This window comes from Streptomyces sp. NPDC002536, from assembly GCF_053594995.1.
Genome location: NZ_JBSFWU010000012.1, coordinates 1 through 56,482, shown reverse-complemented (window position 1 = coordinate 56,482; position 56,482 = coordinate 1). Strand labels below are relative to the sequence as shown.

At 72.1% G+C, this 56,482-nt stretch carries 50 protein-coding genes and 1 pseudogene; 13 read left to right on the top strand and 38 right to left on the bottom strand.

All coding sequences use genetic code 11. The features are described 5' to 3' along the window. Positions 1–177 precede the first annotated feature (177 nt). The 4 genes from ACWD4B_RS07085 to ACWD4B_RS07070 are packed head-to-tail and all read right to left on the bottom strand — an operon-like array spanning position 178 to position 4,919. The gene (locus ACWD4B_RS07085) at positions 178–1,251 is read right to left on the bottom strand and encodes an alcohol dehydrogenase catalytic domain-containing protein (RefSeq protein WP_451419817.1); all 1,074 of its coding nucleotides are present in this window, start codon (positions 1,249–1,251) and stop codon (positions 178–180) included. Between the two features lie 42 nt (positions 1,252–1,293). Further along, positions 1,294–2,778 carry an aldehyde dehydrogenase family protein gene (locus ACWD4B_RS07080; RefSeq protein ID WP_451419816.1) on the bottom strand — a complete coding sequence of 495 codons (1,485 nt, stop codon included), beginning with the start codon at positions 2,776–2,778 and terminating at the stop codon, positions 1,294–1,296. Further along, positions 2,775–3,947 carry an acyl-CoA dehydrogenase family protein gene (locus ACWD4B_RS07075; RefSeq protein WP_451419815.1) on the bottom strand — a complete coding sequence of 391 codons (1,173 nt, stop codon included), beginning with the start codon at positions 3,945–3,947 and terminating at the stop codon, positions 2,775–2,777. The genes ACWD4B_RS07080 and ACWD4B_RS07075 overlap by 4 nt, the downstream gene beginning before the upstream one ends. A 60-nt stretch (positions 3,948–4,007) precedes the next feature. Continuing rightward, the gene (locus tag ACWD4B_RS07070) at positions 4,008–4,919 is read right to left on the bottom strand and encodes an SDR family oxidoreductase (protein WP_451419814.1); all 912 of its coding nucleotides are present in this window, start codon (positions 4,917–4,919) and stop codon (positions 4,008–4,010) included. An 83-nt stretch (positions 4,920–5,002) separates the two neighbouring features. Here ACWD4B_RS07070 and ACWD4B_RS07065 point away from each other — a divergent pair, with 83 nt between their 5' ends. Beyond that, a complete protein-coding gene (locus tag ACWD4B_RS07065) occupies positions 5,003–5,929 on the top strand; it encodes a cyclase family protein (RefSeq protein ID WP_451419813.1) in 927 nt (308 codons plus the stop codon). A 307-nt stretch (positions 5,930–6,236) separates the two neighbouring features. Here ACWD4B_RS07065 and ACWD4B_RS07060 read toward each other — a convergent pair whose 3' ends face one another. From ACWD4B_RS07060 to ACWD4B_RS07045, 4 genes are all read right to left on the bottom strand, one after another. Next, complete coding sequence (locus ACWD4B_RS07060) at positions 6,237–6,716, bottom strand: ATP-binding protein (protein WP_451419812.1); 480 nt, start codon at positions 6,714–6,716, stop codon at positions 6,237–6,239. Between the two features lie 414 nt (positions 6,717–7,130). Then, positions 7,131–8,201, bottom strand: coding sequence for an acyl-CoA dehydrogenase family protein (locus ACWD4B_RS07055; RefSeq protein ID WP_451419855.1), 1,071 nt, complete (start codon positions 8,199–8,201; stop codon positions 7,131–7,133). A gap of 8 nt (positions 8,202–8,209) precedes the next feature. Next, entirely contained in the window at positions 8,210–9,379 is a 1,170-nt protein-coding gene (locus tag ACWD4B_RS07050; RefSeq protein WP_451419811.1) for an acyl-CoA dehydrogenase family protein, read from the bottom strand. A 6-nt stretch (positions 9,380–9,385) separates the two neighbouring features. Then, positions 9,386–10,639: an amidohydrolase family protein gene (locus tag ACWD4B_RS07045; protein WP_451419810.1), complete on the bottom strand. Its 1,254-nt coding sequence runs from the start codon at positions 10,637–10,639 to the stop codon at positions 9,386–9,388. 181 nt (positions 10,640–10,820) lie between these two features. Here ACWD4B_RS07045 and ACWD4B_RS07040 point away from each other — a divergent pair, with 181 nt between their 5' ends. Then, on the top strand, positions 10,821–12,419 hold the full coding sequence (locus ACWD4B_RS07040; protein WP_451419809.1) for a class I adenylate-forming enzyme family protein: 1,599 nt from the start codon (positions 10,821–10,823) through the stop codon (positions 12,417–12,419). 50 nt (positions 12,420–12,469) lie between these two features. Here ACWD4B_RS07040 and ACWD4B_RS07035 read toward each other — a convergent pair whose 3' ends face one another. Next, entirely contained in the window at positions 12,470–14,749 is a 2,280-nt protein-coding gene (locus ACWD4B_RS07035) for a protein kinase (protein WP_451419808.1), read from the bottom strand. Positions 14,750–14,992: 243 nt separating this feature from the next. Continuing rightward, positions 14,993–16,435: pseudogene (locus ACWD4B_RS07030) on the bottom strand (serine/threonine-protein kinase); the annotation flags it as partial. 114 nt (positions 16,436–16,549) lie between these two features. Here ACWD4B_RS07030 and ACWD4B_RS07025 point away from each other — a divergent pair. Beyond that, positions 16,550–17,677 (top strand): serine hydrolase domain-containing protein, encoded by a 1,128-nt coding sequence (locus ACWD4B_RS07025; RefSeq protein WP_451419807.1) that lies wholly within the window; start codon positions 16,550–16,552, stop codon positions 17,675–17,677. A gap of 5 nt (positions 17,678–17,682) precedes the next feature. On the opposite strand, the gene ACWD4B_RS07020 is transcribed toward ACWD4B_RS07025, so the two are convergent. After that, the gene (locus ACWD4B_RS07020) at positions 17,683–19,389 is read right to left on the bottom strand and encodes a glycerol-3-phosphate dehydrogenase/oxidase (RefSeq protein WP_451419806.1); all 1,707 of its coding nucleotides are present in this window, start codon (positions 19,387–19,389) and stop codon (positions 17,683–17,685) included. Positions 19,390–19,649: 260 nt separating this feature from the next. On the opposite strand from ACWD4B_RS07020, the gene ACWD4B_RS07015 reads away from it, so the two are divergent. Continuing rightward, positions 19,650–20,921, top strand: coding sequence for a nucleotide sugar dehydrogenase (locus ACWD4B_RS07015; RefSeq protein WP_451419805.1), 1,272 nt, complete (start codon positions 19,650–19,652; stop codon positions 20,919–20,921). A gap of 35 nt (positions 20,922–20,956) precedes the next feature. On the opposite strand, the gene ACWD4B_RS07010 is transcribed toward ACWD4B_RS07015, so the two are convergent. From ACWD4B_RS07010 to ACWD4B_RS06990, 5 genes are all read right to left on the bottom strand, one after another. Then, positions 20,957–22,108 (bottom strand): rod shape-determining protein, encoded by a 1,152-nt coding sequence (locus ACWD4B_RS07010; RefSeq protein WP_451419804.1) that lies wholly within the window; start codon positions 22,106–22,108, stop codon positions 20,957–20,959. A 112-nt stretch (positions 22,109–22,220) separates the two neighbouring features. Next, positions 22,221–23,348: a GuaB3 family IMP dehydrogenase-related protein gene (locus tag ACWD4B_RS07005; RefSeq protein WP_336412996.1), complete on the bottom strand. Its 1,128-nt coding sequence runs from the start codon at positions 23,346–23,348 to the stop codon at positions 22,221–22,223. A gap of 197 nt (positions 23,349–23,545) precedes the next feature. Continuing rightward, complete coding sequence (gene guaB / locus ACWD4B_RS07000) at positions 23,546–25,048, bottom strand: IMP dehydrogenase (protein WP_451419803.1); 1,503 nt, start codon at positions 25,046–25,048, stop codon at positions 23,546–23,548. A 143-nt stretch (positions 25,049–25,191) separates the two neighbouring features. Then, positions 25,192–25,794, bottom strand: coding sequence for a sigma-70 family RNA polymerase sigma factor (locus ACWD4B_RS06995; protein ID WP_171086792.1), 603 nt, complete (start codon positions 25,792–25,794; stop codon positions 25,192–25,194). Between the two features lie 373 nt (positions 25,795–26,167). Further along, positions 26,168–26,779 (bottom strand): response regulator transcription factor, encoded by a 612-nt coding sequence (locus tag ACWD4B_RS06990; protein ID WP_003948568.1) that lies wholly within the window; start codon positions 26,777–26,779, stop codon positions 26,168–26,170. Between the two features lie 445 nt (positions 26,780–27,224). Between ACWD4B_RS06990 and ACWD4B_RS06985 the strand changes: the two genes are divergently transcribed. Next, entirely contained in the window at positions 27,225–27,539 is a 315-nt protein-coding gene (locus tag ACWD4B_RS06985) for a WhiB family transcriptional regulator (RefSeq protein WP_336412998.1), read from the top strand. A gap of 70 nt (positions 27,540–27,609) precedes the next feature. Here the strand turns inward: ACWD4B_RS06985 and ACWD4B_RS06980 are convergent, their stop codons facing one another. Beyond that, positions 27,610–28,527, bottom strand: a complete 918-nt coding sequence (locus ACWD4B_RS06980) for a LysR family transcriptional regulator (RefSeq protein WP_451419802.1) — start codon at positions 28,525–28,527, stop codon at positions 27,610–27,612. A gap of 81 nt (positions 28,528–28,608) precedes the next feature. Between ACWD4B_RS06980 and ACWD4B_RS06975 the strand changes: the two genes are divergently transcribed. Then, a complete protein-coding gene (locus tag ACWD4B_RS06975) occupies positions 28,609–29,361 on the top strand; it encodes an MOSC domain-containing protein (RefSeq protein ID WP_451419801.1) in 753 nt (250 codons plus the stop codon). Further along, positions 29,358–30,134 (top strand): SDR family NAD(P)-dependent oxidoreductase, encoded by a 777-nt coding sequence (locus ACWD4B_RS06970; protein ID WP_451419800.1) that lies wholly within the window; start codon positions 29,358–29,360, stop codon positions 30,132–30,134. Before ACWD4B_RS06975 ends, ACWD4B_RS06970 begins: the two co-directional genes overlap by 4 nt. 81 nt (positions 30,135–30,215) lie before the next feature. Here the strand turns inward: ACWD4B_RS06970 and groL are convergent, their stop codons facing one another. From groL to ACWD4B_RS06950, 4 genes are all read right to left on the bottom strand, one after another. Beyond that, positions 30,216–31,844 carry a chaperonin GroEL gene (groL, locus tag ACWD4B_RS06965; protein ID WP_451419799.1) on the bottom strand — a complete coding sequence of 543 codons (1,629 nt, stop codon included), beginning with the start codon at positions 31,842–31,844 and terminating at the stop codon, positions 30,216–30,218. Positions 31,845–31,965: 121 nt separating this feature from the next. Then, a complete protein-coding gene (gene groES, locus ACWD4B_RS06960; protein WP_004955293.1) occupies positions 31,966–32,274 on the bottom strand; it encodes a co-chaperone GroES in 309 nt (102 codons plus the stop codon). A gap of 304 nt (positions 32,275–32,578) precedes the next feature. Continuing rightward, positions 32,579–33,445, bottom strand: coding sequence for a polysaccharide deacetylase family protein (locus ACWD4B_RS06955; RefSeq protein ID WP_451419798.1), 867 nt, complete (start codon positions 33,443–33,445; stop codon positions 32,579–32,581). A gap of 115 nt (positions 33,446–33,560) precedes the next feature. After that, a complete protein-coding gene (locus tag ACWD4B_RS06950) occupies positions 33,561–34,226 on the bottom strand; it encodes a transglycosylase SLT domain-containing protein (protein ID WP_451419797.1) in 666 nt (221 codons plus the stop codon). Positions 34,227–34,552: 326 nt separating this feature from the next. Here ACWD4B_RS06950 and ACWD4B_RS06945 point away from each other — a divergent pair, with 326 nt between their 5' ends. Continuing rightward, on the top strand, positions 34,553–35,728 hold the full coding sequence (locus tag ACWD4B_RS06945) for a class I SAM-dependent methyltransferase (RefSeq protein ID WP_451419796.1): 1,176 nt from the start codon (positions 34,553–34,555) through the stop codon (positions 35,726–35,728). Between the two features lie 135 nt (positions 35,729–35,863). Here ACWD4B_RS06945 and ACWD4B_RS06940 read toward each other — a convergent pair whose 3' ends face one another. The 4 genes from ACWD4B_RS06940 to tsaB are packed head-to-tail and all read right to left on the bottom strand — an operon-like array spanning position 35,864 to position 38,630. Next, positions 35,864–36,247, bottom strand: coding sequence for a hypothetical protein (locus ACWD4B_RS06940; RefSeq protein WP_451419795.1), 384 nt, complete (start codon positions 36,245–36,247; stop codon positions 35,864–35,866). A gap of 55 nt (positions 36,248–36,302) precedes the next feature. Further along, positions 36,303–37,439 (bottom strand): tRNA (adenosine(37)-N6)-threonylcarbamoyltransferase complex transferase subunit TsaD, encoded by a 1,137-nt coding sequence (tsaD, locus tag ACWD4B_RS06935; RefSeq protein WP_451419794.1) that lies wholly within the window; start codon positions 37,437–37,439, stop codon positions 36,303–36,305. After that, positions 37,423–37,911, bottom strand: coding sequence for a ribosomal protein S18-alanine N-acetyltransferase (gene rimI / locus ACWD4B_RS06930; RefSeq protein WP_451419854.1), 489 nt, complete (start codon positions 37,909–37,911; stop codon positions 37,423–37,425). The genes tsaD and rimI overlap by 17 nt, the downstream gene beginning before the upstream one ends. Before the next feature lie 50 nt (positions 37,912–37,961). Continuing rightward, the gene (tsaB, locus tag ACWD4B_RS06925; RefSeq protein WP_336413008.1) at positions 37,962–38,630 is read right to left on the bottom strand and encodes a tRNA (adenosine(37)-N6)-threonylcarbamoyltransferase complex dimerization subunit type 1 TsaB; all 669 of its coding nucleotides are present in this window, start codon (positions 38,628–38,630) and stop codon (positions 37,962–37,964) included. A gap of 188 nt (positions 38,631–38,818) precedes the next feature. Here tsaB and ACWD4B_RS06920 point away from each other — a divergent pair, with 188 nt between their 5' ends. Further along, positions 38,819–39,400 (top strand): L,D-transpeptidase, encoded by a 582-nt coding sequence (locus ACWD4B_RS06920; protein ID WP_451419793.1) that lies wholly within the window; start codon positions 38,819–38,821, stop codon positions 39,398–39,400. A 67-nt stretch (positions 39,401–39,467) separates the two neighbouring features. Here the strand turns inward: ACWD4B_RS06920 and ACWD4B_RS06915 are convergent, their stop codons facing one another. The 4 genes from ACWD4B_RS06915 to alr form a co-directional block, all read right to left on the bottom strand. Continuing rightward, a complete protein-coding gene (locus ACWD4B_RS06915) occupies positions 39,468–39,647 on the bottom strand; it encodes a hypothetical protein (RefSeq protein WP_451419857.1) in 180 nt (59 codons plus the stop codon). A 120-nt stretch (positions 39,648–39,767) separates the two neighbouring features. Continuing rightward, positions 39,768–40,301: a tRNA (adenosine(37)-N6)-threonylcarbamoyltransferase complex ATPase subunit type 1 TsaE gene (gene tsaE, locus ACWD4B_RS06910; RefSeq protein ID WP_391155807.1), complete on the bottom strand. Its 534-nt coding sequence runs from the start codon at positions 40,299–40,301 to the stop codon at positions 39,768–39,770. An 11-nt stretch (positions 40,302–40,312) separates the two neighbouring features. Next, a complete protein-coding gene (locus ACWD4B_RS06905; RefSeq protein ID WP_451419792.1) occupies positions 40,313–41,497 on the bottom strand; it encodes an alpha/beta fold hydrolase in 1,185 nt (394 codons plus the stop codon). After that, the gene (gene alr, locus ACWD4B_RS06900) at positions 41,494–42,705 is read right to left on the bottom strand and encodes an alanine racemase (protein WP_451419791.1); all 1,212 of its coding nucleotides are present in this window, start codon (positions 42,703–42,705) and stop codon (positions 41,494–41,496) included. The genes ACWD4B_RS06905 and alr overlap by 4 nt, the downstream gene beginning before the upstream one ends. Before the next feature lie 79 nt (positions 42,706–42,784). On the opposite strand from alr, the gene ACWD4B_RS06895 reads away from it, so the two are divergent. Next, a complete protein-coding gene (locus tag ACWD4B_RS06895) occupies positions 42,785–44,224 on the top strand; it encodes an NAD(P)H-hydrate dehydratase (RefSeq protein WP_451419790.1) in 1,440 nt (479 codons plus the stop codon). A gap of 72 nt (positions 44,225–44,296) precedes the next feature. Here the strand turns inward: ACWD4B_RS06895 and ACWD4B_RS06890 are convergent, their stop codons facing one another. The 5 genes from ACWD4B_RS06890 to ACWD4B_RS06870 form a co-directional block, all read right to left on the bottom strand. Further along, positions 44,297–44,671: a toxin Doc gene (locus tag ACWD4B_RS06890; protein ID WP_451419853.1), complete on the bottom strand. Its 375-nt coding sequence runs from the start codon at positions 44,669–44,671 to the stop codon at positions 44,297–44,299. A gap of 5 nt (positions 44,672–44,676) precedes the next feature. Beyond that, positions 44,677–44,916 carry a hypothetical protein gene (locus ACWD4B_RS06885; protein WP_451419789.1) on the bottom strand — a complete coding sequence of 80 codons (240 nt, stop codon included), beginning with the start codon at positions 44,914–44,916 and terminating at the stop codon, positions 44,677–44,679. 110 nt (positions 44,917–45,026) lie between these two features. Then, entirely contained in the window at positions 45,027–45,395 is a 369-nt protein-coding gene (locus ACWD4B_RS06880) for a holo-ACP synthase (RefSeq protein ID WP_336413016.1), read from the bottom strand. Next, a complete protein-coding gene (glmS, locus tag ACWD4B_RS06875; RefSeq protein WP_451419788.1) occupies positions 45,392–47,251 on the bottom strand; it encodes a glutamine--fructose-6-phosphate transaminase (isomerizing) in 1,860 nt (619 codons plus the stop codon). Before glmS ends, ACWD4B_RS06880 begins: the two co-directional genes overlap by 4 nt. A gap of 24 nt (positions 47,252–47,275) precedes the next feature. Further along, positions 47,276–47,563, bottom strand: coding sequence for a hypothetical protein (locus ACWD4B_RS06870; protein WP_451419787.1), 288 nt, complete (start codon positions 47,561–47,563; stop codon positions 47,276–47,278). A 198-nt stretch (positions 47,564–47,761) separates the two neighbouring features. Here ACWD4B_RS06870 and coaA point away from each other — a divergent pair, with 198 nt between their 5' ends. Continuing rightward, on the top strand, positions 47,762–48,760 hold the full coding sequence (gene coaA, locus ACWD4B_RS06865) for a type I pantothenate kinase (RefSeq protein ID WP_451419852.1): 999 nt from the start codon (positions 47,762–47,764) through the stop codon (positions 48,758–48,760). Positions 48,761–48,800: 40 nt separating this feature from the next. On the opposite strand, the gene glmM is transcribed toward coaA, so the two are convergent. From glmM to ACWD4B_RS06845, 4 genes are all read right to left on the bottom strand, one after another. Continuing rightward, positions 48,801–50,159 (bottom strand): phosphoglucosamine mutase, encoded by a 1,359-nt coding sequence (gene glmM, locus ACWD4B_RS06860; protein WP_451419786.1) that lies wholly within the window; start codon positions 50,157–50,159, stop codon positions 48,801–48,803. A gap of 180 nt (positions 50,160–50,339) precedes the next feature. Further along, entirely contained in the window at positions 50,340–50,843 is a 504-nt protein-coding gene (gene rpsI, locus ACWD4B_RS06855) for a 30S ribosomal protein S9 (protein ID WP_336413021.1), read from the bottom strand. Positions 50,844–50,883: 40 nt separating this feature from the next. Beyond that, positions 50,884–51,330: a 50S ribosomal protein L13 gene (gene rplM, locus ACWD4B_RS06850; RefSeq protein WP_336413022.1), complete on the bottom strand. Its 447-nt coding sequence runs from the start codon at positions 51,328–51,330 to the stop codon at positions 50,884–50,886. 226 nt (positions 51,331–51,556) lie between these two features. Then, the gene (locus ACWD4B_RS06845; RefSeq protein ID WP_451419785.1) at positions 51,557–53,185 is read right to left on the bottom strand and encodes an ABC-F family ATP-binding cassette domain-containing protein; all 1,629 of its coding nucleotides are present in this window, start codon (positions 53,183–53,185) and stop codon (positions 51,557–51,559) included. Between the two features lie 133 nt (positions 53,186–53,318). Between ACWD4B_RS06845 and ACWD4B_RS06840 the strand changes: the two genes are divergently transcribed. Together ACWD4B_RS06840 and ACWD4B_RS06835 are read left to right on the top strand one after the other, a co-directional pair. Continuing rightward, positions 53,319–54,146 (top strand): hypothetical protein, encoded by an 828-nt coding sequence (locus ACWD4B_RS06840; protein ID WP_451419784.1) that lies wholly within the window; start codon positions 53,319–53,321, stop codon positions 54,144–54,146. 149 nt (positions 54,147–54,295) lie between these two features. Beyond that, a complete protein-coding gene (locus ACWD4B_RS06835; RefSeq protein ID WP_451419783.1) occupies positions 54,296–56,380 on the top strand; it encodes a glycosyltransferase family 4 protein in 2,085 nt (694 codons plus the stop codon). Positions 56,381–56,482 lie beyond the last annotated feature (102 nt).

Genomic DNA, 56,482 nt, shown 5'->3' with positions numbered 1-56,482 from the left:
GCAAACCCTGCCGTGCAAGGGCACGGCAGGGATCACATGCGGGTTCCCGGGGTAGGACGCAGCAGGTCGCCGGAACGTTGTCAGGACCGCCGGACGAGTCGGGGAGAGGGACGGCACAAGCAGGGAAGGGACGAGGACAGGGGACAAGGACGCGTCATTCCGTGAGGTACAGGCGCGTCATTCCCGGAAGGACAGCACCGCCCGTGTCACCGCTCCGCGGCGCACGTCCTCCGCCGCCTTCCCGAAGTCCTCCACCGGATAGACGGCGGACACCAGCTCGTCCAGCAGGAGCCGTCCTTCGCCGTACCACCGTGCGTACAGCGTTATGTCGTGCTGCGGCCGCGACGAGCCGTAGCGGCAGCCAAGGATCGACTTGTCGAGATACATCGACGAGACGGGGAACGACGCCTCCGCGCCGGAGGACGGCACCCCGAGCAGCACTGCCTGCCCGTGCCGGTCGAGGAGGCCGATCGCCTGCCGCACGAGCCGGGTGTCGCCTACGCACTCGAAGGCATGGTCGGCGCCGCAGGGGAGGATCTCCCGCACGGCGGCGGAGGTGTCGGGGACGGCGGAGGCGTCGACGAAGTGCGTCGCCCCGAACCGCCGCGCCGCCGGGCCCTTCGCCGCGTTGGCGTCAATGGCGATGACGGGCGAGGCTCCGGCGATACGGGCCCCTTGCAGGACGTTGAGCCCGATGCCGCCCGCCCCGATGACGACCACGGAGTCGCCCGGCCCGACCCGGGCGCGCCGGAGTGCCGCGCCCACTCCCGTGAGCACCGCGCAGCTCATGACGGCGGCCGAGGCCATCGGCATGCCGGCCGGGATCCTGACGGCCTGGACCCCCTTGACCACCGTGCGCTCCGCGAAGACCGAACTCGAGGCGAACTGGAACAGCCGCTCGCCGGGCCGGGAGAAGGGGCGGCCCGGTCTGCCGATGGAGGCACGGCACATGGTGGGCCGGCCCCGGTCGCAGTCGGGGCAGGTGCCGCAGTTGGCCAGTGTGGACAGTGCGACGTGATCGCCGGGAGCAACATGTGTGACGCCTGTTCCAACGGACTCGACGACGCCCGCACCTTCGTGCCCGAGCACGACGGGGACGGGATACGGAATGACCCCGTCGACGACCGACAGATCGCTGTGGCACAGGCCTGCGGCGGCCACGGAGACGAGGACCTCGCCGGGCCCGGGCGGGCGGACCTGCAGGTCGTCGACCGTCCGCGCCTGCTTCCCGTCGAAGATGACACCTCTCATGCCCGACTGTCCTCTCGTCCTCGCGAGTTGGCGGCGGCGGTCTCAGGAGGACCAGACGACCGACTGGAGTTCGCTGTACGCGTGCAGCCCGAAGGAGCCCCCGTCCCGGCCGACGCCGCTCCCCTTGAAGCCCCCGAACGGGGTCTCGGGGTGCCGCTGAGCCGTGTTGATGCCGATGTTTCCGCTGCGCAGCCGGGCGGCGAGGGCCCAGGCGCGGGCGGTGTCGGAACCGAAGACGTAGTCGTGGAGCCCGTACGGGGTTCCGTTGGCGATGTGCACCGCTTCGTCCTCGTCGTCGAAGGGGAGGACGACGACGACGGGCCCGAAGATCTCCTCGCGGGCCACGGTCATGTCCGGGGTGGCGTCGACGATCAGAGTGGGCCCCACGTAGAAGCCGGGCCGCAGGTCGGGGCGGGTGCCGCCGACGACGATCCGGGCTCCCTGGGCCCGGGCGCCGGCGATGTACGCCTCGACGCGGTCGCGCTGGGCGGCGGAGATCAGCGGGCCCACGGCGGTGGAGTTATCCACAGGGCTTCCCACGGCCAGTGACTCAGCGTAACGTTGGAGACCGGCGACGACCCGTTCGTACAACGCCCGTTGGACGAGCACGCGGGCCGGCGCCGTGCAGATCTGCCCGCTGTGGAAGGACCAGACCGAACCGACCGCCCCGATCGCCGACCTGAGCACCGCTCCGTCGGCATCCCCCAGGACGATGGCAGCACCCTTGCCGCCCAGCTCCATCAGGGTGCGCTTCATCGACCTCCCCGCGGCCTCGGCGATCTTCTTCCCCACGGCGGTGGAACCGGTGAAGCTGACCATGTCGACGCCGGGATGGGCCACCAGCGCCTCACCGGCGGCGGGCCCCGAACCGGTCACCACGTTGAACGCACCGTCCGGGAGGCCGGCCTCCCGGAGGAGCGGGCCCAGGAGCAGACAGCACAGGGGGTCCTGCGGCGCCGGCTTGGCCACGACCGTATTGCCCATGGCCAGGGCAGGGGCGACCTTGCCCGCGAGATTGACGACCGGGAAGTTGTAGGAGGTGATGCAGCCGACCACGCCCACGGGGCGGCGTACGGCCACGGCGCCCACGAGGCCGCCGGGAGCGAGCGGGCTCGCCGCGACGGGCCGGGGCGCGAGCGGGACGGTGTCCGGTTCCAGGGCGCCTCGCGCATAGCGCCGGAAGCGTTCGGCCGCCGTGGGCAGTTGCATGGCCGAGGTGACGCGCAGGGTCGCACCCGTCTCGGCCTGGAGGAGGGGGACGATCTCCTCCTTGTGTTCGAGTATCAGTTCCGCCATCCGGTCCAGTACGGCTGCGCGTTGCCGCGGAGTCGTACGGGACCAGCCGTCCTGAGCGGCCCGTGCGGCGGTCACGGCGTCGGCGACTTCGGCGGGAGTCGCCTCCGGGGCCTCCCCGACGACCTCTTCGGTCGCCGGATTGACAACTGGATAGTGCCCTTTTCCCGGCGCACGCCACGTGCCGCCGATCCAGTGCCCGTAGGCGGTTGCCGTCGGTGTCGCCGATGTCATGGCCGGGGCTCCTTCGTCAGGCCGAGCACGCGCTCGGCGATGACGGTGCGCTGGATCTCGTCCGAGCCGCCGTAGATGGTGTCGGCGCGGCTGAAGAGGAACTGGCGCTGCAGGTCGTCCAGTTCGTACGGCCGCGCGGCATCCCAGTCGCGCGGCCCGAGGGCGGCGGACGCGCCGCGCACCTGCATCGCCAGCTCGCCCAGCCTCCGGTGCCAGCCGCCCCACAGCAGTTTGGCGGCTGCGCCCGCCCCGGGGTCGTCCCCCGCACCGAGGTTCCGCAGGGCGTTCCAGCGCATGCTCTGCAACTCGGCCCACTGCCGTACGAGCCGGTCGCGCATGACCGGTTCCGCTGCGGCGCCCGTCTCCCGGGCGAGGCCGACGACCCGGGCCAGTTCGGCCGCGAAGCCGATCTGCTGGGCGAGGGTGGCCACTCCGCGCTCCCGGGCGAGCAGGCTCATCGCGACCCGCCAGCCGTTGCCCTCTCCGCCGACGAGGTGCTCGGCGCGGGCCTCGGCATCGTCGAAGAACACCTCGTTGAAGCCGGCGTCCCCGGACATCTGCCGGATCGGGCGGACGGTGATCCGGCCGGGCTGGTCCATGGGGACGAGCAGCAGGGAGAGTCCGTGATGGCGCCGCGATCCCTCCGCGCTGCGGGCGAGGACGAAGCACCAGTCGGCCTCGCGGGCGTGGGAGGTCCAGATCTTCTGGCCGGTGATCCGATAGGTGCGGCCGCCGTCGGCGCGGGTGGCGGTCGTACGGACGGCGGCGAGGTCGGACCCCGCGCCCGGTTCGCTGTAGCCCTGGCACCAGAGTTCCTCGCCGCGGGCGATGGCGGGGAGGAAGCGGGCGCGCTGGTCGGCGTCGCCGTGGGCGAGGAGGGTGGGGGCCAGCAGGTTCTCGCCCATGTGACCGAGGCGGGCGGGCGCCTGGGCGCGGGCGTACTCCTCGGCCCAGACGATCTGTCCGGCCGGTGTGGCGGACCGGTTGCCGAAGGTTCCGTGCGTGCGGTCCCAGCCGAGGCCGATCCACCCGCCGGTGCCGAGTTCACGTTCCCAGGCACGGCCGCCGATGCGGGGGCGCGCCCCGGACTCCTCGGTGAGGTGCTCGGCCAGCCAGGCCCGCGCCTCCTCCCGGAGTGCTTCGTCCTGCGGCCCGAAGGCGAAGTCCATGCCGTCTCCCTTCGATACGACCCGCGGGGAACGGGGGGGGCGGGAACCGCCGTATGCGACCTAGGTGTTGGGCCGCTCGTCCGCCGCAGCCGCCTTGGCCATGGCCCGCAGCCGGTCCAGGAGCGGCATCGGATCGGTGCCGACCGTCCCCGGAAGGAGATCGGCGATCTTCTCGGGGCTCCAGCCGCCTTCGGCATAGGCGGCGCGCAGTTCGCGGGGCTGCGCCCACACGGCGATCTTGGGACCGGCCACGGTGTAGACCTGCCCGGTGATTCCCTCGGCACGGGCGCGGTCGCTGAGCAGGTAGACGACGAGTGCGGCCACGTCCTCGGGTTCGCCGATCTCCGTCAGCTCCATCGGCACCTTGGCGGACATCCGCGTACGGGCCACGGGGGCAACGCAGTTCGCGGTCACCCCGTATTTGTGGAGGCCCAGTGCGGCGCTGCGCACGAGGGAGATCACGCCGCCCTTGGCGGAAGCGTAGTTGGCCTGGGCGACGCTGCCCTGGTGGCTGCCGCTCGTGAAGCCGATGAGGGTTCCGCTCCCCTGGCGCCGCATGGCGGCCGAGGCAGCCCGGAAGACGGTGAACGTGCCCTTGAGGTGAGTGGCGATGACAGGGTCCCACTCCCCTTCCGTCATGTTGAAGAGCATGCGTTCGCGCAGGATTCCGGCCACGCACACGGCGCCGTCGAAGTGTCCGTAGCGGGCGAGGGCGATATCGGCGATCCGCTGCCCTCCGGCCATGGTCGAGATGTCGTCCGTGACGGCCACGGCCTCGCCGCCCGCCGCTTCGATCTCCTTGGCCACGGCGGCAGCGACCTCGCCGGCGGGTTCTTCGCCGTCGACGGTCACCCCGTAGTCGTTGACGACGACGCGTGCCCCCTCGGCGGCACACGCCAGGGCCACGGCCCGGCCGATCCCCCGGCCGGCACCGGTGACGGCAACCACCTTGCCTGCCAAGAAGTTCCCCACGGTGCGCCCCTTCCCGCAGCTTCTGACGGACCGTTAGATTCTGGAGAGGGGGGCCGGGGAAGACAAGAGCCGGGAGGGAACCCATGGCGCTGCCACCCGAGTTCCACGAGATCGCCAAGCGGGTCAACAACTGGGGGCGCTGGGGAGCGGACGACGAGATCGGAACTCTCAACCTGATCACGGACGATGTCGTGCGCAGAGCCGCCGCGACCGTGACCAGCGGCCGCCGGATCCCGCTGGCGCTGCCCCTGCAGCAGGACGGGGTGCAGACGGGCCTCATTCCCGGCAGGGTCAATCCGCTGCACACCATGACGTCCGTCAATGCGGAGCTCTTCGGCCCGGGAACGGTCGCCACCAGCGACGACGTGGTGACCATGGGCCTGCAGGCGGCCACCCACTGGGACGGGCTGGCCCACGTCTCCCACGGCGGCCGGCTCTACAACGGCCGCCCGGCGGATTCCGTCACCGCCCACGGTCGTGCGTCCTTCAGCGGCATCGAGAAGGCCGGGCCGGTCGTCTCCCGCGGCGTCCTGCTCGACGTCGCCCGCGCCAAGGGGGTGGAGCGGCTCGACGGCGGCCATGCCGTCACTCCCGAAGACCTCGACGCTGCCGAGGAACTGGCGGGCACCACGGTCGGGGAGGGCGACATCGTCCTCGTACGGACCGGCCAGATGCAGCACTACCTGGAGGGCAACAAGGAGGCGTACGGCTTCCCTTCGTCCGGGCTGTCGGTCCGCACACCCGACTGGTTCCACGCCCGCGATGTCGCCGCGGTCGCCAACGACACGCTCACGTTCGAGATCGTCCCGCCTGAGATCGAGAACCTCTGGCTGCCCGTACATGCCCTGCACCTGGTGGAGATGGGGATGCCGCAGGGCCAGAACTGGAATCTGGAAGAGCTCTCCGTCGCGTGCGTCGAGGAGCGGCGCCACACCTTCCTGCTGTCGGCGGCACCGGAACCGTTCCTCGGGGGAACGGGAGCCCCTGTCGCCCCGGTCGCCGTGCTCTGAAGAAACAGGGCACCGGCCGCACCAGCCACATCAGCGGCAACCGAACGCGAGCGGAAAGCGCCAAACTGCGGGCGAGCCGCAAGTCATGGGCGGACGGCGGCGTACAGATGCACACCCCGAGCACGGCACCGCACGCCGCCACCCAGCCTCCGGCGCCTCAGCCCTGTCGTTGCGCCGGGCCGCGACCCGTACTCGCCAAGGCAACCCTGGATCCCCGGGCCTCTCGACGTCCCCTCGCAACGAATCGCTGCATCCAAGGGTGATCACGTGAACACTTCACGTCAACACCTGGTCTGGACTTTGTCGACTACGCCCGATTTGTCACGGCGTGTTGTGGCTCGAAAGCACCAGTCCACAGCGGTCCCGGGCGGTCGACCTCGCACCAGATGCGCTTGCCCGCGCCCTCGGGCTGCCAACCCCAGCGGTCGGCGAGCCCGTCGACGAGCTCCAGGCCCCTCCCGCCCGTGTCATCACCTCGGGCACAGCGCTGCCGCGGCGGCCTGGTGCTGTTGTCTGCCACCTCGACACGGACGGTTCCGGGACACCCCCCGGGCACCGCCCCCACGGAGGTGCCCGCGCTGGGGAAGAGCATCCGCAGCACGGCCGGACAACCCGTGTGCACCACGGCGTTGGTGACCAGCTCCGAGATCAGCAGGATCAGCGTCTCGGCGAGCGGCTCGTCGACCCCTATGCCGGACCCGGCGAGGCGCGACCGCGCCCACCTGCGAGCCCGCCCCACTTCCGCGGGGTCGGCCCGTACCTCCATCTGCATCTGAAGCATCTGCACCGCTCACACCACCCGAACCGGCGGACACAACACCTCGCGCCTCCAAAGGGTCACAGAACGTGATGCCCTTCCAAGACAGCATGGTTGACGTACAGTTACCTCAACAAGCGCTTCAGGCATATTCCGGCGCAAAGGAGTATGCGCCGCCCGCGCTGTGCGACCTGCGCCGCGAGGCTTCGAACACCGGGGAACCGGGCTCCCCGCACCGATGCGAGCTGGGCACATGCCGACGTTGGACATCGTCCGGCCGACAACGCCTTGATGGTTGCGCCTTTGAACCACTCGCATCCAAGGGAGAGTACCCGAGGGTGGAGCCGACTCCGCACCGTGACGAGTTACACGCGGAACACAACTCGATATCAACACAGCGTGATCTTTTTTCCATGGCAAGGCAGGCATTTCACCGCACCCCGACTACTCAGCGCCATATACGTCTCCGGCCAGTAGCTCGGCGGCCAACTCCTCCTCGGCGGCGGCCGGAGTCCGCCACTGCTCGCGCCTGAGCCAGGCCCGCTTGAGATGCAGGTGGACGTCCGCGTCCCACGTGAAACCCATACCGCCGTGCACTTGCAAGCAGTCCCGTGCATTACGGACAGCCGCTTCGTCGGCGAGCAGCTTTGCTCCCGCGATATCGCAAGCTGTCGTGGTCAGTGACGCCGCATACACGCTACTGCGTGCGATTTCCGCACGCACGAGCATGCGGGCGCAGAGGTGTTGCACGGCCTGGAAGGCCCCGACGGGGCGGCCGAACTGCCGGCGGGACCGGGCGTGGAGGACGGCCATTTCGAGCGTGCGCAGAGCGCTGCCGAGTTGCTGGGCGGCGGCCAGGAGGGCGGCCTCGTTGCGCAGGTGTTCGCCATCTCCCCCTGGCAGCACACAGGTTGCCGGGAGCGGGGGCAGCTGACGCATCTCGTGCAGAGATGTCAACGGGTCCACCGACTGCACGGCCTGGGCGGCCAGGGCCCGCGGTCCGGTGCCCTTGTCCGTCGCCATCACCCGGGCCTCCGCACCGTCGAGGAGCAGCACGGAGTCTGCGACGTCCAGGTGTTCAGCCATTCCGGGGCCGGTCAGAACCGTCACCACTCGGGCACCCTCGGCCGCTCCGGGCACCAGACCGGCCGCGAGGTGAGTGGCGACCAGCGGGCCGGGCACCAGGGCCCGTCCCGCCTCCTCGAAGAGGAGCACCGCCTCCGGGAGCCCCAGGCCCACGCCGCCGTCCTCCTCCGACAGCCGCAGCGCGAAGAAGCCCGCGTCGCCCAACTCCCGCCACAACACCCGGCCGACGCCCCACCAGCCGACCTTCCCCCGGGCGCCTTGAGCACCCTGAACGGCCTGAACGCCCTGATCCCCTTGGGCATCCTGAACACCCTGAGCCCCCTCCGCCTCCACCGCCTCCCTCAGCCGCTCACGGGGGAAGCTCCGCTTGAGGAGCTGTCGCACGCCCGCCTGCAGGGCCCGTTGGTCGTCGTCCAGCCGGAAGTCCATGGATGCCGTCACCGTCCTCCCGGGAGGCCGAGGATGCGCTCGGCGATGATGTTCTGCTGGATCTGGGAGGTGCCGGCGGCGATCGTGTACGAGAGCGAGGAGAGACGCTGGGCGGTCCACTCCTGCGCGGCATCCAGCGAGGCAGGGCCGAGGACCTCGGCGGCCGCGTCGTACAGCTCCTGGCGGGCCTTGGAGTAGCGCAGTTTGAACACCGAGCCTCCGGTGCCCGGCACCCCGCTCCCGCCGTTGCGCAGCGCGTGTCCAGCCGCGCTCACGTTCCACTGCACCAGCCGCCACAGTGCACCGAACTCCGCGCTCAGCCGCCCCAGTCGGCGGCGCAGCGCAGGGTCTTCCCAGCGGCCGTTCTCCCTCGCTTTCCCGGCCAGCCGGGTCAGGGTGCGGCGGCAGGCGACGACCTCGCCCGCGAAGGCGGTGCCGCGTTCGAAGGAGAGGGTGACCATGGTGATGCGCCAGCCGTCGTTCTCGGCTCCGACGCGATACGAGAGCGGCACCCGCACCTCGTCCAGGTGCACCTCGGCGAACTCGGCGGAGCCGGCCAGGGTGCGCAGCGGCCGGACCGTGACGCCCGGGGAATCCATCGGCAGGGCGAGCCAGGAGATCCCGCGGTGCCGGGGGGCCGACTCGTCGGTGCGCACGAGCAGTTCGCACCAGTCGGCGACCTCGGCGTGGGAGGTCCAGATCTTGCTGCCGGTGACGACGTACGCATCGCCGTCCCGGGTCGCGCGGGTGCGTAGGGAGGCGAGGTCGGAGCCGGCCTCGGGTTCGGAGAAGCCCTGGCACCACACCTCCTCGCCCCGCAGGATCGGCGGCAGCCAGCGGGTGCGCTGGGCGGCCGTCCCCTCGGCGGCGATGGTGGGGCCGGCGTGCAGCAGACCGACGAAGTTGGCGCCCACGTAGGGTGCCCCCGCCAGTTCGGTCTCCTCCAGGAAGATCAGGTGCTGGGCGGGGGTGGCCCCTTGGCCGCCGGCGTCGGCGGGCCAGTGCAGTCCGGCGTATCCGGCGTCGTACAGGGCCCGTTGCCAGGCGCAGTCGTAGGCGCGCCGCCCGGGCCAGTCGGCCGGTGACGGTGCGGGGGGCAGCCGGGGCAGGGCGTCCGCGAGCCAGGCGCGCAGCCGTTGCCGGAAGCCCTCTTCCTCCGCGGTGCAGGTGAGGTCCATGAGAGCTCACCTGCCGTGCGGGCCGGGCAGGGCAGACAGGCCGGACGGGCCGGACAGGCCGGAGGTGCCGGCGGGGTCGAGGTCCAAGCCCAGCATCCGGATGGCGTTGCCGCGCATGAGTTTGCGGACGGTCTCGTCGTCCAGGCCCCTCACATGGTCGAGGGCGACCTCCTTGGTGTGGGGGAAGGTCGAGTCCACGTGGGGGTAGTCGGTCTCGAAGGTGGCGTTGTCGCGGCCGACGACGTCGAGCGAGGCGATGCCGTGTTTGTCGCGGAAGAAGCAGCAGTGGATCTGCCGGTAGTAGTAGGTGGAGGGGGGCTCGGGGATCAGGTCGCGCACGCCGCCCCAGGCGCGGTGCTCGCGCCAGACGTCGTCGGCGCGCTCCAGGGCGTAGGGGATCCAGCCCATCTGCCCTTCGGCGTAGGCCAGTTTGAGCTGTGGGAAGCGGACGAGCACACCGCTGAAGAGGTAGTCCGTCATGGAGGCCATGGCGTTGTTGAAGGACAGCGAGGCCTGGACGGCCGGGGGCGCGTCAGGTGATGCGGCGGGCATCTGCGAGGAGGAGCCGATGTGCATGCAGACGACCGTGGCGGTCTCCTGGCACTCGGCGAAGAAAGGGTCCCAGTAGCCGGAATGGATCGACGGCAGGCCCAGGTACGGCGGAATCTCGCTGAAGGTCACGGCCCGTACGCCGCGGGCGGCGTTGCGCCGGATCTCGGCGACGGCCAGGTCCACGTCCCAGAGCGGGATCAGGCACAGCGGGATCAGCCGGCCGCCGCTGTCGCCACACCACTCCTCGGCCATCCAGTCGTTGTAGGCGCGCACGCAGGCGAGGGCGACCTCCTTGTCGTGCGCCTCGGCGAAGGTCTGGCCGCAGAAGCGGGGGAAGGTGGGGAAGCACAGGGACGCCTCGACATGGTTGAGGTCCATGTCCTTCAGCCGTTCCGCCGGGTCCCAGCAGCCGGGGCGCATCTCCCGGCGGGTGATGCCCTCCAGGGTCATGTCGTCGCGGTCGAAGCCGACGGCCGCGATGTTGCGCTTGTACGGGAACTGCAGGTCCTCGTAGATCCACCAGTCGGCGGGCGGGCCGGCGGGGTCCATGGTGATGCGGTACTTCCCGCCCACGTACTGCAGTTCGCCGATCCCGGCGGTCAGCGGGCGGGGGCCGCGTTCGCGGTACTTGGCGGGCAGCCAGGCGTCGAAAAGGTGGGCGGGCTCGATCACATGGTCGTCGACGCTGACGATGCGCGGAAGATCCATGGCGTCTTCTCCCTCGCCGGACAAGGGGACCGGGGCCGGCCGGGGCCCCGCGGCGACCTGACGGTGCGTCAGCTCACGCGGCCAGTCAGGCTAGCCCCCGCCCCCTGGACCCACAAGGCACGTCCTCCTACGCTCGCCATTTATCTGACGAAGCGTCAGGCAATAGAAACGGAGGGCCGCCATGCAGTCGCCCGGCACCGCCCCGGACCTCGCCGCGTCCCGCACCCTGTGGGAACTGCTCGACCGCCGCGCGGCCCTCACTCCGGACGCCCCGGCGCTCCTCCAGGACGAGTCCCCGGGCCCGTCGGATGCACCTGGGGCCGCCCGCCGCCTGACGTTCGGCGGCCTGCGCACCCGCAGCGAGCGTGTCGCCGCCTGGCTGCACAGGCTCGGCGTGCGGCCGGGCAGCTGCGTCGCCTGGCAGCTGCCCACCCGCATCGAAACGGTCGTCCTGTCCTTCGCCCTGGCCCGCCTGGGCGCCGTCCAGACGCCGCTCGTCCCCGCCTGCCGCGACCGCGAGACCGGGCATGCACTGCGCGCGTCCGGTGCGGAGTTCTTCGCCGTGCCCGGCACCTGGCGCGGCCACGACCACACCGCCATGGCCCGCCGCCTGGCCCTCACGCTGCCCGTCCCGCCCCTGGTGTTCACCGCGTACGAGCGCCTCCCCGAGGCCGATCCCGCGACCCTGCCGCCCCCGCCCGCCGACGGCACGTCCGTCCGCTGGATCCACTGGACCTCCGGCACGACCTCGGACCCCAAGGGCGTGCTGCACAGCGACCGTTCCCTCATCGCCGCCGGCGCCTGCCTCGCCGACGCACTCCGTCTCGCCCCGCACGACGTCGGCTCCATGGCCTTCCCCTACGCGCACGTCGCCGGGCCCGACTACACGGTGATGCTGCTCCTGCGCGGCTGCCCGGCCCTCCTCCTGGAGCACTTCTCCCTGCCCGGCGCGCTCCCCTCCTACCGGCGCCACGGCGTCACCGTCGCCGGGGGCTCCACCGCCTTCTACACGTTGTTCCTCGCCGAACAGCGCAAGGCCCCGGCCCGGCCCGTCATCCCCACGTTGCGTCTGATGGCGGGCGGCGGCGCCCCCAGACCACCCGCGCTCCACGCCGAGGTCGCCCGCGAGATGGGATGCCCGCTGGCCCACGGCTACGGCATGACCGAAGTACCCATGATCACCATGGGAGTTCCGGGCGAGGACACGGAGGAGCAGCTGGCCACCACCGAGGGGCGGCCGCCCGCGGGCATGGAGGTCCGGGTGACGGACCAGGGCGGCCGGCCGCTGCCGCCGGGGGCGGACGGGGAGATCCGGCTGCGCGGCGAGGCCGTCTGCACGGGGTATCTCGACCCGGCCCAGACCGCCGAGGCGTTCGACACGGACGGATTCCTGCGGACCGGAGACCTCGGGCATCTCACCGCCCACGGCCATCTCGTCCTCACCGGCCGCCTCAAGGACATCATCATCCGCAAGGGCGAGAACATCTCCGCACAGGAGGTCGAACAGCTCCTCCTCACGCACCCGGGCGTCGAGGACGCCGCCGTCATCGGCCTGCCGGACACCGCGCGCGGGGAGCGCGTCTGCGCCGTCGTCCAACAACCGCCGGGAGCGGCCCGGTTGAGCCTTGCGGACGTCGCAGGCCATCTCCGCGGGGCGGGGCTCGCGCTCCACAAGGTCCCCGAACAGCTGGAGCTCGTCCCGGAGCTGCCCCGCAACGACACGCTCCGCAAGGTGCTCAAACACCGGCTGCGCGAGCGCTACGCGAACCAGGAGCAGTGACCCGGAGCAGTGATCCGGAGCCAGTGACCCGGAGCAGTGGTCCGGACGCCTCAGCCGTCCGTCCGGTACGTGGCGCTGGCCTGGTCGAAGAAGGTGTCCACCGAGCGCTGCCGGTCCGCGGGGCCGATCACCTGGAGGAGGTGGTAGCGGCCCTTGAGGAGCATCGCCGCGTTGCGGACGTACAACGGGCGGCCGCTGCTGTCGTTCCAGGTGAAGGTGCCCTCCGCCGTCGTCGTCCCGCCGACGTCGGTGCGGCGCAGCCCCGAGGCGCCGGACCAGGAGGAGGAGCGGTAGGGGGCGAGTTCGGGTTCCTTGTCCGCCTGGTAGGCCATCGGGTCGGTGCCGGCGTCGGCCGCCTTGTCCCGCCCGGGCACCACGATCAGCTCGTAGGCGCCGCCGGCGTAGACGACCTGGCCGCGGTCGTTGTCGCCGAGGCGCTGCCAGTCCTTGGCGACGGCGACGGAGAATCCCTTGGGATCCTCGCGCAGGGAGAAGCCCTGGGCGAGGTCGCCGGGCCCGGTCGTCCCGTCCTCCCGGGCGCCCGAGGCCGAGGCCTGGCCCAACCGGCCTGAGGTTCCCGCGCCTTGGGGAACCGTGCCGACGGATCCGGCGGCGCCGGTGCGGTCCGTGGCGGTGCTGCCCGTGGTCCGGTCGGCGCGCGGCATGAACAGCAGCGCGTACAGCACCGCGCCGAGCAGGGCGAGCAGGACCGCGCCGACCAGCAGGCGCCCCAGGCGGTGCGGGGACCGGGTGGCGGCGGGCACCCGCTGTTCCTGCAGGTGCTTCTTGTGCCGTCCGTGTGCCGCCGCCTCCGCAGCCGCCGTGCGGGCGCCCCTGCGGCGGACGAGCTCGCCACGGCGGCGGACGACCGGCAGCCGGACGGCCCCCCTGCCCAGGGTGAGAGCGTGCTCGCCGGAGGTCAGCGCTCCGATGGACGGCACGGTGACCGTACGGCTGCCGATGTCCGGCTCCGGCGCCGAGCGGATCAGCGAGCGCAGCCAGCCGCGGAGTTCCTCGAACTCCGGTCGTTCGGCCGGGTCCTTGCGCATCAGCGACTCGACGACGGGCCGCAGCGCACCGCACTCCTCGGCGTAGGAGGGCGGCTCGGTGCAGACGGCCTGCAGCAGCTCCGCCGTGTTCTCCTCCGGGTAGGGCGCGTGTCCCTGGACGGCGCGGAAGAGGAGCGCGCCCAGCGCCCACAGGTCGGCGGCCGGTCCGACGGGCGGGGCCAGCTGCCAGTTCTCCTGCACGGGCCAGGCCTGCTCCGGGGCCCAGCGCTCGGTGACCGCGCCGACCACCATCATGCGTGCCTGCCGCGCCCGTTCGGCCGCGAGGGCGCTGCCCGGCCCGGCGCCCTGTGCCCAGCCCTCGGCCGGCCGCGCCGCAGTGGGTTCGGTGCGGGCCTGTGGCCCCTGCGGGGCACGGGCGGCCGGATCCGCGGCGGCCTCGGGTGCCGTACGGGCCGGAGGGACCGAGGAGGTTCCGTGCACCAGGGAGTCGGCGCTCCACGGCGGCTGCGATCCGGGCGCGGGTGCCGTCCCGCTGGCGGCGCTGCCGCCGCCCCAGGTGGAGGCGCCGGTCGCGGTGCCGGTGCGGCCCTCCCCGGCCGGGGTGCGGGCGGCGGCGGCACGGGTGCCCGCCGTGTACGCGGCGACGGCCCCGGACCGCGCGCCCTTCTTGGCGGCCGCCGCCGGGGTGCCGCTGCCCGGTGCACCCGTGGGTGCGCGCGGCGGCTCGACGGCCTGCGGCACCGGATCGTAGCCGCACAGCGCCTCCTCGGCCGCGCCCGCCGCCAGGCCGGTGAGGATGGCCCGCCCGTCGTCGCAGATGAGGACCGTGCGCACGGTGATGTTGCGGTGGGTCCAGCCGTGGGCGTGCAGGGCGCGCAAGGCCGTGAGCACATCGGCGGCCACCTCGGCCGCGCGGTGCGGGGAGAGGGCGCGCTCGGCCAGCACCGCCGCGAGCGGCCTGGCGGCGACGAGTTCGCTGACGATCCAGAGGCTGCCCGCCTCGGCGAAGACGTGGAAGACCTGGTCGAGCCGCGGGTGGTCGGGGAATTGCGCCGCCGCCGTCGCGGCCGCCAGCGCCCGGCGCACGGCAGGGTCGCCCGGCCCCTGCCCGGTCCGCCCGGCCGCGCCGCCTGCCCCGTACGGCGCCTCGCCGCCGACGACTTCGGCGTCGACGACCTCCGGCAGCGGGATCTGGCGGACCAGGACCTCCTGCCCGCTGTAGGTGTCGAAGGCTCTGGTCTCGACGAGTTCGAACGCTTCGGAAGGCGGCAGCGGCAGGCGGTAGCGGTCGGCGAGCACCCGGCCCGCGTACTCGTCCACGGCGCCTCCCCAGTCGTGCGTTCCACCCGTCGACCGCATGACCGCCTACCGTCAAAGCCGGTCGTTCAGCTGTCGCTTGCTGCTGATGGTGATGCCCAATGCGGCTGCGTACAGTCCACGAGGACTCACGATACGTGCCGAACCCGCCCCTTCGGGCGCGTACGGCTCAGTACGTCCTCAGGAGGTGCTCAGTACGTACGCGGTGCGTGCTCAGGATGTCTTGCCGGACGTTCCGTTCACGATCGTGGACGCGCTCTTGTGCTTGACCGGCGAACCGCCCTTGCCGTCCTGGTCCTTGCTCCCGCTGCTGAGCGCAAGGGCCAGCACCGTGCCGAGAACGGCCAGCGCCACGACAACCGCGGCGACGAGCAGCACCTTGCGCGGCACGACGTCCGTGACGGAGGCCCGGCCGAAGGAGCCGGACCGCGCGCTGCCGCGGACCCGGATGCCGGTGGAGACGCTGCCCAGACCCTGCAGCGCCGTCCTCTCCGGCTCGGAAGCCGATGCCGACGCCGACGGCACCGCATCCCGCAGCGGGCGGAACGAGCTCTGTATCCGGTCGGTCGTGGAATCCGAGGAACCCGAAGAACCCGAAGAGAGCTGACGGGACGGTCCCACGGACGCCGTCTTCGGCTTCGGCGGGCCCGAGGGCGACGACGGCCGCGAGGCCGCCGGGGACGGCTTCGCCGCGGCCGGGGTCCGGCCCTTCTGCGGCATCTCCGTCTGCTTCGTCTGCTTCGTCCGCTCCATCGACGCGGCCGGCAGCGCAGGGATGGCGGGCACCGCGATCGCCTGCGTGGCCTCCAGATCCGGCTGCGGCTCCGGCCGCTTGGGCAGGCGCTGGTCCGGGGCGCTGACCGCGTCGGTCAGCAGCGCCCGCGCACCGGCCTCGTCCAGCCGCTTCTGCGGGTCCTTGGCGAGCAGCCCGTACATGACCTCCGCCAGCGGGCCGGCGTTCTTCGGCGGGCCCAGGGGCTCCGTCATCACGGCCGTTAGGGTCGCTATGGCCGACCCCTTGTCGTACGGAGGGGCGCCTTCGGTGGCCGCGTACAGCAGGCCGCCCAGCGACCACAGGTCGGCCGGCGGCCCGGGCTTCTGGCCGCGCGCCCGCTCGGGGGAGATGTAGGAGGGGGCGCCGACGAGCATGCCGGTGGAGGTGACCGACGGGTCGCCCTCGACCTGTGCGATGCCGAAGTCGGTGAGGACGACACGCCCGTCGTCCGCGATGAGCACGTTGGACGGCTTCACGTCACGGTGCAGGATGCCCTCGCGGTGCGCGGCGCGCAGCACGTCGAGAACCGCCAGGCCGACCTCGGCGGCCCGTCTCCACTTCAGCGGCCCGTCCTCGCGGATGACCTCGGCGAGCGAGCGGCCCTCGATGAGCTCCATGACGATCCACGGGCGGTCGTCCTCGTGCACCACGTCGTAGACCGTGACCGCGCCCGCGCTGCGGATGCGGGCGATCGCCTTGGCCTCGCGCAGCGTGCGCGTGATGAGGCGGCGCTTCTCGTCCTCGTCGATATTGGCCGGGAAGCGCAGCTCCTTGACCGCGACCGTGCGCCCCAGCGTCTCGTCCGTCGCGCGGTGGACCGTACCCATGCCGCCGCGGCCGAGGACGTCCCCCAGCCGGTACCGACCGGCGAGGAGGCGCCCTGTCGTGCCCTGCGTCTGCTCCGCCTCCGACATGCGTCCCCTCTGGCAATCAGCTCTGCGACCAACCGACCCTGGCAGAGCGTCCATTGTCTCTCATCCCAGGACCTGCGGAAGGCCAGGGTCCAAGAGGCCGTGGATGATGGGGGCATGCCGACGCACACCGCCCTCGCACGCCTCACGGCGGCCATGGCCGCGCTGTGCTGCGCCGTTGCGGCGCAAGGGGCGGCCGGGTGCAGCTTCACCGCCCGCTCACCCCTACATGACCTGATTTCGGAACGTACGGTTCCCGGTGCCGCCGAGCTGTCACAAGATGCTCACGGGGCGGCCCGGTTCAGCACGGCCGGGGTCGCGGACGTCCGGACGGGACGCCCCATCCGTCCCACGGACCACTTCCGCGCCGGGAGCATCACCAAAACGGTCATCGCCACGGTCGCTCTCCAGCTCGTCGCAGAGCACCGGCTGGATCCGGACGATCCGGTCGTGGACCATCTGCCCCCGGACGACTCCGCTGCCATCAGACGCACCACGGGCACCGCACACATCACGGTCCGCCAACTGCTCACCCACACCAGCGGGCTGTTCTCCTACACCGACGACCACGCGTTCTTCAGCGAGTTCTTCGGCGCCGGGTTCGCCGCGCACCGCTACGACTCCCACACCCCCGAGGCCCTGCTGCGCACCGCGCTGGCCCACCGGCCCTACGCCCCGCCGGGCGCCGTCTATCGCTACTCCAACACGGACTATCTGCTCCTCGGCATGGTCATCCGTCAGGTCACCGGCGACTCCTACGCCGGCGAGGCCCGACGTCGCGTCATCCTCCCCCTGCACCTCACGGGCACCAGCTTCCCCGGCCCCCGCACCACACTCCCTGCGCCGCACGGGCGCGCGTACAGCGCAGGGCTCACCGACGTCACTGACCTCAACCCCACGTCGGCGGGCGCCGCCGGAGAGATGGTCACGACCCTTCCCGACCTCGACCGCTTCTTCGCCGCCCTGCTGGGCGGGAGGCTGCTGCCCGCGCCGGAGCTGCGCGCGATGGAGGACACCCGCGCCTCGCAGGGGCGGTACGGGATGGGGCTGTTCCCGGTGCGGCTGCCGTGCCGGGAGACGGTGTGGGGGCACAACGGGGAGATCAACGGGTCGTACGTACTGGCCGCCGGGACGGACGACGGCCGACATGTGGTCAGTTATCGGGTCAACAGTGATGTACGGCCCGGGGCCGCCGCCGAAGAGCGGCTGCTGGCAGCCGAGTTCTGCCCGCACAGCCAGGGATAGGCGCCTCACACCGGCTGGATGTCCGGCGCCCCCAGCCGCGCCGCGTCCGCCGTCAGGTCGTCCGGCTGGCGCTGCGACTCCCGTTCCGCCTGGACGCGCTTCTCGTAGTGCTCGACCTCCTTCTCGATCTGCGCCTCGTCCCACCCCAGGACGGACGCCATCAGGGCCGCGGCCTCCCGCGCGCTGCGCGTCCCGCGGTCGAACGTCTCGATCGAGATCCTGGTGCGCCGCGTGAGCACGTCGTCCAAGTGCCGCGCGCCTTCGTGCGAGGCCGCGTAGACGACCTCCGCCTTGAGATAGTCCTCCGCGGCCGGCAGCGGCTCGCCCAGGGCCGGATCGCCGATGACCAGGCCCAGCACCTCGTCCACCAGCGAGCCGTACCGGTTGAGCAGGTGCTCGACGCGCGCCACGTGCAGGCCCGTGCGCCGGGCGATCTGCGCGCGGCCGTTCCACATCGCCCGGTAGCCCTCGGCGCCCACCAGAGGCACGTCCTCGGTGACGCAGTCGGCCACCCGCTGGGCCAGCCCGTGCACCGCCTCGTCCACCGCGTCCTTGGCCATCACCCGGTACGTCGTGTACTTGCCGCCCGCCACGACGACCAGTCCGGGCACCGGGTGCGCCACGGTGTGCTCGCGGGAGAGCTTGCTGGTCGCGTCCGACTCGCCGGCCAGCAGCGGGCGCAGCCCGGCGTAGACGCCCTGGACGTCGTCGCGCGTGAGCGGCACGGCGAGCACCGAGTTGACGTGTTCCAGCAGATAGTCGATGTCCGCGCTGGAGGCCGCCGGGTGGGCCTTGTCCAGGTCCCAGTCGGTGTCGGTGGTGCCGATGATCCAGTGCCGGCCCCAGGGGATGACGAACAGCACGCTCTTCTCGGTGCGCAGGATCAGCCCGGTCGTGGAGTGGATGCGGTCCTTGGGCACCACCAGGTGGATGCCCTTGGAGGCCCGGACGTGGAACTGGCCGCGTTCGGCGATCATCTGCTGGGTGTCGTCCGTCCACACCCCGGTGGCATTGACGATCTGCCGGGCCCGGATCTCGAACTCGCCGCCCTGCTCCAGGTCGCGCACCCGCGCGCCGACCACCCGCTCCCCCTCGCGCAGGAAGCCCACCACGCGCGCCCGGTTGGCGACGTCGGCGCCGTAGGCCGAGGCGGTGCGCACGAGGGTCATCACGTAGCGCGCGTCGTCCATCTGGGCGTCGTAGTACTGCAGCGCGCCGATCAGCGCGTCCTTGCGCAGCGCGGGGGCGACCCGCAGCGCCCGCCTGCGGGTGAGGTGACGGTGCGTGGGCAGCCCGCGGCCGTGCCCGGAGGAGACGGACATGGCGTCGTACAGAGCCACGCCCGCGCCCGCGTAGAAGCGCTCCCAGCCCCGGTGCTGGAGCGGGTAGAGGAACGGCACGGGCTTCACCAGGTGCGGAGCGAGCCGCTGCAGCAGCAGGCCGCGCTCCTTGAGGGCCTCGCGCACGAGCGCGAAGTCGAGCATCTCCAGGTAGCGCAGCCCGCCGTGGATGAGCTTGCTGGAGCGGCTGGAGGTGCCCGCGGCCCAGTCCCGCGCCTCCACCAGGCCCGTCACCAGCCCCCGGGTCGCCGCGTCGAGCGCGGTGCCCGCGCCGACCACTCCGGCGCCGACCACGAGGATGTCCAGTTCGCGTTCCGCCATCCGGGCGAGCGCCTGTCCGCGCTCGGCCGGCCCGAGTACCGCTGTCCTCACCACTGCCTCCCGCTCGACCGCTCACGCTGTCCGCCGGTGACGGCGCCGCCGGCGCCGGTGCAGCCCGTCGGCGGGCCCGGCCCGTCCGCCGTCTCCCTTCGATGCTGCCCCAGATCCGCCGTTCCGGCCGTCCCGGGGGCGCAGCGGAGCCGTGGCACGGCGCGGCAAGCCCCCGCAATCCCGGATAACTGTCATATATCCGCTTAACCTGATTCAGCCCGTTCGAGCCTCGACCCGCCCCCGGGGAGGACCGCCCCGCCATGCCCGCAGATCTCGCCGTCATCGGACTCGGTCCCCTCGGCCTCCCTCTCGCCCAGGCGGCCACCGCCGCGCGCCTCCCCACCGTCGGCTACGACCCCGATCCGCACACCGTCGCCGAACTGCGCGCCGGCCGGCTGCCCGCCGAGGGCGGCGACGGCTCGCTGACCGCCGCCGGGATCCGCCGCATGCTCTCCGCGGGCTTCCGCCCCACCACCGAGGACGCCGAGCTCGGCAAGGTCCGTACCGCAGTGATCTGCGCCCCCACCCGGCTCGGCGAGGACCACGCGCTGGATCTCGGCGCCGTTCGCGACGCCGCCCGCACCCTGGCCGTGCGGCTGCGCCCGCACACCACCGTGCTGCTGGAGTCCGCCGTGCATCCCGGCACGACCGAGGACTTCGTGCGCCCCCTCCTCGAAGCGGGCTCCGGGCTGCGCGCCGGCCGGGACTTCCATCTCGCCTACTCCCCCAGCCGCTTCGACCCCGCCAACCGGCGCCACGGCTTCGCCAACACCCCCAAGGTCATCGGCGGCCTCACCGCCGCCTGCACGGAGGCCGCCGCCGCGTTCTACGGACGGTTCTGCGAGAAGGTCGTACGGGCCCGGGGGGTGCGCGAGGCCGAGACGGTCAAGGTGCTGGAGACCAACTACCGGCACGTCAACATCGCGCTGGTCAACGAGATGGCGGTGTTCTGCCACGACATCGGCGTCGACCTGTGGGACGTCGTGCGCTGCGCGGAGACCAAGCCGTTCGGCTTCCAGGCCTTCCGGCCCGGCCCCGGGGTGGGGGGCCACGGGGTGCCCATCGACCCCGCCTACCTCTCGTACCGGCGCAGCAGCCCCGGGCATCCGCTGCGCATGGTGGAGCTGGCGCAGGAGGTCAACGGGCGGATGCCGCGCTACGTCATCCAGCGCTGCGCCACCCTGCTCAACGAGCACGGCAAGTCGGCGCGCGGCGCGCGGGTGCTGCTGCTCGGCGTCGGCTACAAGGCGGACGTGGCCGACCTGGAGGGCTCGCCGGCGCGGGAGATCGCCTCCCGGCTGATGGAGATGGGGGCCCAGCTCAGCTACCACGACCCCTACGTGGGGCAGTGGCGCGTGCTGGGGCAGCCCGTGCCACGGGCCGACTGCCTCTACGAGGCCGCGGCGGACGCCGACTTGACGGTGCTGCTGCAGCCGCACCGGACGTACGACCTTCAAGGGCTCGCGGTCAAGGCCCAGTTGCTGCTGGACACGCGGGGCGCCAGCCCGGCGGGGGCGGCGCACCGCTTGTAGCGGGTTGCGGGGAGGAGCCCCGCAACCCCGCACAACTACAGCCTCCGCCCCGCCAGCAGTCGCGGCTGTGCGTCCAGCACCGTCCGCAGGGCCGCGAAGTCCTCCACGCAGCGGCCCGTGCCGACGGCCACGCAGTCCAGTGGGTCGTCCGCGACCAGGACCGGGATGTCCAGCTCCTTGCTGAGGCGGACGTCCAGTCCGCGCAGCAGCGCACCGCCGCCCGTCAGCACGATGCCGCGGTCCATGATGTCGCCCGACAGCTCCGGCGGGGTCTCGTCCAGGCTCTGGCGCACCGCCATCACGATGGCGTCGACCGGCTCGGAGAGCGCGTGCCGGATCTCGTCCGCCGTCAGCGTCAGCGTCTTCGGCAGGCCGCTGACCTGGTCGCGGCCGCGGATGGTGATGCGCTCCGGCGCCTTGAGGCCCTGGGTCTCCTCCGGGTCGCCATCCGTGCCCTCGACCTCGGCGTTCTTCTCCAACTGCTTGGCCAGCGCGCTCAGTCCGGCCGCCGACCAGTAGCCGGTCGGGGCGGCGGAGCCGATGGTCATCTTGATCTCCTCGGCGGTGCGCTCACCGATCGCGAGGGAGTACTCCTTCTTGACGTAGGACATGATCGCCGCGTCCATGGCGTCGCCCGCGGTGCGCACCGAGCGCGCCGTGACGATGCCGCCCAGCGAGATCACCGCGACCTCGGTGGTGCCGCCGCCGATGTCGACGACCATGCAGCCGGTCGGCTCGCTGACCGGCAGGCCCGCGCCGATCGCGGCGGCCATCGGCTCCTCCACCAGGTGCACCGCCCGCGCCCCGGCCTGCGACGCGGCCTCGATGACCGCGCGGCGCTCCACGCCCGTGATGCCCGACGGCACGCACACCACGACGCGGGGCCGGGTGAAGCGGCGGCCCGCCAGCACCTTCTTCATGAAGTGCCGCAGCATCCGCTCGGCGATCTCGAAGTCGGCGATGACGCCGTCGCGCAGCGGGCGCACGGCGACGATGTTCGAAGGGGTGCGGCCGATGGTCTCCTTGGCCTCGGAGCCGACCGACAGCACGCCGCCGTCATCGGCGTTGACGGCGACGACCGAGGGTTCGTTGAGCACCACCCCCTTGCCCCGCACATACACCAGCGTGTTCGCGGTGCCGAGGTCGATGCCCATGTCCCTGCCGCTGAACGACTTGCTTTGCGCCATAAGTCGCCAGTATTCCCTATGCTCGAACCTTTATACGGAGCTAACGGGCCTGGCGGGCAACGGAAAAGGCCCGGACCGCCACAGCGGCCCGGGCACTTCACCTGTCGGTGTGTCAGCGGTTGTCGTGCTGCGACGGCGCGACCGTCACCTCGACGCGCTGGAACTCCTTGAGCTCGCTGTAGCCCGTGGTGGCCATGGCCCGGCGCAGGGCGCCGAAGAAGTTCATGGAGCCGTCGGGGGTGTGCGAGGGGCCGAGGAGGATCTCCTCGGTCGAGCCGACCACGCCCAGGTTCATGCGCTTGCCGCGCGGCACGTCCTCGTGGACGGCCTCCATGCCCCAGTGGTGGCCGCGGCCCGGCGCGTCGGTGGCGCGGGCGAGCGGGGAGCCCATCATCACGGCGTCCGCACCGCAGGCGATGGCCTTGGGCAGGTCGCCGGACCAGCCCACGCCGCCGTCGGCGATCACGTGCACGTAGCGGCCGCCGGACTCGTCCATGTAGTCGCGGCGGGCGGCGGCCACGTCGGCGACGGCGGTCGCCATCGGGACCTGGATGCCCAGCACGTTGCGCGTGGTGTGCGCGGCGCCGCCGCCGAAGCCCACCAGGACGCCCGCGGCGCCGGTGCGCATCAGGTGCAGCGCGGCGGTGTACGTGGCGCAGCCGCCGACGATGACCGGCACGTCGAGCTCGTAGATGAACTGCTTCAGGTTCAGCGGCTCGGCGGCACCGGAGACGTGCTCGGCGGAGACGGTCGTGCCGCGGATGACGAAGATGTCCACGCCGGCGTCGACGACGGCCTTCGAGAACTGCGCGGTGCGCTGCGGGGAGAGCGCGGCGGCGGTCACGACACCGGAGTCGCGGACCTCCTTGATGCGCTGCCCGATCAGCTCCTCCTTGATCGGAGCGGCGTAGATCTCCTGCAGGCGCTTGGTCGCGGTGCGCTCGTCCAGCTCGGCGATCTCCGCGAGCAGCGGCTCCGGGTCCTCGTAGCGGGTCCACAGGCCCTCGAGGTTGAGCACGCCCAGGCCGCCCAGCTCACCGATGCGGATGGCGGTCTCGGGCGAGACGACCGAGTCCATCGGGGCGGCCAGGAACGGCAGCTCGAAGCGGTAGGCGTCGATCTGCCAGGCGATCGAGACCTCCTTCGGGTCGCGGGTACGGCGACTCGGGACGACGGCGATGTCGTCGAAGGCGTACGCCCGGCGGCCGCGCTTGCCGCGCCCGATCTCGATCTCAGTCACGTGTGTGGCCTTTCCTTCTGCACGTCTGCCGCATCCAGTATCCCTGACGCGGCGGGGCCCGCGGCCTGACGGCCGCGGGCCCCGTACGACCTCATACGAAGCTCCGACTACTACCGACGGGAGTAGTCCGGCGCCTCGACCGTCATCCGGCCGCTTCATCCGGGGGCAACCCCCGGACCCCCGGCCGGAGGCCGCGGTTACCGGCGCGAGTAGTTCGGCGCCTCGACCGTCATCTGGATGTCGTGCGGGTGGCTCTCCTTGAGACCCGCCGACGTGATGCGGACGAAGCGGCCCTTGTCCTTCAGCTCCTGGATGTCCGCGGAGCCGACGTAGCCCATGGAGGCGCGCAGGCCGCCGATGAGCTGGTGGGCGACCGAGGACAGCGGGCCGCGGTAGGGGACCTGGCCCTCGATGCCCTCGGGGACGAGCTTGTCCTCGGAGAGGACGTTGTCCTGGAAGTAACGGTCCTTGGAGAAGGACTTCGCCTGGCCGCGCGACTGCATCGCGCCGAGCGAGCCCATGCCCCGGTAGGACTTGAACTGCTTGCCGTTGATGAAGACCATCTCGCCCGGCGACTCCTCGCAGCCGGCGAGCAGCGAGCCCAGCATCACTGTGTCGGCGCCCGCGGCGATCGCCTTGGCGATGTCGCCGGAGTACTGCAGACCGCCGTCGCCGATCAGCGGCACGCCCGCCGCGTGGCAGGCCTGGGCGGCCTCGTAGATCGCGGTGACCTGCGGGACGCCGATGCCGGCGACGACGCGGGTGGTGCAGATCGAGCCCGGGCCGACGCCGACCTTCACGCCGTCCACGCCCGCGTCGATCAGCGCCTGGGCGCCCTCGCGGGTGGCGACGTTGCCGCCGACGACGTCGACGTTGATGTTGGACTTGACCTTGGCGATCATGTCGAGGATGCCGCGGCTGTGGCCGTGGGCGCTGTCCACGACCAGGAAGTCCGCACCGGCCTCGACCAGCGCCTGGGCGCGCTCGAAGGCCTCGGCGCCGACACCGACCGCGGCACCGACGATCAGCCGGCCGTCGGCGTCCTTCGCGGCGTTCGGGTACTGCTCGGCCTTGACGAAGTCCTTGACCGTGATGAGGCCCTTGAGCACGCCGGCGTCGTCCACCAGCGGCAGCTTCTCGATCTTGTGGCGGCGGAGCAGCTCGATCGCGGCCTCGCCGGAGATCCCGACCTTGCCCGTCACCAGCGGCATCGGGGTCATGACCTCGCGGACCTGGCGGCTGCGGTCCAGCTCGAAGGCCATGTCGCGGTTGGTGACGATGCCGAGCAGCTTGTTCGCCCCGTCGGTGACGGGCACGCCGCTGATCCGGAACTTCGCACAAAGCGCGTCCGCCTCGGCCAGGGTGGCGTCGGGGCGGACGGTGATCGGGTCGGAGACCATGCCGGACTCGGAGCGCTTGACGAGGTCGACCTGGTTGGCCTGGTCCTCGATGGAGAGGTTGCGGTGCAGCACGCCCGCGCCGCCCTGGCGGGCCATGGCGATGGCCATGCGCGCCTCGGTGACCTTGTCCATCGCGGCGGACAGCAGCGGGATGTTCACCCGCACGTTGCGCGAGACCCGGGAGGAGGTGTCGACGGTGTTGGGCAGCACCTCGGAGGCGCCCGGCATCAGCAGGACGTCGTCGTATGTCAGACCGAGCATCGCGAACTTCGCGGGCATACCGTCGACGTTGTCAGTCATGACACCTTCTCCAATGGTCTTGCATCAGCGAGGACTCCCATGCTAACGGGCGCCACGCGTGTCCCATTCCACTACGGCTGAGTCCCGCATCACTTGGAGATTCCTCCAACCTCCGTGCCGCAGGCGCCTTTTTGCCGTTCGACCTACTGTTCCGCGAGAGCCCGCAGCCGGCTGAGCGCCCGGTGCTGGGCAACCCGGACCGCGCCGGGCGACATGCCCAGCATCTGCCCGGTCTCCTCGGCCGTCAGCCCCACCGCGACCCTCAGCAGCACCAGCTCGCGCTGGTTCTCCGGAAGGTTGGCGAGCAGCTTCTTGGCCCACTCCGCATCGCTGCTGAGCAGTGCCCGCTCCTCCGGCCCGAGCGAGTCGTCGGGCTGCTCGGGCATCTCGTCGGAGGGCACGGCCGTACTGCCGGGGTGCCGCATGGCGGCCCGCTGGAGGTCGGCGACCTTGTGGGCGGCGATGGCGACGACGAAAGCCTCGAAGGGGCGCCCGGTGTCGCGGTAGCGCGGGAGCGCGCAGAGCACCGCCAGGCAGACCTCCTGCGCCAGGTCGTCCACGAAGTGCCGGGCGTCGCCCGGCAGGCGCGACAGCCGCGTACGGCAGTAGCGCAGCGCGAGCGGGTGCACCAGGGCGAGCAGATCGTGAGTGGCCCGCCGGTCTCCCTCGACGGCACGGGCGACGAGGGCGCCGATCTCCCCCGGACCTGTGGCCACAGGGGGCCCCGGGATCTCGTCGTCGCGCATCGGTCCATGGTGCCTTGACGCCGGGCGATCCGTGGCACCGCCCTCATTGTTGTGCATCGAACCGTTACGCGTCGGTGTCGTCGCACTCACGTCTCGCGTCGCCCCCTTCCGGGTATACCCGCCCCACGCCCACGACTCCCCCGATAGCTTGTGCCCATGCCGCGGTGCACGGGACCGGCCCTGTCCGTCATGAGGTCTCTCCCGGCCGGGAGATGAGCGCCGGCCTGTGCCGGGGACGGGGAGGAGTCACAACTCCAAGGATGCGGCATCCGTCGGAGTTTCGGCGTCCGGCGCCGACGCGGTGAGGTCGCGGTGCGCACCGCCTGCCCGGTGACGCGCAACGCGACCGCACGGCGCTGCGCGCCACACGCGCCTAGCGGACCAGGCCCCACCGGAAGCCGAGCGCCACCGCGTGCGCCCGGTCCGAGGCGCCCAGCTTCTTGAACAGACGGCGCGCATGCGTCTTCACGGTGTCCTCGGAGAGGAACAGCTCGCGGCCGATCTCGGCGTTGGAGCGGCCGTGGCTCATGCCCTCCAGCACCTGGATCTCGCGCGCGGTGAGCGTGGGCGCGGCGCCCATCTCCGCCGAGCGCAGCCTGCGCGGGGCGAGCCGCCAGGTGGGGTCGGCGAGCGCCTGCGTCACGGTGGCCCGCAACTCGGCGCGCGAGGCGTCCTTGTGCAGGTAGCCGCGCGCTCCGGCGGCGACCGCGAGGGCCACCCCGTCGAGGTCCTCCGCGACGGTGAGCATGATGATGCGGGCTCCGGGGTCGGCGGAGAGGAGCCGGCGCACGGTCTCCACGCCGCCGAGACCGGGCATGCGTACGTCCATCAGAATCAGATCCGAACGATCGGCGCCCCAGCGGCGGAGGACTTCCTCGCCGTTGGCCGCCGTCGTCACGCGCTCGACGCCGGGCACGGTCGCCACCGCGCGGCGGAGCGCCTCTCGGGCAAGCGGGGAGTCGTCGCAGACGAGGACGGATGTCATGGCCGCCCTCCGCAGCTGATGCGCGTCACCTTGAGCCTCCAGGCTGGTACTGATCGTCACCTGTGCGATCGACGAGACGCCGGAAGATACCGACAAGCTCCACCAAGCCCGGACACCCGCCCGACCGCTTGATTTCGTCAACCGCCTCCGCACTCTCAACGACGGTCACCCGAAAGAGTTACGGGCTCGGTCGGCCACGTTCGGCACTCTACGTGAAGGCGCGGACACGGAGCAGGGCGCACGGGGAACGCGCGGCAGGACAGCCCGCCCCCGCCCCGTCTTATGCCCCATTTGCTCGGTTGGAGGCGCTTTTCTTCCCATTCACCGCTATCTGTGGCTAGATTCGCAATGAGTCATATTTTCATCTGCTCGGATGGCAGTTGAAAAGTGCATGTCACGCACATCGCTTCGACACATCGGTTCCGATCGCTTCGAGGGGATAGTCATGGCAGATTTCTCCCGCCTTCCCGGCCCCAACGCTGACCTCTGGGACTGGCAGCTGCTGGCGGCGTGCCGCGGAGTCGACAGCTCCCTCTTCTTCCATCCCGAGGGCGAGCGGGGCGCGGCCCGCAGCGCCCGGGAGACTTCTGCGAAAGAGGTGTGCATGCGCTGCCCGGTGCGCGCCGAGTGCGCGGCGCACGCGCTGGCGGTGCGCGAGCCCTACGGCGTGTGGGGCGGCCTGACCGAGGACGAGCGGGAGGAGCTGATGGGGCGCGCCCGGCACCGGTCCATCACCGCGACCGGCTCGATGAGCGCGTGAAGCGGGCAGTACAGAAACGTTTCTTCTATCTGCCGACCGGACCGCTGCCTGCTCCGCCGGCCGCCGCGCCTCAGCGCCGCGTCGCCTCCGTCAGCCGGTCCAGCATGGCCCCGACGGCCGGGACCCGCTCCAGGTCCGGCAGCGTGAGGGCCACGATCTCGCGCTGCACCAGCGGCTCCACCGGCACCGTGCGCGCGCCCATGGGCACCACCGACTCCAGCGCCAGCTCGGGCATCACGGCGACCCCGAGCCCCGCGCCCACCAGCCCGAACACCGCCGGGTAGTCGTCCGTCGCGAAGTCGATCCGGGGCGTGAAGCCCGCGCTCTCGCAGACCTCGACCAGGTGCCGCCGGCAGCGCGGGCAGCCCGCGATCCACGGCTCCTCCGCCAGCTCGCCGATCCCGATCCGCTCCGCCTCCGCCAGCCGGTGACCCTCCGGCAGCACGCCGACGAGCCGGTCGGTCAGCAGCGGCCGGACGACGAGGTCGTCCCACTCCTCGCGGGCCGCCTGGCCGTCGCCGCGCACCTCGACCTCGGGGTAGCGGAAGGCCAGGGCGATCTCGCAGTCGCCCTCGCGCAGCATCTCCACGGAACGCCCCGGCTCGGCCTCGACCAGCGAGACCCGGGTACCGGGGTGCGCAGCCCGCATCGCCGCGAGCGCGGAGGGCACCAGCGCCGAGCTGCCGCTGGGGAAGGACACCAGCCGCACCCGCCCCGCGCGCAGGCCCGCGATCGCCGCGACCTCCTCTTCTGCGGCGGTCAGCCCGGCCAGGATGCCCGTCGCGTGCCGGACGAGCGCCTCGCCCGCCTGCGTCAGCCGCATCTCGCGGCCCGCGCGGATCAGCAGGGGGGTGCCCGTGGACTGCTCAAGGGCCTTCATCTGCTGGCTGACCGCGGGCTGGGTACAGCCCAGCTCGCGGGCCGCGGCGGAGAACGAACCGGTGGTGGCCACGGCGCGCAGCACCCTCAGATGACGTGCCTCGATCATGCCTCCGAGCATAAGCCCGGCTTGGGGGCTGCGGGGCATGAGTTCTCGACGCTTTGACCGGTGCCCCCTAACCTGAGGCCCATGCATCTGCTCTCCGTGAACGTCGGACGCGCCCGGACCACGGTGGACCGCCCGGACGCCCCGGGCTTCGCCGGCGGCATCGCCACGGGCATCGACAAGCGCCCCGTGACGGGCCCGGTCGCGGTGGCCGCCCCCGGCCCGAAGGGCACCGCGGGCAGCGGCCTGGCCGGTGACGAGGTGGTCAACCTCCAGCACCACGGCGGGAACGACCAGGCCGTCTACGCCTTCGCCCGCGAGGATCTCGGCGACTGGGAGCGGGAGTTGGGGCGCACCCTGCCGCCCGGTTCCTTCGGCGAGAACCTCACCACCGTCGGGGTCGACGTCAACGGCGCCCGCATCGGCGAGCGCTGGCGCATCGGGCGGGATCTGGTGCTGGAGGTCTCCGCGCCGCGCATCCCCTGCCGCACGTTCGCCGACTGGCTGGGCGAGGCGGGCTGGGTCAGGCGGTTCACACAGGTCGCCGCACCGGGGGCGTACCTGCGGGTCGTCGAGCCGGGCGAGATCCGTGCGGGCGACCAGGTGACCGTCGCGCACCGGCCGGAACACGAGGTGTCCGTCTCCTTCGCCTTCCGTGCGCTCACCACCGAACGTGCGCTGCTGCCCCGCGTCCTGGCGGCCGGCGAGGCGCTGCCCGACGGGATCCGGCGGAAGGCCGTCGAGTGGACGGGCCGTCAAACGGCGCGCCCGGAGGGAGGAAAGGACTCGCCGGTAGGCAGCCGTGAGGGGGCGGCGAGCACTAACGTTCCCGTATGACGACTGCACTGATCACGGGAGCAACCGCGGGCATCGGCGCCGCCTTTGCGCGGCGGCTCGCAGCCGACGGGCACAACCTCGTCCTGGTGGCCCGCGACGAGAAACGGCTGCACGAGCAGGCGACCGAGCTGCACGACCGGCACGGCGTGGAGGCCGAGGTGCTGCGCGCCGACCTGGCGGAGGACGCGGGCATCGCCGCGGTCGAGAAGCGGCTCGCGGACCGGAAGCATCCGGTGGATCTGCTGGTCAACAATGCGGGGTTCGGCAACAAGGGCACCTTCCTCGACGTGCCGATGGCCGACGAGCTGAAGATGCTCAAGGTGCACTGCGAGGCGGTGCTGCGGCTGACGTCGGCCGCGGTGGGCGTGATGCGGGAGCGCAAGCGCGGCGGCGTGGTCAACGTGGCGTCGGTGGCCGCGTTCGTGCCGCGGGGCACCTACGGCGCGAGCAAGGCGTGGGTCGTGCAGTTCACGCAGGGCGCCGCGCGGGACTTGGCGGGGAGCGGGGTGCGGCTGATGGCGCTGTGCCCCGGTTTCGTCCGGACGGAGTTCCACGAGCGGGCGGGGATGGGTACGGACAACATCCCCGGCTGGATGTGGCTCGACGCCGACCGGCTGGTGGACGCCGCGCTCAAGGACCTGGCGCGCGGCAAGTCGCTGTCCGTCCCGGATCCGCGCTACAAGGCGCTGACCGGTCTGACGAAGATCGTGCCCCGCGGTGCGCTCGGCCGGGTGTCGTCCGTCTCCGGCCGCAGGTACGGCCCGACCCGCTGAGGCCGGAACAGGCCGCAGTCGTGAAACGCCGGAGGCCCGGCGCCCCTTGCGGGGTGCCGGGCCTCGGACGTGCGGAGTGCGTCAGTGCGCGTGGCCGTGACCGTGGCCGTGACCGGCCTCGGCGGGCTCCTCTTCCTTCTTCTCGACGACCAGGGTCTCGGTCGTGAGCAGCAGGGAGGCGATGGAGGCGGCGTTCTCCAGGGCGGAGCGGGTGACCTTGACCGGGTCGATGACGCCAGCCTTCACCAGGTCGCCGTACTCGCCGGTCGCGGCGTTGAAGCCCTGGCCCTTGTCCAGCTCGGCGACCTTGGAGGTGATGACGTAGCCCTCGAGGCCCGCGTTCTCGGCGATCCAGCGCAGCGGCTCGACGACGGCGCGGCGGACGACGGCGACACCGGTGGCCTCGTCGCCCTCCTTGCCCAGGCCGCCGTCCAGCACCTTGGCGGCGTGGACCAGAGCGGAACCGCCACCGGAGACGATGCCCTCCTCGACCGCGGCGCGGGTCGCGGAGATGGCGTCCTCCAGACGGTGCTTCTTCTCCTTGAGCTCGACCTCGGTGGCCGCACCCACGCGGATCACGCAGACGCCGCCGGCGAGCTTGGCGAGGCGCTCCTGGAGCTTCTCACGGTCCCAGTCGGAGTCCGTGGCCTCGATCTCGGCCTTGATCTGGGCGACGCGGCCGGCGACGTCGGCGGAGTTGCCGCCGCCGTCGACGATGGTGGTGTCGTCCTTGGTGACGGTCACGCGGCGGGCGGTGCCCAGCACGTCCAGGCCGACCTGGTCGAGCTTGAGGCCGACCTCCTCGGCGACGACGGTGCCGCCGGTGAGGGTGGCCATGTCGCCGAGCATCGCCTTGCGGCGGTCGCCGAAGCCGGGCGCCTTGACGGCGACGGCGTTGAAGGTGCCACGGATCTTGTTGACGACGAGGGTCGACAGGGCCTCGCCCTCGACGTCCTCGGCGATGATCAGCAGCGGCTTGGAGGCACCGGCCTGGATGACCTTCTCCAGCAGCGGCAGCAGGTCCTGGATCGAGGCGATCTTGCCCTGGTGGATCAGGATGTACGGGTCGTCGAGGACGGCCTCCATACGCTCCTGGTCGCTGACCATGTACGGCGACAGGTAACCCTTGTCGAAGGCCATGCCCTCGGTGAAGTCCAGCTCCAGGCCGAAGGTGTTGGACTCCTCGACGGTGATGACACCGTCCTTGCCGACCTTGTCCATCGCCTCGGCGATGAGCTCGCCGACCTGCTTGTCCTGGGCGGACAGCGCGGCGACGGCGGCGATGTCGGTCTTGGAGTCGATCGGGCGGGAGGTCGCGAGCAGCTCGTCGGAGACGGCCTTGACCGCGGCGTCGATGCCCTTCTTCAGGGAGGCCGGGGAGGCGCCGGCGGCGACGTTGCGCAGACCCTCGCGGACCAGCGCCTGGGCCAGCACGGTGGCGGTGGTGGTGCCGTCACCCGCGATGTCGTTGGTCTTGGTCGCCACCTCCTTGACGAGCTGGGCGCCCAGGTTCTCGTACGCGTCGTCGAGCTCGACCTCGCGGGCGATGGTCACACCGTCGTTGGTGATGGTGGGAGCGCCGAACTTCTTGTCGATGACGACATTGCGGCCCTTGGGGCCGATGGTCACCTTCACGGTGTCGGCGAGCTTGTTGACGCCGCGCTCAAGGGCGCGACGGGCGTCCTCGTCGAACTTCAGGGTCTTGGCCATGGGTTACGTATCCTTCGCCGTATCTCTCAACGAACTGCGCCCCGGGCGCCCGGCTCTTCAGGCACGGGAACCAGGGGCGCAGCTGCACAAAAGCTTCGAAGTCTCGGAAGCTTCGGGTGAATTACTTCTCGATGATCGCGAGGACGTCGCGAGCCGAGAGGACGAGGTACTCGTCGCCGTTGTACTTCACCTCGGTGCCGCCGTACTTGCTGTAGAGCACGACGTCGCCGACCTTCACGTCGAGCGGCAGGCGCTCGCCGTTCTCGAAGCGGCCCGGGCCCACGGCGAGGACGGCGCCCTCCTGGGGCTTCTCCTTCGCGGTGTCCGGGATGACCAGGCCGGAGGCCGTGGTCTGCTCGGCGTCGAGCGGCTGGACCACGATGCGGTCCTCGAGCGGCTTGATGGCAACCTTGGAGCTGGCGGTCGTCACGATCCGACCTCCCCCTTCGGAGATCTCACGGGGTTAACTGTCTGAGGTGGCGACCAGGCGCATCCGTCGTCGCGGGTGCCGGATCCTGCCCGTCGCTGTGTTTGGCACTCCCGGGTGGAGAGTGCCAACGGAGCCGAGACTATGACGCGGTTAGCACTCGGTCAAGCGGAGTGCCAATTCGCCGTGCGGCGAGCCATGATCTACCCGGGGGGTGGGGCACCTATTCCCCTGGCGGGGGGCGGGTCGTCGACTGCGGGTCTGTCGTGGCTGGTCGCGCAGTTCCCCGCGCCCCTTCGGGGCGCTCCTAGACGTAGTCCTCCAGGCGCGCCACCGTGTAGCCCTGTTTCTGGATGCTGCGCAGCATGTTCGTCACCATCTGCGTCATCGTCGTGCCCTTGAGCTCGGACGGGCCGCGGAAGTGGGCGAGGACGATGTCGCCGGGGCGCAGCCCGCCCCCTTCCGCGTAGCGCATGTCGTTGATCTGCATCGTCGCCTCCCACAGCACGACCGCGCGCACCCCGCAGCCGCCCGCCGCGGCGAGGGTCTGGTCGTTGTAGTTGCCGTACGGGGGCCGGAAGAGGACGGGGCGGCTGCCGAACCGCTTCTCCAGGATGTCCTGCTGCCCGCAGATCTCCTTGCGCTGCGCCTCGGCGGAGAGGGTGCGCAGGTTGGGGTGGGTGAGGGTGTGGTTCTGCACGGTGTTGCCCGGGGCGGGGCCCGCAGCACGGAGCTGGTCGAAGTAGCCGTAGCCGGTGCCGGAGCGCGCGATGCTGTCCGTCAGGAACATCGTGAACGGCAGCTTCAGGTCCTCGGCCATCTTCACGAACTCCGGGTCCTTCTCGGCCCCGTCGTCGAAGGTGAGGAAGACGACCTTGTCGGTGGTCCGGACCCGCCGGACGATCGGCGGGCGGCCGCCCGGCTCGACCGTCGCGGTCAGCCGGGTGGACGGCGGCGCGGGCGGGGGCGCGAGGGGCCCGTCGAGGCCCCAGCGGCGGTAGGCGGCGGCGTCGGGCGCGGGGGCGGACGCGGTGCTGCTCGCCGGGGAGGGGGCGGCGGGGGCGGTCTTCGCGGGTCCGGAGGAGTGGTTCGAGCAACCGGACAGCGTGCCCGTGAGAAGCAGGGTGGCGACACAGGCGAGGGCGGCCCGGAGGCCGGAAACAGGCGAGCTCACTCGAACGATTCTTGTCCGCACGTTCGAGACATTCCCCCTCGGGGGGTGAGCGGACGCGGAAGGGCGGCAGCTCCCCCGATCGGGGTGCTGCCGCCCTGTGCGTGGCTGCCTGCTCTTAGTAGGCGGAGTTGACGCTGTCCATGGAGCCGTACTTGTCGGCGGCGTAGTTGCAGGAGGCGACGATGTTGGCGACCGGGTCGTAGATGTCCCAGGAGGTGCCCTCGACGTGGTACGCCTTGAAGGTCGGGTCGATGATCTGCAGCAGGCCCTTCGAGGGGATGCCGTTCTGGGCGTTGACGTCCCAGTTGTTGACCGCCTGCGGGTTGCCGGTCGACTCGCGCATGACATTGCGCTTGATGCCCTCGTAGGAGCCGGGGATGCCCTTGGCCTTCATGATGTCCAGCGCCTGGGTGATCCAGCCGTCCAGATTGTCACCGTAGGCCTTGGGAGCCGCAGCAGCGGCCTGGGTCTTGGCCGGGGCGCGCTCGGCGGAGCGGCTCACGGTGTCCTGGGCGGAGCGCTCGGCGCCGGCCTTGGCGGCGGCCGCAGCGGCCTTGGCCTGGGCGGCGGCGGTGTCGGTCTGCTTGCTCAGCTCGTCCTGCTGGGTCTCGCCGAAGGCCCGGGCGTTCTGCGCGACCGTCTTGACGGCCGGGGCGGCGCTGGCGGTGCCGGCACCGACGGCGGCCAGGGCGACGGCGGCGACGCCGGTCGCCGCGACAACGGCAGCGGAGAACTTGTGGGCCTTGGGCAGAGCGGTATAGCCGGAGATGGTGGAGCGCATGAGCGAGAAGATCCCTTTCAGTCGCGAAGTCGCAGTGGCCGTCATTGGCGCGAAAGAAGCGCCGCGTCTCGATCGACGGCGCCCTGCGACCCGACCAGTGTTAGCGGCGGGAAAACTCGCTGGCAAAGGTGTGACCTACTACCCCACCGGGCGGAAAGGGGCACCCCCAAAGCAGGCAGAATGCCCGAATTAACCCCATCGGAGCCCACTACCCGCCCTCGTATGTGACCTGCACCCTATGGGTGGCCTCACAAACCGGGACCCCCGCGGTCACGCTCAGGTGGACAACAGTGACCGCCTTTGCGGCCGTCGACGAGAATGGCACCGTGCCTGCACCGAACGCCTTCGCCTCCCTCCTCACCGACGAGGGTCAGCGCCTCCTCGACGAGCTGCGCCACTACGACCCCTCCCAGGAGCTCGCGACAGCGACCCGGCTGCGGCGGGAGCATCCCGCCGAGCTGGTGTCCGCCGCGCTCGGGCAGGCGCGGCTGCGGCAGCGGGCGGTCGCGAAGTTCGGTACCGAGGACGCGTACCGCATGTACTTCACCCCCCACGGCGTCGAGCAGGCGACCCGTACCTCGGTCGCCGCGTACCGGGCCCGCCGCTTCGCGGCGCTCGGGGTGCGCCGGGTGGCCGACCTCTGCTGTGGCATCGGGGGCGACGCGATCGCGCTCGCGCGGGCGGGCGTCTCGGTGCTCGCCGTCGACCGCGACCCGCTGACCTGCGAGGTCGCCCGGGCGAACGCGGCGGCGCTGGGGCTGTCCGAGCTGATCGAGGTGCGCTGCGCGGACGTGACCGAGGTCGACGCCTCCGCGTACGACGCGGTCTTCGTCGACCCGGCACGGCGCGGCGGCCGTGGCCGGATCTTCGACCCCGAGGCCTATTCGCCGCCGCTGTCCTGGGCGGTCGGTGCCGCCCGCAAGGCCCCGTTCGCAGCGCTCAAGATCGCGCCGGGGGTTCCGCACGAGGCGGTCCCCGAGGAGGCGGAGGCGGAGTGGATCTCGGACGGCGGTGACGTGAAGGAGGCCGTCCTGTGGTTCGGCACGGACCCGGGCGTCCGGCGGGCGACGCTCCTGCCGGAGGGCGCGTCGCTGACGGGCCGCGGTCTCCCGGACCCGGCGGTCCGCCCGGTGGGGCGGTATCTGTACGAGCCGGACGGCGCGGTGATCCGGGCGCACCTGGTCGCGGAGGTCGCGGAGGAGCTGGGCGGCGGGCTCGTCGACGAGACGATCGCGTACGTGACGGCCGACGAGCTGCGCGCGACGCCGTATGCGGCGGCGTACGAGATCACGGACGTGCTCCCCTTCAACCTCAAGAAGCTGAAGGCGATCGTGCGCGAGCGCGCGATCGGCGTGGCCGTGATCAAGAAGCGGGGGTCGGCGGTGGAGCCGGAGGAGCTTCGCAGGAAGCTCAAGCTCGACGGGCCGAACTCCTGTGTCGTCGTTCTGACGCGGGTCGCCGGGGCGCCGACGATGCTGCTGGGGCAGCCAGTTCGCGCGTAGGCGCTCTGGTGCGGGTCGTTCTTGGCCGGTCGCGCCCACGCGGCGGAGCCGCTGGGGGTACCTCCTGGGGGCACCCCCAGCGGTAGCTGGGGGAGGTAGCTGGGGGAGTAACAGCCCCGCGCCCCTTGCGGGGCGTCAGTCCAGGTCCGTCAGATCTTCCGCGTAGAGCGTCGTCAGCGGCTGCGGGCCCACGTACTGCTGGCAGTTGCACCGGCCCGGCTCGTAACCGACCGGCTTCTTGTCCGCGTCCCACGCGACGGCCACCTCGACCGACTCATGGCACTTGCCCTGCTTGTCGTGCTTGGCGAGGTGGTGTCCGCAACCGCACACCGGGGCGGGCGGTTTGGCCGCCGCCTCCAGTGCCGCGCGCTCCTCGCGCTGGGCCTCGCGCTGCGCCTCCAGCTCCGCGAGCTTGCGCTCGTGGCGCATCTTGAGGCCGCCGCGAACGGGTTCGGTGACCTTGGCGACGATGCCCGCGGCCGGGCCGGCGAAGATGAACGCCCACCAGAACCATTCCACTGCGGATCGCCGCCTTCCCCGTGTCCCCCGATTGCCCGGGCACCAGGATAAGCCGTCAGGAATACAGGTTGTCCTTGCTCAACTCATGGAAGTGGTCGTGGTCGTGGTCGTGGTCGCGACCGTGCCCATGGTCGTGGTCGTGTCCCGGCACGTGCGGCTCCGTCACCGGCAGCGAGGAGTCCGCCGAGAGGTCCCACGACGAAGCCGCCCGGCCCCGCGCCACCATCTCCGCGCCCAGCGCCGCGACCATGGCGCCGTTGTCCGTGCACAGCTTCGGGCGCGGGATGCGCAGGGTGATGCCCGCGTCCTCGCAGCGGCGCTGCGCCATCGCGCGCAGGCGGGAGTTGGAGGCGACGCCGCCGCCGATCATGAGGTGGTCGACGCCCTCGTCCTTGCAGGCGCGGACGGCCTTGCGGGTCAGGACGTCGACGACCGCCTCCTGGAAGGACGCCGCCACGTCCGCGACGGGGACGTCCTCGCCCGCGGCGCGCTTGGCCTCGATCCAGCGGGCCACCGCCGTCTTGAGGCCCGAGAAGGAGAAGTCGTAGGCGGGGTCGCGCGGGCCGGTCAGGCCGCGCGGGAAGCGGATCGCCTCCGGGTCGCCCTCGCGCGCGTAGCGGTCGATGACCGGGCCGCCCGGGAAGCCGAGGTGGAGGACGCGGGCGATCTTGTCGAAGGCCTCGCCCGCCGCGTCGTCGATGGTGGAGCCCAGCGGGCGGACGTCGGAGGTGATGTCGGGGGCCAGCAGCAGCGAGGAGTGGCCGCCGCTCACCAGCAGGGCCATCGTCGGCTCCGGCAGGGCGCCGTGCTCAAGCTGGTCCACGCAGATGTGGGAGGCCAGGTGGTTCACGCCGTACAGGGGCTTGCCGAGCGCGTAGGCGTACGCCTTCGCCGCCGAGACGCCCACGAGCAGCGCGCCCGCGAGGCCGGGGCCCGCCGTCACCGCGATGCCGTCGAGGTCCTTCGCGCTGACCCCGGCATCCTTCAGGGCGCGCTGGATCGTCGGGACCATCGCCTCCAGGTGCGCCCGGCTGGCGACCTCGGGGACGACACCGCCGAAGCGGGCGTGCTCGTCGACGCTGGAGGCGACCGCGTCCGCGAGGAGCGTGTGCCCGCGGACGATGCCGACGCCGGTCTCGTCGCACGAGGTCTCGATGCCGAGGACGAGGGGTTCGTCAGCCTTGCGAGCCATGGGTCATTCCTTGCACTGCGGTAGAAGGGTCGGAGAGGCGCATGACGAGGGCGTCGACGTTGCCCGGCTGGTAGTAGCCGCGGCGGACGCCGACCGGCTCGAAGCCGAAGCGCTCGTAGAGGCGCTGGGCCCGGGTGTTGTCGACGCGCACCTCGAGCAGCACCTCGCGGCACTCGAAGGAGGTCGCGGTGGTCAGCAGCTCGGTGAGCAGCCGCGCGCCGAGGCCGGTACCCCAGAAGTCGTAGGCGACCGCGATGGTCTGGACGTCGCCGGTGCCGTCGACGGCGGCGAGCCCGGCGTAGCCGACGACGCGGGGCTTCTCCTCGCGGGTCTCGGCGACCACGTAGCGGCGGTTGGCGTTCGGCCCGCGCGCGTGGGCCAGTTCGGACCAGAACAGGCCCTTGGACCAGGCGTCGTGCGGGAAGAGCTCGCGCTCCAGGTCGAGCACCGGGCCGATGTCCCACCAGCGCATCTCCCGGATGCGGACGGGCACTTCGGCCGGGTCGGGCACGGGTGTCGCCGTCACTTCGGGGTGACCACCTTGTAGTTGGCCGGTACCTGGGCGTCGGGACGGCGCAGGTACAGCGGCTGGTCCGGCAGGAACTCCCCGCCCGTGCGCAGCTTCTCGGCCGCGAGCGCCGCCAGGGCGGCCGCGGACTGGTGCTGCGGCAGGTCGGCCCGGACGTCCGTGAAGGCGTCGGCGTACAGGACGGCGCCCGCGCCGACGGCCGTCAGGCCGGCCAGCTTCTCGGTGAGGTCGGCGGGACGGTCCACGGCGGGCTCGGTCAGGCGGGTGCGCGGGTCCGCGTAGCGGGCCCAGTAGACCTCCTTGCGGCGGGCGTCCGTCGCGACGACGAACTCGCCGGTCAGGCCCGCCTGCCCGGCCGCGTACGCGATGCCGTCGAGCGAGCACAGGCCGTGGACGGGGACGGAGAGCGCGGCGCCGAAGGTGGCCGCCGTGACGATGCCGACGCGCAGGCCGGTGTACGGGCCGGGGCCGACGCCGACGACGATGTCCGTCACGTCCGCCAGCGTGCGGCCGGCCTCGGAGAGCACTCGGTCGACGGCGGGAAGCAGCAGCTCACCGTGCCTGCGGGCGTCCACCTGACCCGACTCGGCGACGACGGAGTCGCCGTCGTGGAGGGCTACGGTGACGGCGGGGGTGGCGGTATCAAGAGCGAGCAGCAGCACACCGACAAGCGTACGGCGCCGGGTGGGGCGGCCGGTGCCCGGCCGGGAACCGGGCGGGTGTGCGCACCGGGGCTGCCGGGGGCGCGGCGGGGGCACGTCCAGGTGCTACGGTCGGGCCGTACGCAGGGCGGCGCGTTTGCGCGCGTGCGTGTATCCGCAGCGTATTCGCAGACGAAGGGGTGCTCAGCGTGGCACGCAGCAGCTCGGGGGTCATCGTGGCCGCGCTCACCGCGGCGGCGCTGGCCGGGGTCGGCTTTCTCGCTTACCAGGCCGAGGCCGCGCCCGACAAGCCCGCCCGTCACCACGCCGCCGCGGGCAAGGACAAGCAGTCCCAGCAGCAGGGCGGCAAGCCGGCCGCGGGCCCGCAGGACGGCCGGCAGCAGGCGGCGAACGCGGTTCCGGCGGCCTCGGGCACCGGGCTGCGGGTGGTCTACGCGCTCGCGCAGAAGCGGGTGTGGCTGGTGGGGGCGGACGGCAAGGCCTCGCGGACCTTCGACGTCGCGCCGAGCGCGGTGAGCCCGCAGCCGGGGACGTACACGGTGACGTCGCGCTCCGCGAACATCACCGGGTCGGACGGGATCCCGGTGGAGCACGTGGTGCGGTTCAACGCGGTGAACGGGGTGGTCTTCGGCTTCAGCGCCGCCGTCGACGGGTCCTCACCGAACCCGAACTCCGGGAAGCGGACGGGCGCCATCCGCGAGAAGCCGGCCGATGGGCGGGCCATGTGGGAGTTCGCCGTCAGTGGGACCAAGGTCGTCGTCGTTCCGTAGCTCTGCGGCTGCGGGTCGGCTGTGGCTGGTCGCGCAGTTCCCCGCGCCCCTGACGGGGCGCCCCCTTCTACGCCGCCTCGCGATCCGGCTGGTCCTCGGCCGGCTCCGCGTCGTCCTCTTCCCTCGGCGGAGTCGACACCGCATCGGCCGCCGCGCACGCCGCGAGCAGATCGCGCATCGAAGGCGTCCGCTCCTCGGAGCGGCTCGCAGGCTCGTGGGCCGACATGTGCGCCTCCAGGGATGCCATGGGCGAAGTTAGGTAGACCTAACCGAGTCTCTGCAGTCCATGTGACCACGCCCGGAGGCACCCGCGCAACATTTTGCCGACGGCTTGTCGGAATGTTGTCGGAATACGCGCCTCAGCACGTCAGCCCAGCGGCGCCAGGTCCGCGTCCGCCCAGCGGGCGCCCACGCCCGTCACCGTCACGGTGCGGATGTCGTCCGCCTCGTCGATCGCGAGGCCGTCCGCCCCGACGGCCCGCTCGATGACGACCCGCAGCCGGTCGTCCGACAGGTCCTCGACCTTGCCGTCGCCCCACTCCACGACGATCACCGACTCCGGCAGGGACACGTCGAGGTCGAGGTCCTCCATCTCGTCCAGCCCGCCGGAGAGGCGGTAGGCGTCGACGTGGACGAGCGCCGGGCCGCCCCGCAGCGACGGGTGGACCCGGGCGATCACGAACGTCGGCGAGGTGACGGCACCGCGCACGCCGAGGCCTTCGCCCAGGCCGCGGGTCAGCGTCGTCTTGCCGGCGCCGAGCTCGCCGGAGAGCAGCACGAGGTCGCCGGGGCGCAGCAGGCCCGCGAGCCGGCGGCCCAACTCCCGCATGTCGTCGGCGGACTTGACGGTGAGCTGCGCTGCGGCGCCGGGGCGGCCGGTGGTGTCGTGCGGGGCGTTCATGCAGACCGATGTTACGGGGCCGGGGCGGTGCGCGGCGCCGGGGCGCCCACGGCCCCCGCCTCGGCCAGCAGCTCCGCGAGGTGGTCGTCGACGAGCCCGGGGTGCTCCATCATCACCATGTGCCCGGCCCCGGGAACCAGCACCAGCTCGGCGTCCGGCAGGGCCTCGGCGATGACCTCGCTGTGGGTGTGCGGGATGACCATGTCCTTGTCGCCGGCGAGGACCAGCACCGGCAGGTGGTCGAAGGCGGACAGCGCCGCGAGCTTGTCGTGCCCGGCGAAGACCGCGTAGAACTCGGCGACCACGTCCACCGGCGTCGCCTCGATCAGCCGTTCGGCGAACCGTGCCACCGCGGGGTCGACGTCCCGCGCGCCGAACGAGTAGCGCTTGATGACACCGCCGACGATCTCGCTGGTGGCCCGGCGGCCCTTCTCGACCAGCTCGGTCTGGGTCGTCATCAGCTTGAAGGCGCCCGGCAGGATCCGCCGCGCCACGCTCCACCCGGCGGCCGGGAGCCCGTACGTCACCTCGGACATCCGCCCCGAGGACGTGCCGACGAAGGCCGCGCCGACGACGCGCTCCGCGATGAGGCCGGGATGGTGCGCGGCGAGCGCCATGGTCGTCATGCCGCCCATCGAGTGCCCCACGAGCACCAGCGGCCCCTCGGGGGCGGCGGCGTCGATGACGGCCTTCAGGTCGTGGCCCAGGAGGTCGACGGAGAGGGGGGTGCCGCGCCCGCGCTCGGAGCGGCCGTGGCTGCGCTGGTCCCAGAAGACCATGCGGACCTTGCCGCGCAGGGCGGCGCGCTGGAAGTGCCAGGAGTCCTGGCTCAGGCAGTAGCCGTGGCTGAAGACGACCGTGACGGGCGGCGCGGCGGTGGCCGGCCGGCGGCCGAAGCGACGCCCGGGGCGCTCCGTCTCCGGCTCCGCGACCTCGTCGACCTCGTAGTACAGCTCGGTGCCGTCCGCGGCGACGGCCGTCCCGGGCGTGCCGCGCAGCGTCCCGTACGGGCCCGACGAGTCCAGGGCGAGGCGCGCCTTGCGGCGCATGCCGCGCCCGACCGTCAGCCGCTCCACGGCGACCCCGACCGCGGCTCCGGCCGCCACGACCCCGACCGCGGCCCCGGCGAGTCCCGCCCCGCGCCGCCAGGCGGCGCCCGCCGCCGTGCCCGTGCCCGTACTGTCGCCCTCGCTCATCCTGTGCCCCCCGTGTCGTGGTCACGTCCCGTGTCACCACGTGGTGTGCGCGCAGTGCTGCCGGTACTTGCAGTGTCACCGACATAGACGCGGGGCACACGCACCGAGATGCGGGTGACCACTTCGTAGGCGATGGTTCCGGTCGCTCTTGCCCAGTCCTCGGCGGTGGGCTCGCCGTGGTCGCCGGGGCCGAAGAGGACGGCCTCGTCGCCCGGCTCCGCGCCGTCGCCGCCGAGGTCCACGACGAACTGGTCCATCGCGACCCGGCCCGCGACCGTGCGCCACTTGCCGCCGATCAGTACGGGTCCGGTGCCGGAGGCGGCGCGCGGGATGCCGTCCGCGTAGCCGACGGGGACGAGCGCCAGGGTCGTCTCGCCCGGGGTCGTGTACTGGTGCCCGTACGAGACGCCGTGGCCGCCGGGCACCCGCTTGACCGAGGCCAGGGAGGCCGTCAGCGTCATCACGGGCCGCAGGCCGAGCGACTCCGGGGTGCCGAGCTCGGGGCTCGGCGATATGCCGTACATCGCGACGCCGGTGCGTACGAGGTCGAAGTGGGTCTCGGGGAGGGTGAGGGTGGCCGGGGAGTTGGCGATGTGCCGCACCTCGGGGCGCAGGCCCTGGCGCTCCGCGTAGCCGACGGCGTCCTGGAAGACGGCCAGCTGGGCACGGATGGAGGGGTGCCCGGGCTCGTCGGCGCAGGCGAAGTGGGACCAGATGCCGGTGACCCGGACCAGGCCCGCCTCCTCCGCCGCGCGGGCGGCGGCCACGAGCTGCTCCCAGTCGCCGGGCTGGCAGCCGTTGCGGCCCAGGCCGGTGTCGATCTTCAGCTGGACGCGGGCGGGGCGGCCGCAGGCCCGGACGGCCGCGGTGACCTCGTCCAGCGCCCACAGGCCGCTGACGGAGACGTCGATGTCCGCCTCGACGGCCTCCCGCCACGGGTCGCCCGGCGTCCACAGCCAGCACATCAGCCGGCCGGTGTCCCCGGCGGCACGCAGCGCGAGCGCCTCCTGCGGCAGGGCCGTGCCGACCCACTCGGCGCCGGCCTCCCGGGCGGCGCGGGCGCACGGCAGCGCGCCGTGCCCGTACGCATCCGCCTTGACCACGGCCATCAGCTGCGCGCCACGGGCGCGGGCCTTCAGGGTGCGTACGTTGGCCCGCAGGGCGGCCAGGTCGACCACGGCTCGGACGCGCATCGGTGTCTCACTCATCCCCGTCAGTGTCTCAGGCCACGCGGCAGGCGGGGGGCGACGGGTGTCGCGGCCGTGACCCCTGGGGGAGGCTGGCCCCATGAGGACTGGCTACAGCGTGGAGACCGTACGGGCCGCCGAGCGCGCGCTCATGGCCCGGCTGCCCGAGGGCGCCCTGATGCAGCGGGCGGCGGCCGGACTGGCCGCGGCCTGCGCGGACCTGCTGGGGAAGGTGTACGGGGCCCGGGTGGCGCTGCTGGCCGGCAGCGGGGACAACGGGGGCGATGCGCTCTACGCGGGCGCCCGGCTCGCGCGCCGGGGCGCGGGGGTCACGGCGGTGCTCCTCGCGCCGGAGCGGGCGCACGAGGGCGGCCTGGCGGCCCTGCGGGCGGCCGGGGGCCGGGCGGTGACCGCTGCGGCCGGCGCAGCCGTGCTCCGCCGGGCCGACCTCGTCATCGACGGAATCGTCGGCATCGGGGGCCGCGGCGGCCTGCGGCCGGAGGCGGAGGCCCTGGTCGGGGAGGCGGAGGGGGCGCTCGTGGTGGCCGTCGACCTGCCGAGCGGCGTGGACGCGGACACCGGCGAGGTGCGGGGGGCCGCGGTGCGGGCGGATGCGACGGTGACCTTCGGCGCCTACAAGCCGGGCCTGCTCATCGACCCGGCGCGGGAGTGCGCGGGGGCGCTGCGTCTGGTCGACATCGGCCTCGGGCCGTTCCTGGCAGGCCCCCCGGACGTGGAGGCCCTCCACCACGCGGATGTGGCCGGATTGCTCCCCTTCCCCGAGCCGGAGAGTGACAAATACCGCCGCGGTGTGGTCGGCATCGTCGCGGGCTCGGCCCGCTACCCCGGCGCCGCCGTCCTGGCCGTGGCCGGCGCCCTCCAGGGCGGTGCGGGCGCGGTGCGCTACGCCGGCCCCGCGGTGGACGCGGTGATCGCCCGCTTCCCCGAGACCCTGGTGACGGCCGGCCCGCCGTCGAAGGCGGGCCGGGTCCAGGCGTGGGTGGTGGGCCCGGGCCTGGGCGACGGCGCGGAGGCCCGCCGGGCCCTGGAGGACGTCCTCGCCCAGGACGTCCCGGTCCTCGTCGACGCGGACGGCCTGCGCCTGCTGGACGCCGGGGCGGTACGGGCCCGGACCGCCGCGACGGTCCTGACCCCGCACGCCGGGGAGGCCGCGGCCCTGCTGGGCCTGTCCCGCGAGGAGGTGGAGGCCGGGCGTCTGGCGGCGGTGCGCGGCCTGGCGGAACACTTCGGGGTGACGGCCCTCCTGAAGGGCTCGACGACCCTGATCGCCTCCGGCGCGGACACCCCGGTGCGGGTGAACCCCACGGGGACGCCGTGGCTGGCGACCGCGGGGAGCGGGGACGTCCTCTCGGGCCTCACGGGCTCCCTGCTGGCGGCGGGCCTGCCGGGGCGGGACGCGGCATCCGTGGGGGCGTACCTGCACGGGCTGGCGGCACGGGACCTGGGGGCGGCGCCGATCACGTCGATGGCCGTGGCGGAGGGGCTGCGGGGGGTGTGGCGGGACGTGGCGCGGGGCTGAAACGCGGGGCCTGGCACTCTTCCGGGTGAAGGCCCGGGCGAAAACCGGTTATGGGCTGGAGAGCCAAAGGGTTCAGACGCGCCAGCCGCGCAGGCGACCTGCCACCTCGAAGATGTCGGCCTTTCGTCCTTGGACTTCACGCACAAGTTCGACCAGTGCGCCGTACGGCGGGTCAACTCCCTCACCGGACTGGTGCATGTAGGCAACGGCGACCTGGCAGGCGTAGAGGGAGTTCCGGTGCGGCAGGGGTTCGAGGCGCACCAAGGTATGCAGAAGCGCCGCGGCGCGCCAAGCGGCATCGGGGTCGGCGGCATCGGGGTGGGGAATGCGCGTCTTGTGGCGGGCGACTGCGGCCACGAGCGCCGAATAGTCGGCGACCGAGACGTCTTCCGGGACCACTTGCTCCTGGACATCCAGGAGCCAGGACACGTCGATGTAGAGGACCATGGCCATCAGGCGGCTTCGGCTCCCTGTCGGCCCTGCCCCGGAGGGATTTCGTCGGGGAATGCCTCGTCGAACTCGGCGCGGTGTTCCAGCCCCCAGTCCACGGCGTGGCGGACGAACTGGCGCCTCTGGTACTCGCGCACGGACAGGTCATGGATGTACTGCTTCAGCGACTTGCCTTCCGCCGCAGCAGCAGCGCGTACGGCCTCGAGCTCGTCATCGGTGAAGGTCACGTTCAAGGACGGCATAGCCGCGATGGTACCTATCCGGTACCTGTATCGCAGGGCATTCATGAAACCGGGGCCACAGGCCTGGAGCGGGCGGCACCGCCAACGGCCGCCCGCCCGCGCCCGCCCCCTCACTTCTCCGCGATCACCACAGCGGAAGCGACCCCCGCGTCATGGCTCAGCGACACATGCCACGACGTCACACCCAGCGCCTCCGCCCGTGCCGCCACCGTCCCCGTGACCACCAGGCGTGGCTGGCCGCTGTTCTCCGTGACGACCTCCGCGTCCGTCCACAGCAGGCCCCCCGGGGCGCCCAGTGCCTTCGCCAGGGCCTCCTTGGCCGCGAAGCGGACCGCGAGCGAGGCGGTGCCGCGGCGCTGGCCGCTCGGCAGGTAGAGCTCGCGCTCCACGAACAGGCGCTCCGCCATGCCGGGGGTGCGCTCCAGCGCGGCGCCGAAACGTTCGATCTCGGCGACGTCGATACCGACTCCGACGATCATTCGACCGTCACCGACTTCGCCAGGTTGCGCGGCTGGTCCACCTCGTTGCCCCGCGCCGTCGCGAGCTCGCAGGCGAAGACCTGGAGCGGGACGGTCGCGACGAGCGGCTGCAGCAGCACCGGGGTCACCGGGATCTCGATCAGGTGGTCCGCGTACGGCCACACCGCCTCGTCGCCCCGCTCCGCGATCACGATGGTGCGGGCGCCGCGGGCCCGGATCTCCTGGATATTGGAGACGATCTTGTCGTGCAGGACGGACCGGCCGCGCGGCGACGGCACCACGACCACCACTGGCAGGTCCTCCTCGATCAGCGCGATCGGGCCGTGCTTCAGCTCGCCCGCCGCGAAGCCCTCGGCGTGCATGTACGCCAGCTCCTTCAGTTTCAGCGCGCCCTCCAGGGCGACCGGGTATCCGACGTGCCGGCCCAGGAACAGCACGGTCCCCTTGTCCGCCAGCGAGCGGGCCAGTTCGCGCACCGGCTCCATCGTCTCCAGGACCTCGTCCACGTGCGTGGCGATGTCCGACAACTCCCGTACGACGGACCGGACTTCGTCGCCCCACTTGGTGCCGCGCACCTGCCCCAGGTACAGCGCCACCAGGTAGCAGGCCACCAGCTGCGTCAGGAACGCCTTCGTCGAGGCGACCGCCACCTCCGGGCCGGCGTGCGTGTACAGCACGGCATCCGATTCGCGCGGAATCGTCGAGCCGTTCGTGTTGCAGATCGCCAGGACCTTCGCGCCCTGCTCGCGCGCGTGCCGCAGCGCCATCAGCGTGTCCATCGTCTCGCCGGACTGGGAGATGGCGATCACCAGCGTCCGCGGGCCGAGGATCGGGTCGCGGTAGCGGAACTCGCTCGCCAGCTCCGTCTCGCACGGGATGCGCGTCCAGTGCTCGATCGCGTACTTGGCGATCAGCCCGGCGTGGTACGCCGTGCCGCACGCCACGATCACGACCTTGTCGACCTCCCGCAGCACCGGGCCCGGGATCCGCACCTCGTCCAGCGACAGCGTCCCGGCAGCGTCGATGCGGCCCAGCAGCGTGTCCGCGACGGCCTTCGGCTGCTCGGCGATCTCCTTGAGCATGAAGTAGTCGTAGCCGCCCTTCTCGGCGGCCGAGGCGTCCCAGTCGACGTGGTACGGGCGGACTTCCGCTTCCTTGCCCTCGAAGGTGGTGACGGTGACCGTCACGTCCGCGAGCTCCCGGCGGAGCTCGACCACCTGGTCCTGGCCGAGCTCGACCGCCTCCCGGGTGTGGGCGATGAAGGCCGCGACGTCCGAGGCCAGGAAGGCCTCGCCGTCCCCCACGCCCACCACCAGCGGGGAGTTGCGGCGGGCGCCGACCACCACGTCCGGGTCGTCCGCGTGCACCGCGACCAGCGTGAACGCGCCCTCCAGGCGACGGCACACCTGCCGCATGGCCTCGGCGAGGTCGCCGCAGGAGGAGAAGACCTCCGAGAGCAGATGGGAGACGACCTCGGTGTCCGTCTCCGAGGTCAGTACGTGACCGCGCTCGGCCAGCTCGGCGCGCAGCGCGGCGAAGTTCTCGATGATGCCGTTGTGGACGACCGCGACGCGGCCCGGATTGTCCAGATGAGGGTGGGCATTGGCATCGTTGGGCGCGCCGTGCGTGGCCCACCGCGTGTGGCCGATGCCGGTGTGCCCGGACGGCAGGGGGCGGGCGGCGAGCTCCTTCTCCAGATTGGCGAGCTTGCCGGCCTTCTTCGCGGCCGCGAGCCCGCCGTCGGCAGGCACCGCCACACCGGCCGAGTCATAGCCGCGGTACTCCAGCCGCCGCAGCCCGGCGAGGACGACGTCGAGGGCGCACTGCCCTCCCACATACCCAACGATTCCGCACATGGAGTGCAGCGTACGGCTCCCGCCTCAACGTCCGCGCTCGATCCGGTAGATGGCCTCCTGCACCAGATCCAGGTACTCGACCTCCTCGCAGCGCGGCTTGCTGCCCAGGACGTACCGGTCCAGGCAGTCGCCCAGCTCCTGCCCCAGATCCTCCTCCGGCAGCTCGGCGCCGAGCTCCCCGCGCACCCGGTCGGCGAAGGCCTCCCGGGCCGCGTCGCCGCTGCGGCAGGCGGCGGAACCGGAGCCGGAGCGGCGGAACGCGCGCCGGACCGAGTAGCGCAGGTGGCGGTGTACGAGACGGAGAACGAACACGGGAGCCTCGCGCGGGGTGCGGACCGGACCGGACAACGGAAAGGCTGGACAGACGGCACAGCAAGGCTGGAACGTATTCCTGACCCGTGAGTAAGTACAGGCTCCCGGCCGAACTTCACCCACCGGCACCACACGCGCCCCTCGGTGTCGCCCGCGCCACACACCCCCGAGGTGATCACCGCCCGTGGCCCCCGCAGAATGGGGGCCGTGCCGACCACCACAGAGCAGCCGCAACCCCCGCACCAGCGACGGCGTGCCGACTCCTCGCCCTTCGTCGACCTCACCCGGGCCGAGTGGAGCGCCCTGCGCGAGAACACGCCGCTGCCGCTCACGGCCGCCGAGGTCGAGGCGCTGCAGGGGCTCGGCGACGTCATCGACCTCGACGAGGTCCGCGACATCTACCTGCCGCTCTCCCGGCTGCTCAACCTCTACGTGGGCGCCACCGGACAGCTGCGCGGCGCGCTCAACACCTTCCTCGGCGAGAAGGGGGCCCAGCGCGGCACGCCCTTCGTGATCGGCGTCGCCGGCAGCGTGGCCGTCGGCAAGTCGACCACGGCCCGGCTGCTGCGCGCCCTCCTCGCGCGCTGGCCCGAGCACCCGCGCGTGGAGCGCGTCACCACGGACGGCTTCCTGCTGCCCAACGCGGAGCTGCAGGCACGCGGCCTGATGTCGCGGAAGGGCTTCCCCGAGTCCTACGACCGGCGGGCGCTGACGCGGTTCGTCGCGGACGTGAAGGCCGGCAAGGAGGAGGTCTCGGCGCCGGTCTACTCGCACCTGACCTACGACATCGTGCCGGGCGAGCGGCTGACCGTGCACCGCCCCGACATCCTGATCGTCGAGGGCCTCAACGTCCTCCAGCCGGCCCAGCCCGGCAAGGACGGCCGCACCCGGGTCGGGCTCGCCGACTTCTTCGACTTCAGCGTGTACGTGGACGCGCGGGCCGAGGACATCGAGCAGTGGTACTACCACCGCTTCCGGAAGCTGCGGGCCACGGCGTTCCAGGACCCGGACTCGTACTTCCGGCGCTACACGGAGGTGTCGGAGGAGGAGGCGCTCGACTACGCGCGCCGGAACTGGCGGACCATCAACAAGCCCAACCTCCTGGAGAACGTCGCCCCGACACGGGGCCGTTCGAACCTGATCCTGCGCAAGGGTCCGGACCACAAGGTGCAGCGGCTGTCGCTGCGCAAGCTGTAGAAACGGCAGGGGCCCCGGTGAAACCGGGGCCCCAACTCTGCTAGCCCAGCGCGGACTTCACCACGTCGGCCAACCGCTGCGCAATCGTGCGCGCCTGCTCGATGTCGGCAGCCTCGACCATCACCCGCACCAGCGGCTCGGTCCCCGAGGACCGCAGCAACACCCGCCCGGTGGAACCGAGTTCACGCTCCGCCGTCTTCACGGCCTCCGCCAGCTCCTCCGAGGTGGCGACCCGCGACTTGTCGACGTCGCGCACGTTGACGAGCACCTGCGGCAGCCGCTCCATCACGCCCGCCAGCTCCGCGAGCGAGCGGCCCGTCGCGGCGACGCGGGCCGCCAGCATCAGGCCGGTCAGCGTGCCGTCGCCGGTCGTCGCGTGGTCCAGGACGATGACGTGGCCGGACTGCTCGCCGCCGAGGGCGAAGCCGTTCGCCTTCATCTCCTCCAGGACGTAGCGGTCGCCGACCGCGGTCTGGACGAGGTCGACGCCCTCGCGCTCCATGGCCAGCTTGAAGCCCAGGTTCGACATCACGGTCGCCACGATCGTGTTCTTGCGCAGCGACCCGGCGTCGCGCATGGCGAGACCCAGCACGGCCAGGATCTGGTCGCCGTCGACCTCGTCGCCCTTGGCGTCCACGGCCAGGCAGCGGTCGGCGTCGCCGTCGTGCGCCACGCCCAGGTCGGCGCCGTGCTCGACGACGGCGGCGCGCAGCTTGCCCAGGTGCGTGGAGCCGCACTCGTGGTTGATGTTGAGGCCGTCCGGCTCGGTGCCGATGGTGACGACCTCGGCACCGGCCCGCGCGAAGGCCTCGGGCGAGACCCGGGCCGCCGCGCCGTGGGCGCCGTCGATGACGACCTTGAGGCCGTCGAGGCGGTTGGGGAGGACGCCGATCAGGTGGGCGACGTAGTTGTCGAAGCCCTGGTCGTACTCGCGGACCCGGCCGACACCGGCGCCGGTGGGCCGGTCCCAGGGCTCGCCGGAGGCGTGGGCCCGGTAGGTCTGCTCGATACGGTCCTCGAGCTCGTCGGCGAGCTTGTGGCCGCCGCGGGCGAAGAACTTGATGCCGTTGTCGGGCATCGCGTTGTGGCTGGCGGAGAGCATCACGCCGAGGTCGGCGCCGAGCGCCCCGGTGAGGTAGGCGACCGCGGGCGTGGGCAGCACGCCCACCCGCAGGACGTCCACGCCCGCACTGGCCAGTCCTGCCACCACGGCGGCCTCCAGGAACTCCCCGGACGCGCGCGGATCACGGCCGACCACCGCCACCGGGCGATGGCCCTCGAAGGAACCCGCCTCGGCGAGCACATGCGCCGCTGCGACCGACAGGCCGAGCGCGAGCTCTGCCGTCAGATCGGCGTTGGCGACACCGCGCACACCATCCGTACCGAAGAGTCGTCCCACTGGTGTCCTCCGAAAAACACTGGAGTGCGGGGTCCGCGCACGGACCCCCGAACGTGAAGGTGTCGAGCCCGGGGCCAGGGCGTTTCCTCCAGGTATACGCCCCGGGCCGCCAATGGCCGAACGCCCCGGCGGCACATTTCGTGCCGCCGGGGCGTTCGGGCAGTGCAGTGAAGCCGCGATTTAGCGCTTGCTGTACTGCGGAGCCTTGCGGGCCTTCTTCAGACCGGCCTTCTTGCGCTCGACCGCACGGTCGTCGCGCTTCAGGAAGCCGGCCTTCTTCAGCGCGCCGCGGTTGTTGTCCACGTCGGCCTCGTTGAGGGCGCGGGCCACACCGAGGCGCAGGGCGCCGGCCTGGCCGGACACGCCGCCACCCGCGATGCGGGCGATGACGTCGTAGCGGTCGTCGAGCTCGAGCACCTTGAAGGGCTCGTTGACTTCCTGCTGGTGCACCTTGTTGGGGAAGTAGTCCTCAAGGGTGCGGCCGTTGATCTTCCACTTGCCGGTGCCCGGAACGATCCGGACGCGGGCGATGGCGTTCTTGCGACGGCCCAGGCCGGCGGCCGGCTGCGGCTCGCCGAAGCGGGAGGCGAGGGACTCGGAGGTGTACTCCGACTCGACGACCTCGGTCTCCGTGGTGTACTCCTCGACGCCCTCGAGCGGCATCTCGGCGGTGGTCTCAGCCACTGATTCTCCTCAGACTTTCTGGTTCGGCGGTGGCCGGGACTCAGCCCTGCTTGACCTGGGTGATCTCGAACGGAACGGGCTGCTGGGCGGCGTGCGGGTGCTGGTCGCCCGAGTAGACCTTCAGCTTCGAGAGCATCTGACGGCCGAGGGAGTTCTTCGGCAGCATGCCCTTGACGGCCTTCTCGACAGCCTTCTCGGGGTTCTTGGCGAGCAGCTCGTCGTAACGGACGGAGCGCAGACCACCCGGGAAGCCAGAGTGGCGGTAGGCCATCTTCTGGGTCTTCTTGTTGCCGGACAGGTGCACCTTGTCGGCGTTGATGATGACAACGAAGTCACCCATGTCCATGTGCGGGGCATACACAGGCTTGTGCTTGCCACGCAGCAGGGAGGCAGCCGTGGAGGCGAGACGGCCCAGGACGACGTCCTGCGCGTCAATGATGTGCCACTGGCGCGTCACATCGCCGGGCTTGGGGCTGAACGTACGCACGGTCGTAGCCTTTTCTCAGTTGAGTTTGGGTCCTGACACGGTCCGTACAGAAAGATCACACGGCTACGGCCGCACCACGGGGACGCAACCCGCGTGCAGGCCACCGGCAACCAGCCCGACGGACAAGCGTAAGGGCCCCTCGCGTGAGAACGACCAAGCCAATACGCATAACGAACCCACAGAGTACCCGGCGCCGCCCGGCAGGGTCAAAACGCGGCGGGGCACCTTATCGCTTGCGCGCCACCCGGGCCTCGTCCCACACCGGCTCCGAGACCTCCCGCAGGCGCCCGTCCGCTCCGAAAAGCAGGAACCGGTCGAAGGAACGGGCGAACCAGCGGTCGTGCGTGACCGCGAGGACCGTGCCCTCGTAGGCATCCAGGCCCTCCTGGAGGGCCTCGGCGCTCTCCAGGTCCAGGTTGTCCGTCGGCTCGTCCAGCAGCAGGGCCGTGGTGCCGGACAGCTCCAGCAGGAGGATCTGGAAGCGTGCCTGCTGGCCGCCCGACAGCCGCTCGAAGCGCTGGTCTCCCTGGCCCTCCAGCTCGTATCGGCGCAGCGCCGACATCGCGCCCCCGCGGTCCTTGGCGTGCTCCGTCCACAGGATGTCGACGAGCGTGCGGCCCTGCAGCTCGGGGCGGGCGTGGGTCTGGGCGAAGTGGCCGGGGACGACCCGGGCGCCCAGCTTCCACGCGCCGGTGTGGGCCACGGGGTTCTCGGAATCCCCGGCGAGCAGGCGGAGGAAGTGCGACTTGCCCGAGCCGTTCGAGCCCAGTACCGCCACCCGCTCGCCGTAGAAGACCTCCAGGTCGAACGGCTGCATCAGCCCCGTGAGCTCCAGCTTCTCGCAGGTCAGCGCGCGTACGCCGGTACGGCCGCCGCGCAGCCGCATCCGGATGTCCTGCTCGCGCGGCGGCTCCGGCGGCGGACCCGCCTCCTCGAACTTCCGCAGCCGGGTCTGGGCCGCCGCGTAGCGCGAGGCCATCTCGTGGCTGACGGATGCCGCCTCGCGCAGGCTGATCACCAGCTTCTTCAGCTGGGCGTGCTTCTCGTCCCAGCGGCGGCGCAGCTCCTCGAAGCGGGCGAAGCGCTCCTTGCGCGCCTGGTGGTAGGTGCCGAAGCCGCCGCCGTGCACCCAGACGTCGCTGCCGGCCGGACCCGGCTCGACGCTGATGATCTTCTCGGCGGCGCGGGAGAGCAGCTCGCGGTCGTGGGACACGAAGAGCACCGTCTTCCGCGTCTCCCGCACCCGCTCCTCCAGCCAGCGCTTGCCGGGGACGTCCAGATAGTTGTCCGGCTCGTCCAGCAGCAGCACCTCTTCCGGACCGCGCAGCAGCGCCTCCAGCACCAGCCGCTTCTGCTCGCCGCCGGAGAGGGTGCGCACCTGGCGCCACTGGGCCTTCTCGTACGGGACGCCGAGGGCGGCCGTGGTGCACATGTCCCACAGGGTCTCGGCCTCGTAGCCGCGGGCCTCCGCCCAGTCGGCCAGGGCCTGCGCATAGGCGAGCTGCGCCGCCTCGTCGTCGACTGTCATCATCGCGTGCTCGGCCTCGTCCACGGCCTGCGCCGCCTCGCGGATGCGCGGCGGCGCCACGGAGACCAGCAGGTCCCGCACGGTGCGCTCGTCCCGCACGGACCCGACGAACTGCGGCATCACGCCCAGCCCGCCGCTCACCGTGACCGTGCCGCCGTGCGGCTGCAGTTCCCCGGAGATCAGCCTCAGCAGGGTCGTCTTGCCGGCGCCGTTGGCCCCGACCAGGGCGACCGCGGCGCCCTCCCCGACCCGGAAGGAGACGTCGCCGAGCAGCGCTCTGCCGTCCGGAAGGTAGTACTCGAGGTGCGCCGTCTCCACATGTCCCATGCGCCGTATTCTCCCGGCCGACCGGGGCACGACCAACCGGATTACGATGCGGGACATGAGTTTTGGGCAGGGGGGGCCGTACGGGCCCACGGGCGACTCCGGACCGACGCCTCCGCAGTGGGGACCCCCGCCCATGCCCCCGCACCAGCCGCCGCCCCCGGCCACCACGCCCGACTGGGCGCAGCTCGCCGACGACACCGCCGCACGCGGCCGGCGCCGCAAGCTGCTGCTCGTCGGCGGCGGCGTGCTCGGCGCGGGTGCCGTGGCCGCCATCGTGGCCACCGCCGTGGTCATGACGGGCAAGAGCGACCCGAGCGACAAGGCCGACACCGCGGGCGGCAGGCTGCCCAGTGCGCCCGCCTCCGCCGAGCCGACCTTCGCCCCGGTCGCGCCGCCGTCGCCGCCGGACCCGCGGGAGTTCATATCCGGCGCGGACAAGGACAAGGCGCCGATCACCACCCAGAGCTTCTTCCCGCAGGCCGAGCCGGTGATGAGCCCCGGAGCCGCCTACAGGCGCATCGCCACCGACACCGCCGCCGACTGCACCAACGCCGCCGAGGGCGGCCTGGGCCAGGTCCTCAAGGACAACGGCTGCCGCCAGGTGCTGCGGGCCACCTACCTGCGCGACGGCGTCGCCGTGACGGTCGGGGTGGCCGTCTTCGACACGAAGGCCGCCGCCGACAAGGCCAAGGACCAGTCCACGGGCAACGTCACCCCGCTGCCCGGGGACGACGGCACGGCCTTCTGCCGCGGCACCACGTGCCGCAGCTCTGCGAACGCGGAAGGGCGGTACGCGTACTTCACCGTCGCGGGCCGCACGGACGGCACCGCGGTCACCGCCGACGACACCAAGGCCCTGGCCGCGGGCCGCGACGCAGGCGGCTACGTCTTCCGCCGCATCCTCGCGCGGGGCAGCGAACAGGCCGCGGCGTCGGTGCGGTCGAAGACGCCCGGGCACTGATCCTTGCAACGTGACCCAAGCCACAATGTAGGCTGCCCGGGCAACCCAAATCCCTCTCAACGGTCTTAACCGACGGTGGGGAGACCTCGACACCCGGGCCAGGGGGAAGGACGGACGCAGCGCCGACAGCGCGCCGCGGACACACCGCCATGAAGATCTCTTTCCTTTTGCAGAACGCCTACGGCATCGGCGGCACCATCCGCTCGACGTTCAACGTCGCGAGCGCTCTCGCTGAGCGCCACGACGTGGAGATCGTGTCGGTCATCAGAAGCGGAAAGACGCCGAGGCTGCCCCTCCACCCCAGGGTCAGACTGGTCAACCTCATCGACCAGCGCCCCGACGAGGGCGCCGACCGCGACCACGAACTGCTCGCGCAGGAGAGCACGTACATCCCCGCGGTCGAGGCCAAGGGCGCGCACTTCAGCGCCCTCACCGACCAGCGCGTCGCCGAACACCTGGCCCGCACCGACGCCGACGTCGTCATCGCCACCCGCCCCGGCCTGGTGATGTACCTCGCCGAGTTCGGCACCGACCGCTACCTGCGCATCGGCCAGGAGCACCGGATCTACGGCACCCACGAGCCGGCCATCCGCGCCTACCAGGACGCCTCCATCCCACACCTGGACGCGCACACCACCGTCTCCGAGGCCGACGCGGCCACCCACCGGGAGCAGTTCCCCGACGCCAGGACGAAGATCGTCTGCCTGCCCAACGGCGTACCGGCCTCCGAGGTCGAACAGGCCGACCCCGACGCCAGGCTCGTCGTCGCCGCCGGCCGGCTCATCCCCGTCAAGCGCTACGACCTGCTCGTCAAGGCCTGGGTCACCGTCGCCGCCGCGCACCCCGACTGGAAGCTGCGCCTCTACGGCCGCGGCCCCGAACAGGCCAGGCTGCGCGCGCAGATCGACCGCCTCGGGCTCAACGAGTCGGTCACGCTCATGGGCGCCCACTCCCCCATCGAGACCGAGTGGGCCAAGGGCTCCATCGCCGCCGTGACCTCCCGCGAGGAGTCCTTCGGCATGACGATCGTGGAGGCCATGCACTGCGGCGTCCCCGTCGTCGCCACCGACTGCCCGCACGGGCCCGGCGAGATCATCACCCACGGCGAGGACGGCCTCCTCGTCCCCGTCGGCGACAGCGACGCCATCGCCAAGGGCCTGCTCGAACTGATCGAGGACGACGGCCTCCGCCGCCGCATGGGCGAGGCCGCCCGCGCCTCCGCCCAGCGCTACTCCCCCGAACGCATTGCCGACGCCTACCTCGACCTCATCGAGAGCCTCCGCGGCGAGCGCGCCGCGACGTCCGGGGCCGGCAGCACGTCCGTGCCGCTGGGCAGGCTGCTGCGCCGCGCCCTCGGCAAGCTCGTCCGGCGACCCGTTGGCAAGGGGGCCAAGCAGGCGAAGCAGCCGGTGAAGAAGGTCCTCAAGGACATCGTCGTCCGCAAGGCGCTGCGCCCCGTGGCCTCCTGCCGCGTCGACGCCGACGGCAACATCCTGGTGTCCGTCGACGGCAGCGGCGTCTCCGGCGACAAGCTCACCCTCACCGTCACCCGCCGCCGCGAGGGCAAGCCCATCGGCGTGCCGCTCACCCCGCCGGCCGGCGACAAGGGCGACCCCTGGACGGCCGTCCTGGACCGGCGCAAGCTCCGCCTGGGCGAAGGACGTTGGGATCTGCACGTCGTGCGCGAGGACGACCGAGCCCGCCGCCGCGTGGTCTCCCACCTCGCCGAGGGCAAGGGCCTGCTCACCGTGGAGCCGCTGCCGGACGCCCCGTTCACCTGGTGGGTGCCCTACCCGACCGTCGACGGCTACCTCGCGCTGCGCGCCTGGCACCGCCCGGCCCACGCCGAGGCGCGCAGCATCCGCACCGGCGAGGACGCGTTCACGGTCGAAGGCACCCTGCACGGCGCCGAGTTCACCGACGACGGCAAGCCCGTCCTCGTCGGCACCCCGCGCACCGAAACCGCGGCCGAGGTCTCGGTGGACGTCGAGATCACCGGCACGACGGCGTTCCGGGTCACCGTCCCGTACGAGCGGCTGAAGGCGGCCCGCGGCGGCGACGAAAGCACGACCTGGGACCTGGCCCTGGTGCCGGCCCCCGGGGCCGAGCCGGTCAAGCTGGGCCGGCTCGTCGGGGACATCGTCGACCGCAACAAGACCGACATCTACCCGACGATCGCGGGCGTCCACCCGTACTTCACGATGTCGAGCGACTTGGCCGTCACGCTTCCGTGACGGCCTGAGCAGCCCGCGCCCGCGCCCCGTAAGGGGCGCGGGGCTGCTACTCCCCCAGCTACCTCCCCCAGCTACCGCTGGGGGTGCCCCCAGGAGGTACCC

Coding starts and splice junctions, on each gene's coding strand:
- ACWD4B_RS06890 (WP_451419853.1), bottom strand. CDS start 44,671: ATGGTCCTCTACATCGACGTGTCCTGGCTCCTGGATGTCCAGGAGCAA.
- ACWD4B_RS06840 (WP_451419784.1), top strand. CDS start 53,319: ATGCCCCCGCACCAGCCGCCGCCCCCGGCCACCACGCCCGACTGGGCG.
- tsaE (WP_391155807.1), bottom strand. CDS start 40,301: ATGAACGCCCCGCACGACACCACCGGCCGCCCCGGCGCCGCAGCGCAG.
- ACWD4B_RS06995 (WP_171086792.1), bottom strand. CDS start 25,794: ATGCGCGACGACGAGATCCCGGGGCCCCCTGTGGCCACAGGTCCGGGG.
- ACWD4B_RS07065 (WP_451419813.1), top strand. CDS start 5,003: ATGGCGCTGCCACCCGAGTTCCACGAGATCGCCAAGCGGGTCAACAAC.
- ACWD4B_RS06880 (WP_336413016.1), bottom strand. CDS start 45,395: ATGATCGTCGGAGTCGGTATCGACGTCGCCGAGATCGAACGTTTCGGC.
- ACWD4B_RS07080 (WP_451419816.1), bottom strand. CDS start 2,778: ATGACATCGGCGACACCGACGGCAACCGCCTACGGGCACTGGATCGGC.
- ACWD4B_RS06895 (WP_451419790.1), top strand. CDS start 42,785: ATGAGGACTGGCTACAGCGTGGAGACCGTACGGGCCGCCGAGCGCGCG.
- ACWD4B_RS06980 (WP_451419802.1), bottom strand. CDS start 28,527: ATGATCGAGGCACGTCATCTGAGGGTGCTGCGCGCCGTGGCCACCACC.
- alr (WP_451419791.1), bottom strand. CDS start 42,705: ATGAGTGAGACACCGATGCGCGTCCGAGCCGTGGTCGACCTGGCCGCC.
- rimI (WP_451419854.1), bottom strand. CDS start 37,911: ATGCGCTGGTGGGACATCGGCCCGGTGCTCGACCTGGAGCGCGAGCTC.
- ACWD4B_RS07045 (WP_451419810.1), bottom strand. CDS start 10,639: ATGGATCTTCCGCGCATCGTCAGCGTCGACGACCATGTGATCGAGCCC.
- ACWD4B_RS06835 (WP_451419783.1), top strand. CDS start 54,296: ATGAAGATCTCTTTCCTTTTGCAGAACGCCTACGGCATCGGCGGCACC.
- ACWD4B_RS07025 (WP_451419807.1), top strand. CDS start 16,550: ATGCCGACGCACACCGCCCTCGCACGCCTCACGGCGGCCATGGCCGCG.
- tsaD (WP_451419794.1), bottom strand. CDS start 37,439: ATGGCTCGCAAGGCTGACGAACCCCTCGTCCTCGGCATCGAGACCTCG.
- guaB (WP_451419803.1), bottom strand. CDS start 25,048: ATGACTGACAACGTCGACGGTATGCCCGCGAAGTTCGCGATGCTCGGT.
- ACWD4B_RS06970 (WP_451419800.1), top strand. CDS start 29,358: ATGACGACTGCACTGATCACGGGAGCAACCGCGGGCATCGGCGCCGCC.
- ACWD4B_RS07085 (WP_451419817.1), bottom strand. CDS start 1,251: ATGAGAGGTGTCATCTTCGACGGGAAGCAGGCGCGGACGGTCGACGAC.
- ACWD4B_RS06905 (WP_451419792.1), bottom strand. CDS start 41,497: ATGAGCGAGGGCGACAGTACGGGCACGGGCACGGCGGCGGGCGCCGCC.
- groL (WP_451419799.1), bottom strand. CDS start 31,844: ATGGCCAAGACCCTGAAGTTCGACGAGGACGCCCGTCGCGCCCTTGAG.
- ACWD4B_RS06975 (WP_451419801.1), top strand. CDS start 28,609: ATGCATCTGCTCTCCGTGAACGTCGGACGCGCCCGGACCACGGTGGAC.
- ACWD4B_RS06950 (WP_451419797.1), bottom strand. CDS start 34,226: ATGCGCTCCACCATCTCCGGCTATACCGCTCTGCCCAAGGCCCACAAG.
- ACWD4B_RS07015 (WP_451419805.1), top strand. CDS start 19,650: ATGCCCGCAGATCTCGCCGTCATCGGACTCGGTCCCCTCGGCCTCCCT.
- ACWD4B_RS06915 (WP_451419857.1), bottom strand. CDS start 39,647: ATGGCATCCCTGGAGGCGCACATGTCGGCCCACGAGCCTGCGAGCCGC.
- glmS (WP_451419788.1), bottom strand. CDS start 47,251: ATGTGCGGAATCGTTGGGTATGTGGGAGGGCAGTGCGCCCTCGACGTC.
- ACWD4B_RS07050 (WP_451419811.1), bottom strand. CDS start 9,379: ATGGACCTCACCTGCACCGCGGAGGAAGAGGGCTTCCGGCAACGGCTG.
- ACWD4B_RS06985 (WP_336412998.1), top strand. CDS start 27,225: ATGGCAGATTTCTCCCGCCTTCCCGGCCCCAACGCTGACCTCTGGGAC.
- ACWD4B_RS07040 (WP_451419809.1), top strand. CDS start 10,821: ATGCAGTCGCCCGGCACCGCCCCGGACCTCGCCGCGTCCCGCACCCTG.
- ACWD4B_RS07055 (WP_451419855.1), bottom strand. CDS start 8,201: ATGGACTTCCGGCTGGACGACGACCAACGGGCCCTGCAGGCGGGCGTG.
- ACWD4B_RS06990 (WP_003948568.1), bottom strand. CDS start 26,779: ATGACATCCGTCCTCGTCTGCGACGACTCCCCGCTTGCCCGAGAGGCG.
- ACWD4B_RS07075 (WP_451419815.1), bottom strand. CDS start 3,947: ATGGACTTCGCCTTCGGGCCGCAGGACGAAGCACTCCGGGAGGAGGCG.
- ACWD4B_RS07010 (WP_451419804.1), bottom strand. CDS start 22,108: ATGGCGCAAAGCAAGTCGTTCAGCGGCAGGGACATGGGCATCGACCTC.
- ACWD4B_RS06845 (WP_451419785.1), bottom strand. CDS start 53,185: ATGGGACATGTGGAGACGGCGCACCTCGAGTACTACCTTCCGGACGGC.
- coaA (WP_451419852.1), top strand. CDS start 47,762: ATGGGGGCCGTGCCGACCACCACAGAGCAGCCGCAACCCCCGCACCAG.
- ACWD4B_RS06885 (WP_451419789.1), bottom strand. CDS start 44,916: ATGCCGTCCTTGAACGTGACCTTCACCGATGACGAGCTCGAGGCCGTA.